The organism is Litchfieldia sinesaloumensis (assembly GCF_900156865.1).
GTDB classification, from domain to species: Bacteria; Bacillota; Bacilli; order Bacillales; family Bacillaceae_L; genus Ferdinandcohnia; species Ferdinandcohnia sinesaloumensis.
On the sequence record NZ_LT732529.1, the window covers coordinates 1,208,833 to 1,266,503 of the forward strand.

At 37.9% G+C, this 57,671-nt stretch carries 52 protein-coding genes (2 of these 52 only partly in view); 11 read left to right on the top strand and 41 right to left on the bottom strand.

Annotated features, from left to right (window positions below; all coding sequences use genetic code 11):
• A protein-coding gene (locus tag CZ490_RS05930) for an NAD(P)/FAD-dependent oxidoreductase (RefSeq protein ID WP_077618036.1) crosses the window boundary here: on the bottom strand, positions 1-693 show its 5' portion. 423 nt of this gene lie to the left of the window's left edge; the window shows 693 of its 1,116 coding nt (coding positions 1-693); its start codon is at positions 691-693; the stop codon falls past the left edge of the window.
• A gap of 173 nt (positions 694-866) precedes the next feature.
• Between CZ490_RS05930 and CZ490_RS22790 the strand changes: the two genes are divergently transcribed.
• Positions 867-995 carry a hypothetical protein gene (locus tag CZ490_RS22790; RefSeq protein WP_268762027.1) on the top strand — a complete coding sequence of 43 codons (129 nt, stop codon included), beginning with the start codon at positions 867-869 and terminating at the stop codon, positions 993-995.
• A 235-nt stretch (positions 996-1,230) separates the two neighbouring features.
• Positions 1,231-1,386: a hypothetical protein gene (locus CZ490_RS22470; RefSeq protein WP_200801552.1), complete on the top strand. Its 156-nt coding sequence runs from the start codon at positions 1,231-1,233 to the stop codon at positions 1,384-1,386.
• A 24-nt stretch (positions 1,387-1,410) separates the two neighbouring features.
• Here CZ490_RS22470 and CZ490_RS05935 read toward each other — a convergent pair whose 3' ends face one another.
• The 15 genes from CZ490_RS05935 to desA form a co-directional block, all read right to left on the bottom strand.
• Positions 1,411-3,519, bottom strand: coding sequence for a heavy metal translocating P-type ATPase (locus CZ490_RS05935; RefSeq protein WP_077618037.1), 2,109 nt, complete (start codon positions 3,517-3,519; stop codon positions 1,411-1,413).
• Between the two features lie 107 nt (positions 3,520-3,626).
• A complete protein-coding gene (locus CZ490_RS05940) occupies positions 3,627-4,415 on the bottom strand; it encodes a nucleotidyltransferase domain-containing protein (protein WP_077618038.1) in 789 nt (262 codons plus the stop codon).
• Between the two features lie 69 nt (positions 4,416-4,484).
• Positions 4,485-5,426 carry a formimidoylglutamase gene (gene hutG, locus CZ490_RS05945; protein ID WP_077618039.1) on the bottom strand — a complete coding sequence of 314 codons (942 nt, stop codon included), beginning with the start codon at positions 5,424-5,426 and terminating at the stop codon, positions 4,485-4,487.
• Positions 5,419-6,675, bottom strand: coding sequence for an imidazolonepropionase (hutI, locus tag CZ490_RS05950; protein ID WP_077618040.1), 1,257 nt, complete (start codon positions 6,673-6,675; stop codon positions 5,419-5,421). The genes hutG and hutI overlap by 8 nt, the downstream gene beginning before the upstream one ends.
• A gap of 42 nt (positions 6,676-6,717) precedes the next feature.
• A complete protein-coding gene (gene hutU / locus CZ490_RS05955) occupies positions 6,718-8,373 on the bottom strand; it encodes a urocanate hydratase (protein WP_077618041.1) in 1,656 nt (551 codons plus the stop codon).
• 15 nt (positions 8,374-8,388) lie between these two features.
• The gene (gene hutH / locus CZ490_RS05960) at positions 8,389-9,912 is read right to left on the bottom strand and encodes a histidine ammonia-lyase (RefSeq protein ID WP_077618042.1); all 1,524 of its coding nucleotides are present in this window, start codon (positions 9,910-9,912) and stop codon (positions 8,389-8,391) included.
• A 145-nt stretch (positions 9,913-10,057) separates the two neighbouring features.
• Positions 10,058-10,495 carry a hut operon transcriptional regulator HutP gene (gene hutP / locus CZ490_RS05965; RefSeq protein ID WP_077618043.1) on the bottom strand — a complete coding sequence of 146 codons (438 nt, stop codon included), beginning with the start codon at positions 10,493-10,495 and terminating at the stop codon, positions 10,058-10,060.
• A 170-nt stretch (positions 10,496-10,665) separates the two neighbouring features.
• Positions 10,666-11,070, bottom strand: a complete 405-nt coding sequence (locus CZ490_RS05970) for a MaoC/PaaZ C-terminal domain-containing protein (protein ID WP_077618044.1) — start codon at positions 11,068-11,070, stop codon at positions 10,666-10,668.
• Positions 11,067-11,516 carry a MaoC family dehydratase N-terminal domain-containing protein gene (locus CZ490_RS05975; protein ID WP_077618045.1) on the bottom strand — a complete coding sequence of 150 codons (450 nt, stop codon included), beginning with the start codon at positions 11,514-11,516 and terminating at the stop codon, positions 11,067-11,069. Before CZ490_RS05975 ends, CZ490_RS05970 begins: the two co-directional genes overlap by 4 nt.
• Before the next feature lie 14 nt (positions 11,517-11,530).
• Positions 11,531-12,295: a 3-oxoacyl-ACP reductase FabG gene (gene fabG, locus CZ490_RS05980; RefSeq protein ID WP_077618046.1), complete on the bottom strand. Its 765-nt coding sequence runs from the start codon at positions 12,293-12,295 to the stop codon at positions 11,531-11,533.
• A gap of 164 nt (positions 12,296-12,459) precedes the next feature.
• Positions 12,460-13,302, bottom strand: coding sequence for an aldo/keto reductase (locus CZ490_RS05985; RefSeq protein ID WP_077618047.1), 843 nt, complete (start codon positions 13,300-13,302; stop codon positions 12,460-12,462).
• A gap of 136 nt (positions 13,303-13,438) precedes the next feature.
• Positions 13,439-15,211 (bottom strand): sulfatase family protein, encoded by a 1,773-nt coding sequence (locus CZ490_RS05990; protein ID WP_234987174.1) that lies wholly within the window; start codon positions 15,209-15,211, stop codon positions 13,439-13,441.
• Positions 15,212-15,441: 230 nt separating this feature from the next.
• Entirely contained in the window at positions 15,442-16,041 is a 600-nt protein-coding gene (locus tag CZ490_RS05995) for a response regulator transcription factor (RefSeq protein ID WP_077618048.1), read from the bottom strand.
• Complete coding sequence (locus CZ490_RS06000; protein ID WP_077618049.1) at positions 16,038-17,171, bottom strand: sensor histidine kinase; 1,134 nt, start codon at positions 17,169-17,171, stop codon at positions 16,038-16,040. The genes CZ490_RS05995 and CZ490_RS06000 overlap by 4 nt, the downstream gene beginning before the upstream one ends.
• 107 nt (positions 17,172-17,278) lie before the next feature.
• The gene (gene desA / locus CZ490_RS06005) at positions 17,279-18,316 is read right to left on the bottom strand and encodes a Delta(5) desaturase DesA (protein ID WP_077618050.1); all 1,038 of its coding nucleotides are present in this window, start codon (positions 18,314-18,316) and stop codon (positions 17,279-17,281) included.
• Between the two features lie 285 nt (positions 18,317-18,601).
• Here desA and CZ490_RS06010 point away from each other — a divergent pair, with 285 nt between their 5' ends.
• Entirely contained in the window at positions 18,602-19,192 is a 591-nt protein-coding gene (locus CZ490_RS06010; RefSeq protein ID WP_077618051.1) for a guanylate kinase, read from the top strand.
• Between the two features lie 119 nt (positions 19,193-19,311).
• Here the strand turns inward: CZ490_RS06010 and CZ490_RS06015 are convergent, their stop codons facing one another.
• Both CZ490_RS06015 and CZ490_RS06020 read right to left on the bottom strand, forming a co-directional pair.
• A complete protein-coding gene (locus CZ490_RS06015) occupies positions 19,312-20,244 on the bottom strand; it encodes a manganese-dependent inorganic pyrophosphatase (RefSeq protein WP_077618052.1) in 933 nt (310 codons plus the stop codon).
• Between the two features lie 89 nt (positions 20,245-20,333).
• Positions 20,334-20,627 (bottom strand): DUF6509 family protein, encoded by a 294-nt coding sequence (locus CZ490_RS06020; protein WP_077618053.1) that lies wholly within the window; start codon positions 20,625-20,627, stop codon positions 20,334-20,336.
• Positions 20,628-20,809: 182 nt separating this feature from the next.
• Between CZ490_RS06020 and CZ490_RS06025 the strand changes: the two genes are divergently transcribed.
• Positions 20,810-21,010 (top strand): hypothetical protein, encoded by a 201-nt coding sequence (locus tag CZ490_RS06025; RefSeq protein ID WP_077618054.1) that lies wholly within the window; start codon positions 20,810-20,812, stop codon positions 21,008-21,010.
• Between the two features lie 31 nt (positions 21,011-21,041).
• Here the strand turns inward: CZ490_RS06025 and CZ490_RS06030 are convergent, their stop codons facing one another.
• The 6 genes from CZ490_RS06030 to CZ490_RS06055 form a co-directional block, all read right to left on the bottom strand.
• Positions 21,042-21,986, bottom strand: coding sequence for an ArsA family ATPase (locus tag CZ490_RS06030; RefSeq protein WP_077618055.1), 945 nt, complete (start codon positions 21,984-21,986; stop codon positions 21,042-21,044).
• 14 nt (positions 21,987-22,000) lie between these two features.
• Complete coding sequence (locus tag CZ490_RS06035; protein ID WP_077620954.1) at positions 22,001-22,264, bottom strand: cory-CC-star protein; 264 nt, start codon at positions 22,262-22,264, stop codon at positions 22,001-22,003.
• Between the two features lie 70 nt (positions 22,265-22,334).
• A complete protein-coding gene (locus CZ490_RS06040) occupies positions 22,335-24,080 on the bottom strand; it encodes a carbon starvation CstA family protein (protein ID WP_077618056.1) in 1,746 nt (581 codons plus the stop codon).
• A 225-nt stretch (positions 24,081-24,305) separates the two neighbouring features.
• Entirely contained in the window at positions 24,306-25,100 is a 795-nt protein-coding gene (locus CZ490_RS06045; protein ID WP_077618057.1) for an ABC transporter ATP-binding protein, read from the bottom strand.
• Positions 25,075-26,106, bottom strand: coding sequence for an ABC transporter permease (locus CZ490_RS06050; protein WP_077618058.1), 1,032 nt, complete (start codon positions 26,104-26,106; stop codon positions 25,075-25,077). The genes CZ490_RS06045 and CZ490_RS06050 overlap by 26 nt, the downstream gene beginning before the upstream one ends.
• Before the next feature lie 18 nt (positions 26,107-26,124).
• Positions 26,125-27,138, bottom strand: coding sequence for an ABC transporter substrate-binding protein (locus tag CZ490_RS06055; protein ID WP_077618059.1), 1,014 nt, complete (start codon positions 27,136-27,138; stop codon positions 26,125-26,127).
• Between the two features lie 296 nt (positions 27,139-27,434).
• Here CZ490_RS06055 and CZ490_RS06060 point away from each other — a divergent pair, with 296 nt between their 5' ends.
• Entirely contained in the window at positions 27,435-28,781 is a 1,347-nt protein-coding gene (locus CZ490_RS06060) for a sodium-dependent transporter (protein ID WP_077618060.1), read from the top strand.
• Between the two features lie 244 nt (positions 28,782-29,025).
• Here CZ490_RS06060 and CZ490_RS06065 read toward each other — a convergent pair whose 3' ends face one another.
• On the bottom strand, positions 29,026-30,366 hold the full coding sequence (locus CZ490_RS06065) for a hemolysin family protein (protein WP_077618061.1): 1,341 nt from the start codon (positions 30,364-30,366) through the stop codon (positions 29,026-29,028).
• A 228-nt stretch (positions 30,367-30,594) separates the two neighbouring features.
• Between CZ490_RS06065 and CZ490_RS06070 the strand changes: the two genes are divergently transcribed.
• The gene (locus CZ490_RS06070) at positions 30,595-31,128 is read left to right on the top strand and encodes a YceI family protein (protein WP_077618062.1); all 534 of its coding nucleotides are present in this window, start codon (positions 30,595-30,597) and stop codon (positions 31,126-31,128) included.
• A gap of 252 nt (positions 31,129-31,380) precedes the next feature.
• Here the strand turns inward: CZ490_RS06070 and dacB are convergent, their stop codons facing one another.
• The 5 genes from dacB to CZ490_RS06095 form a co-directional block, all read right to left on the bottom strand.
• Positions 31,381-32,862 (bottom strand): D-alanyl-D-alanine carboxypeptidase/D-alanyl-D-alanine endopeptidase, encoded by a 1,482-nt coding sequence (dacB, locus tag CZ490_RS06075; RefSeq protein WP_407639805.1) that lies wholly within the window; start codon positions 32,860-32,862, stop codon positions 31,381-31,383.
• Positions 32,863-32,978: 116 nt separating this feature from the next.
• Positions 32,979-33,809, bottom strand: a complete 831-nt coding sequence (locus CZ490_RS06080) for an undecaprenyl-diphosphate phosphatase (RefSeq protein ID WP_077618064.1) — start codon at positions 33,807-33,809, stop codon at positions 32,979-32,981.
• A 27-nt stretch (positions 33,810-33,836) separates the two neighbouring features.
• Positions 33,837-34,451, bottom strand: coding sequence for a DedA family protein (locus CZ490_RS06085; RefSeq protein WP_077618065.1), 615 nt, complete (start codon positions 34,449-34,451; stop codon positions 33,837-33,839).
• 181 nt (positions 34,452-34,632) lie between these two features.
• Positions 34,633-35,388 (bottom strand): exodeoxyribonuclease III, encoded by a 756-nt coding sequence (locus CZ490_RS06090; protein ID WP_077618066.1) that lies wholly within the window; start codon positions 35,386-35,388, stop codon positions 34,633-34,635.
• Between the two features lie 24 nt (positions 35,389-35,412).
• Complete coding sequence (locus tag CZ490_RS06095) at positions 35,413-36,147, bottom strand: SDR family oxidoreductase (RefSeq protein WP_077618067.1); 735 nt, start codon at positions 36,145-36,147, stop codon at positions 35,413-35,415.
• Between the two features lie 132 nt (positions 36,148-36,279).
• Between CZ490_RS06095 and CZ490_RS06100 the strand changes: the two genes are divergently transcribed.
• Positions 36,280-37,251 carry a hypothetical protein gene (locus CZ490_RS06100; RefSeq protein ID WP_077618068.1) on the top strand — a complete coding sequence of 324 codons (972 nt, stop codon included), beginning with the start codon at positions 36,280-36,282 and terminating at the stop codon, positions 37,249-37,251.
• Positions 37,252-37,314: 63 nt separating this feature from the next.
• Positions 37,315-37,731: a transcriptional regulator MntR gene (mntR, locus tag CZ490_RS06105; protein ID WP_077620955.1), complete on the top strand. Its 417-nt coding sequence runs from the start codon at positions 37,315-37,317 to the stop codon at positions 37,729-37,731.
• A gap of 25 nt (positions 37,732-37,756) precedes the next feature.
• On the opposite strand, the gene CZ490_RS06110 is transcribed toward mntR, so the two are convergent.
• The 5 genes from CZ490_RS06110 to CZ490_RS06130 all read right to left on the bottom strand — a co-directional run bounded on the left by CZ490_RS06110 (position 37,757) and on the right by CZ490_RS06130 (position 45,612).
• Positions 37,757-39,787, bottom strand: a complete 2,031-nt coding sequence (locus tag CZ490_RS06110; protein ID WP_077618069.1) for a DUF4179 domain-containing protein — start codon at positions 39,785-39,787, stop codon at positions 37,757-37,759.
• Positions 39,788-39,910: 123 nt separating this feature from the next.
• Complete coding sequence (locus CZ490_RS06115; RefSeq protein WP_077618070.1) at positions 39,911-40,360, bottom strand: YndM family protein; 450 nt, start codon at positions 40,358-40,360, stop codon at positions 39,911-39,913.
• Positions 40,361-40,638: 278 nt separating this feature from the next.
• A complete protein-coding gene (locus CZ490_RS06120; RefSeq protein ID WP_142255338.1) occupies positions 40,639-42,435 on the bottom strand; it encodes an ABC transporter ATP-binding protein in 1,797 nt (598 codons plus the stop codon).
• Positions 42,419-44,158, bottom strand: coding sequence for an ABC transporter ATP-binding protein (locus CZ490_RS06125; RefSeq protein ID WP_077618072.1), 1,740 nt, complete (start codon positions 44,156-44,158; stop codon positions 42,419-42,421). The genes CZ490_RS06120 and CZ490_RS06125 overlap by 17 nt, the downstream gene beginning before the upstream one ends.
• Positions 44,159-44,259: 101 nt before the next feature.
• Positions 44,260-45,612 (bottom strand): MDR family MFS transporter, encoded by a 1,353-nt coding sequence (locus CZ490_RS06130; protein ID WP_077618073.1) that lies wholly within the window; start codon positions 45,610-45,612, stop codon positions 44,260-44,262.
• Positions 45,613-45,712: 100 nt separating this feature from the next.
• Between CZ490_RS06130 and corA the strand changes: the two genes are divergently transcribed.
• Entirely contained in the window at positions 45,713-46,663 is a 951-nt protein-coding gene (gene corA / locus CZ490_RS06135) for a magnesium/cobalt transporter CorA (protein WP_077618074.1), read from the top strand.
• Between the two features lie 174 nt (positions 46,664-46,837).
• Entirely contained in the window at positions 46,838-48,652 is a 1,815-nt protein-coding gene (gene pepF, locus CZ490_RS06140) for an oligoendopeptidase F (protein WP_077618075.1), read from the top strand.
• Between the two features lie 250 nt (positions 48,653-48,902).
• Here pepF and CZ490_RS06145 read toward each other — a convergent pair whose 3' ends face one another.
• From CZ490_RS06145 to CZ490_RS06170, 6 genes are all read right to left on the bottom strand, one after another.
• Positions 48,903-49,292, bottom strand: coding sequence for a VOC family protein (locus CZ490_RS06145; RefSeq protein WP_077618076.1), 390 nt, complete (start codon positions 49,290-49,292; stop codon positions 48,903-48,905).
• Positions 49,293-49,609: 317 nt separating this feature from the next.
• On the bottom strand, positions 49,610-50,056 hold the full coding sequence (locus tag CZ490_RS06150; RefSeq protein WP_077618077.1) for a hypothetical protein: 447 nt from the start codon (positions 50,054-50,056) through the stop codon (positions 49,610-49,612).
• A gap of 154 nt (positions 50,057-50,210) precedes the next feature.
• On the bottom strand, positions 50,211-52,580 hold the full coding sequence (locus tag CZ490_RS06155; RefSeq protein ID WP_077618078.1) for a polyprenyl synthetase family protein: 2,370 nt from the start codon (positions 52,578-52,580) through the stop codon (positions 50,211-50,213).
• A gap of 218 nt (positions 52,581-52,798) precedes the next feature.
• Positions 52,799-53,533, bottom strand: coding sequence for a glucose 1-dehydrogenase (locus CZ490_RS06160; protein ID WP_077618079.1), 735 nt, complete (start codon positions 53,531-53,533; stop codon positions 52,799-52,801).
• Positions 53,534-53,714: 181 nt separating this feature from the next.
• Positions 53,715-55,886, bottom strand: coding sequence for a DNA topoisomerase III (locus tag CZ490_RS06165; RefSeq protein ID WP_077618080.1), 2,172 nt, complete (start codon positions 55,884-55,886; stop codon positions 53,715-53,717).
• A gap of 81 nt (positions 55,887-55,967) precedes the next feature.
• Positions 55,968-57,095, bottom strand: a complete 1,128-nt coding sequence (locus CZ490_RS06170) for a histidine kinase N-terminal domain-containing protein (protein ID WP_234987175.1) — start codon at positions 57,093-57,095, stop codon at positions 55,968-55,970.
• Positions 57,096-57,242: 147 nt separating this feature from the next.
• On the opposite strand from CZ490_RS06170, the gene CZ490_RS06175 reads away from it, so the two are divergent.
• Positions 57,243-57,671: the 5' portion of a cupredoxin domain-containing protein gene (locus CZ490_RS06175; protein WP_077618081.1), read on the top strand. 18 nt of this gene lie beyond the right edge of the window; the window shows 429 of its 447 coding nt (coding positions 1-429); the start codon lies at positions 57,243-57,245; its stop codon lies off the right edge, out of view.

Here is a 57,671-nt window from a genome sequence, read left to right on the forward strand (position 1 = left end):
ACCTAAATGAACAATTTGAGCTTTTTGTGAAGAAACTTGAAAATCGATACCAAGTGGACGGAGTAATTCATTTGCCCAAACTCCTGCGGTTATCATGATTTTGCCAGCTTCAATTTCTTCATTATCTATTTTCACACGTATTCGGTTTCCTTCATTAACGATAAAAGCGCTCCCTTTTCGTTCTACCGCGCCGTAGTGTTTGGCTGAACGAATTAGTGCATTCCGCAACTCACGACCATTTACTCTAGCTGCACCACTGATATGAACAGATGATAAATCGTTAGTAAGTGGTGGAAAAAGTTCAACGGTTTTTTCTGCATTTAATCGTGTAATTTCTCCGATTTCAGGCGCATCTTCTCGGCGGTTATGTGCTCTCTCTTCCATTTTATCAAGCTTATTTTCATCAAAATGAAGACTGATCGCCCCAACTTTTTTATAACCTGTCTTAGTCTCACCAACCTCTTCAAGCTCATGAATTAATGTTGAATAATAGCTTGCCCCCGCTTTCGCTAAATTGTACCAAGCTTTATTCCTACGCTGTGATAACCATGGACAGACAATTCCAGCAGCTGCGTCAGTAGCTTGACCTTGTTCATGCCTATCGACAATGATTACTTTCTCACCCGCTTTAGCAAGATGGTAGGCAGTCGAAGCACCAAGTATCCCTGCACCAATAACAAGATAAGATGTCATCTTTTCAAAACCCCTTTTATGTTCTATTGTTCATTATTTTACTAAACTGATCCATTTTTGTCGAAATTTGTATATTTTTCTAACAGTTATACCATGATATAGGTAACGCTGTAAAATATAGGAAAAAATACATAATGCAGCGTATTTATTTAAACGAAAGGAGGTCTTGACAATTGGCAAACAAAAATAAAAATAAACAGCCTCAAACAGGAGCAAATAGTATGGACACGGAATTTGGCGCAGAACAAGGTTTAAGTAAAAAGGCTAGAAAAAAAGCAGCTCGTGAAAATCGTAAAAAATAAATAACATGTAAAATGCAGATTTCGTACCGGTACATATTTGACCTGTTCCTAAGCTTTTAATTAATTGGAACGGGTTTTTTCTTTGTTCGCACGTAATTTCATACGGTAAAGAATTTTAAAAATAACTATAATTAATCATAACTAATGTCCTATTAAAATAACAACACTTTGCATGTTTCCTAGGTTATTGGACAACTGCATCTGCTCGTATACTCTTGTTAAGGGGTGATTTAGGATGAAACAAATAGAAATTCAAATGATACTTTTCGTCGGTGTAACATTGGTTCACGAATATTGGCTACATTGGGGACTTCCAAGAGTCTATTATTGGGATGTAAGGCACAACCATTTGAAAGAGATTGAGGATAAAAATAATAATAAAATTGCATAGAAAAAAGGGATAACCACGTTACCCCTATTCTTTAACTCTTAATAATCTCAAGCTATTTAATGTAACAAGTAGAGTTGCGCCCATGTCAGCGAATATCGCAATCCATAATGTCAGCCAACCTGGTACAACTAATAGCAAGGCCAATGCCTTTATACCTAGTGAAAATATAATGTTTTGTTTAATAATCATAAGAGCTTTTCGACTCAGTTTGATTGTATAAGGCAATTTACTTAGATCGTCAGACATTAAGGCGATATCAGCCGTCTCTATGGCTGTGTCTGTACCTGCTCCTCCCATTGCTACACCGATCGTTGAAGCCGCTAATGCAGGTGCATCATTCACTCCATCTCCAACCATCGCTACTATTGAATGGTTTGATCGAAGTTTTTTTATGAATGTTAATTTGTCGTCCGGAAGTAAGTCAGCTTGAATCTCAGTCACACCTACATTTTTACCGATGGCATTTGCGGTTCGCTGATTGTCACCAGTTAGCATCACTGTTTTTTTAATGCCAATCTCATGTAATTTTCGAATTACTTCCTTGGACGAATCTCGTAAAACATCAGCAACTGCAAGTAGTAAAAGGATTGTATTTTTTGTTCCGAAAAGGATAACGGTTTTACCTTTGTTTTGTAATGCGATAATTTCCTTTTGCATATTCTTTGGCAGTCCATTGTGTATTTCTTCAAAAAAGCGCGGACTACCAACGAAATAGGTTTCTCCATCAATTTTAGACTTCAAGCCTTTACCTGTAATGGATTGAAAATCTTCTATCCTTACATCTTTATATGGAAGATCATCTGCCTTTTTTAGGATGGCAGAAGCAAGTGGATGTTGAGACCCATTTTCGATTGCGGCAGTATATGTCAGCCATTTCTGCGCATTTTCATCATAATGCAATATTTCAGTGACTACAGGCATTCCTTTTGTTAAAGTCCCCGTTTTGTCAAATGCAATTACGTTTAATGCGCCTGCCTCCTCAAGATAAATCCCACCTTTTATCAGCACGCCGTGTCGTGCTGCATTCCCTATCGCTGTAACAACTGCAACAGGAGTCGAAACGACTAAAGCACATGGACATCCTACGACTAGAGCTGCAAGTCCTTGATATATCCATTCGTTCCAACTCGCTCCAAACAACAATGGAGGAACAGCTGCGATTAAAATCGCTAAAACGATAATTGCAGGTGTATAGTATTTTGCGAATTTATCAACAAATGCTTGTGAAGGTGCACGTTCAGCCTGCGCTTCTTCAACTAAATGGATAATTTTTGCAATTGTTGTGTCCTCGACTCGTTTTGATACTCTAACCTCAAGTAAGCCTTCCTCATTAAGAGTTCCTGCAAATACTTCATCATCGATTGATTTGTTAACTGGGACACTTTCGCCTGTTATGGATGCTTGATTAACAGAAGATACTCCTTTAACTACGATTCCATCCATTGCAACCATCTGTCCAGGTTTTACGATCATTATGTCACCAATTTGAATATCCTCGACACCGATGACCATTTCTTCCATACCTCGCCGAATCAATGCTTCATTTGGTGCAATATCCATCAGTGACTCAATTGATTTTCGGGCTTTATCCATCGAATAGCGTTCCAGAGCTTCACTAATTGCGAATAAAATCACAACCGTTGCTCCTTCCCCCCATTCGCCAATCATTGCAGCGCCGATAACAGCTACCGTCATTAGGGTACTCATATCAAATTTGAAACGACTCAGATTCTTAAAGCCTTTTAGAAATAGCGTATAGCCCCCGACGACTATGGCTGCTGCATATCCAATTGTTGAAAAGAGATGACCTTCTCCATGTAATTCACCTAATAACCAACTGACAACAAGTAATACTGCAGATATATAAACCTTGAATGTTTCTTTTTGTTTCCAGAATGGAACTTGCGGTTCTGCCTTTTCATGTTCTTCCCGTAGCTTCAGATTTTCAAATGCGCCAGCCTTTTCGAGCTCTTGTATCGATGTGTCTCCGGTTACTGTCAGTTTAGCAGCACCAAAGTTTACACTTGCATCTTTAACACCATCCAGGTGTTTCACGTTTGTTTCAAACGTTTTCGCACAGCCTGCTCAGGAAAAGCCTTGCACTCGGTAGGTTTTTGTAGCTTGTTCCGACATGTTACTCACCCCCGAAAAATGTATACTTTAAAATCAGTATACACGTTTATTAGTTAAGCGTACTAGATAATCGCTTCATTATAGGCTGACCTTATGTAGTGATGGGGTCATTTTCCCCAAACCTCAGCTAACGTCATACGAAAAAACTGATCTAAACGATTAGTTGGGTCTGGACACCTATTTTCTAGTGTGGCTACATATTCTTCTAGTTTTTCAATTTTTGTTTTTAAAAAACCTGATAAATCCAATGATTGCTGATATGACTTTTGACCAGAAGACTTTAGAAATATGATGTTCTCAATTTTTGTTTTTATTTCGTTACTTGGCAAAAGTTCATCAACTAGGACTTTCAAATCAAGACTACTCATCCGCCCATGCTTAGCTATATATTCTGCCATCAACAGTGGGCGGATTACATTCAAGTAGGTTTTAACATCAGGCCCTTTCTCTTCGATGCGTTTAAAGTTCCCTTTTGCCATTTTTACATAATGGTAGATACAGGGTATGGGTGAAAATGTGACGTCTTCAAGTTGATACATGCTTTCAATAAAGTTTGTTGCCTGACTGTAAATAATACCTGAGTGCATCCATTCCAACAGGCCTGGGTTTGATTTACGTAAAAGACGAAGTGACTTTGTTAGCTCCCAACCACTCATGTCCACTAAAGGATTAACAGGAATACTGATTCTATCGTGCTTAGGGACCTCAAGTACATCTCTCTTTTGATCGATTGAGAGATACCATTCGGTTTTGTGGAGGTAGATAAATCGAACATCGTAATCACTTTCTTCAGACGTTACCCCCCATGTGCGACTACCCGCTTCACATGCATAAAGTACTTTCACATCGTATTCAAGTTCAATTTGTTTAATAATTTCTACAATATGATTTTTCAATACTATCCCTCTTTTGCATGAGAAAAGGAGATGCAAGATTCATCTCCTTTACCAACTAGTATTCTCTATTTACGTATACATAAACCGTAGCATCACGTGTGCAGCGAGTCTGCTCGTGATGTCGCGGACATCCTTTGATGGGTCGATTTCAACAATGTCCATCGCTTTGACTTTTGGATGGCTTTTAGCTGCTTGGATACTTGAGAGAAGTTCTCTTGATGTCAAACCGCCAGGTCCAATTGCAGGACATCCTGGTGCAAAGGCTTGATCAACAACATCCATATCAACAGATAAATAGATAAAATCAACCTTTTGTGCTAGTCGTTCGATTCCTTGTTGTATGATGGAGACGATTCCGACTCGATCCACATCATCCATGGTATATACTGCGACTCCATGGCTTAGAACATATTCATGATATTCTTGTGCATTAGCATAATCTCGGATCCCAACTTGCATCAGGTCTTCACCTTTTATAAAGCCTCCCTCGAGTAGACTACGAAAAGGAGTCCCGTTTGTTCTTCCTCCGTCCTCGAAGTTACGAACGTCGTGATGAGCATCCCATTGAATCACTCCGATTCGACCATAGTGTTCCTGAAAGGCGCGAATTGAAGGATAACTAACGCCATGGTCACCGCCGAGTATTATATATTTTTTACATGAATTTGTTTGAATCATTTCTTTTACACTACTATATAATCTTTCAGTGGTTTCCTCAAGATTAGTAGGATGTATATGTACATCCCCGAAATCAATCATAGGTGTATCCTTATAATCAACATGATTTTCCCCAGAAAAAGTTGAGTATGCACCTAGTGCATTTCGAATGGTTCTTGGTGCATCGCTTGCAAGGGATGGAGAAATCGAAGACTTTGAAGCTGGTAGTCCGATTATCCCTATATCGCCTTTAGCTCCTTTTGTATACGGGGTGATACATTCGGTTACTTTCGTTACATATCGGTCTTTGAACAAAGTTGTCTTACCTGGGGTAAGGTATTGAAATTCAGACATTATCGTTTCTCCTCCATACCCTTGTTCCTTCAATATAGACGCTGTTGGTGTGATTTACACCAAAATGATAAGGAAGATATAAATAATTTGGGATATCCCAAATGACGAAATTCGCTTTTTTGCCGACAGTTAGGGTACCGGCTTCTTCCCCTTTACCGATTGCGAATGCTGCATTGACAGTGACTGCATTCCATATTTCCTCAGGAGTCATTTTTAGTTTAAGTGCCGCTAATGACATGATAAGTTGAAGATTCTCAGTTACACAACTCCCTGGATTGTAATCTGTTGCAAGAGCAACAGCAGCTCCTTCATCAATCATTTCTCTGGCCCGTGCATAGGTATCTTTACCAAGGTAAAACGTCGTTCCAGGTAATAGTACAGCAATAGTGTTGCTAGTGGATAGCATATTTATCGCCTTATTAGATGCAGCAACCAAGTGGTCGGCACTCGTTGCACCAAGTTCCACGGCTAGTTCAGTTCCACCTAATGAATCTATTTCATCAGCATGGATTTTTAGACCGAATCCTTTTTCCTTCGCCTTTTGTAAAAAATATTTAGATTGCTGTAGGCTGAATACACCTGTCTCACAGAAGATATCAGCAAACTCTGCAAGGTTTTCGTTTCTTACATGATCAAGGAGTTCGACCATTTTCTCTAGAAACTCATCCTCATTTCCTTTGTAGGTTGGAGGTATGGCATGTGGTCCTAAAAAAGTTGATACTATTGAAACTGGGAACTTTTCTTGTAGTCTTTTAACAACTTGTAGTTGTTTAAGTTCCGTTTCTGGATCTAAGCCGTATCCGCTTTTAGCTTCCAACGTTGTAACTCCATATGAAAGAAACCGATTTAAGTGGAAAGATGCTTTTTCATATAGTTCTTCTTCGCTAGCCATTCTAGTTGCTTCAACTGTTGATAAAATGCCCCCACCTTTTGCAAGGATTTCAAGATATGGTACGCCTCTTTGCTTTAAAGCGAGTTCATGTTCACGAGAGCCACCAAATACTAAATGTGTGTGAGGGTCGACCAAACCTGGTGATACCACTTTTTTCTGTGCATTAATCCTTTTTAACGGTTTAATGTGAGTAGCCTCATCATTTGAGCCAATCCAAGCTATGGTTCCGGACTTGACTGCAAATGCAGCGTTCTCCATAATCATAAGTTGTTTCATTTCTTCCCCTTTAAGGGGTGCTGTCGTTTCTTTTGGTAAAATCAATTGTCCTATATTGTGAACGAGTAAATCGTATTGCATCAATACCGCTCCTTTCTTGGTAGATTGATAGAATTTGGAAAATTACAACATCGGGATATCGACGCCTTTTTCCTTCGCCACTTCTATTGCCTTTTCATAGCCAGCATCCGCATGGCGAACAATGCCCATACCTGGGTCTGTAGTAAGAACACGTTGTAGACGTTCTTTTGCCAGTTCCGTGCCATCAGCAACGACAACCATACCAGCGTGTAAGGAATAGCCCATGCCGACCCCACCACCATGATGAACAGAAATCCATGATCCACCAGCAGCAACGTTGATTAAAGCATTTAAGATTGCCCAATCTCCCACAGCATCACTACCGTCCTTCATGGCTTCTGTTTCTCGGTTAGGTGATGCAACAGAGCCGCAGTCTAAGTGGTCCCTACCAATTACAATCGGTGCTTTCAATTCACCTTTAGCTACCAATTCATTAATGGCGAGGCCCATTTTCACGCGCTCACCGTAGCCAAGCCAGCAAATTCGAGCTGGCAGCCCCTGAAACTCTACCTTTTCCTGAGCCATATCAATCCAACGAAGTAAAGCCTCGTTTTCTGGGAATAATTCTTTTATGAGAGCATCTGTTCGATAGATGTCTTGTGGGTCACCAGAGAGAGCTGCCCAACGGAAGGGTCCTTTTCCTTCACAGAATAATGGACGAATATAAGCTGGGACAAAGCCAGGAAAATCAAATGCATTAATCACACCTGCATCTTTCGCAACTTGACGGATATTGTTGCCGTAATCAAAAGTCACAGTTCCCCGACGTTCAAATTCAAGCATTGCCATAACATGCTTTGCCATCGAAGCAGATGATAGTTCAACATATTTTTTTGAATCGCTCTCTCGTAATTTTGCTGCTTCTTCAACGGTATATCCTTCCGGTACATACCCATTTAAAGGGTCGTGTGCGGATGTTTGATCGGTCATTACGTCTATTTGAACGTTACGGTTTAAGAATTCATGATGGACCTCAGCAGCATTTCCAAGGAGACCAATCGATAATGCCTCACCATTACGCTTTGCTTCTAGTGCCCATTTAATCGCTTCATCGATTGAATCTGTCATTCTATCACAATATTTAGTATCAAGACGCTTTTGGATCCGAGATTTATCGACATCAACAGCTATACAAACACCGCCGTTCATTGTAACAGCCAGTGGCTGTGCTCCTCCCATTCCACCCAAGCCTGCTGTAAGAGTAATCGTTCCTTTTAATGAGCCACCAAAATGCTGTCGTGCTACTTCAGCAAACGTTTCATAGGTTCCTTGTAAAATCCCCTGGGAACCGATGTAAATCCAGCTTCCAGCTGTCATTTGCCCATACATCATTAACCCTTTTTGATCAAGTTCGTGAAAATGATCCCAGTTGGCCCATTTTGGAACGAGAACAGAATTCGAAAGCAATACACGAGGGGCCGCTTTGTGAGTTTTAAATACTGCAACTGGTTTTCCTGACTGAATTAACATTGTTTCGTCATTTTCTAAGCGGCGCAGGGTATTAACAATTGCATCAAATGCTTCCCAGTTTCGAGCAGCCTTCCCGATTCCTCCGTACACAACAAGTTCTTCTGGTTTTTCGGCAACAGCAGGGTCTAAATTGTTATAGAGCATTCGTAGTGCAGCTTCTTGTTCCCATCCTTTACATTCAAGCTCCAACCCCTTTTTAATTCGGACGGTACGATTCTGAATGGTCATGATTCATTCCCCTCTCTAATTAAATTTTACGCTTGGTTCAAAATTGGCTGTCCACACTAGATTATTTTTTTTAAGCCATTCCGTTACCCTCTCTATGTCTTCAGCGAACACCCGATCTTCCGTAATCGACGGGCACACTGTTCTTGCTTCCTGATAAAATGCTTTGGTAGCAGGTGCCATCTTTTGGGTCCCGCGAAATTCAACCGCCTGGAGGGCACAAATACATTCTATTGCTAACACCCTTCGCACATTTTGGATAATTTGGTAAGCATGACGGGAGCCGATTGTACCCATGCTTACGTGGTCTTCTTGATTGGCTGAAGACGGGATGGAATCGACGCTTGCTGGATGTGCCAGAGTTTTGTTTTCCGAAACAAGCGATGCCGCCACATATTGCATGATCATGGCACCTGATTGTAGTCCTGGCTGTGCACTTAAAAATGGCGGTAAGTCATTGAGTTGCGGATTGACAAGTCTTTCAATCCGACGCTCAGATATACTGGCTAACTCAGCAACAGCTATTTTCATAAAATCCATTGCAATTGCGATGGGTTGGCCATGGAAATTCCCACCCGAGACCACTACATTTCCATCTTCGAAGATTAAAGGGTTATCGGTGGCTGCATTCATCTCAATTTCTAGTTTTTCCTTCACATAGTCTAACGCTTGCCAGGAGGCGCCGTGGACTTGAGGAATGCAACGTAAAGAATATGCGTCCTGGACCCTTTTTTCTCCTTGTCTAGTAATCATTTTGCTTCCCGTTAATAAATCGCGCATACGTTTTGCCACAGCCATTTGTTGTGGATACCCGCGTGCTTCATGAATAGCTGGATGAAATGCATCAATGATTCCCTCTAAGCCTTCAAGAGTGAGAGACGCAATTATTTCACACTGAAAAGCTAGTTCTGATGCTTCTATCCAATTGACCACACCCATTGCAGTCATCGCTTGTGTTCCATTAATTAGGGCCAGCCCTTCTTTTGCCTGAAGTACTACGGGCTGAATGCCTTCTATCTCAAAAATTTGTGTAGTCGGGAAAATATCGCCCTTATAGTGAACTTTTCCTTCTCCAAGTAGGACAAGGGCTAAATGTGACAGTGGTGCTAAATCGCCTGAAGCACCAAGTGAGCCCTGCTGTGGAATAACTGGGTGGATTCTGCTATTTAGTAAAGTCAAAAGACTTTCCACAATAACTGGTCGAATCCCCGAAAAACCTTTTAACAGTGCATTTAACCGAAGTAAGACCATGGCACGTGAAACCACCTCAGGGAAGGGCTCACCAACACCACATGCATGGGATCGGATTAAATTTAGCTGTAAATCATTCACATCATCATCAGCGATAATCACATCACTGAATTTCCCAAATCCTGTATTAATCCCATAGATAGTCCGTTTATCTGCCACTATTTTTTCGACTGCTTTGCGGCTTTTTTCTACTTTCATTAACGATTCTCTGCTAATTGTTACGTGTTCGAATTCATAACAGATTCGTTTGACTTGCTCTATAGTTAACGACTGACCTGTTAACTCAACCATTCGTTCATCCCCCCTACTACTTATGTCATCAGTTCTGGTTTTAGAAATGAGTCTTACTAAAAGAAAAAGAGACGATAATGGCATAGAAATACCATCATCGCCTCCTATTGACTAAAGGACTATAGGCAATGTAATAAAATATACATTATATGTGATTAATTCCGAGACCGATTGTTTCGTGTTCTAGGCCTTTAATTGGAGCCCCTATTGTTCCATAGAAGGCAACAGCAATCCATTCCCCTTCTTCTTCATTCAAATAAGGTCTTCCTCGAACGATTGCAAATCGTAAACCGACAGTACGGCTTATCTCGCCAATCGCGGTTTGCCCTCTGGTAACACCTTCAATTCCCTCAATGATTGCATGGTACAAGGCATGTGTTTCCCGATATTGTGATTCATGAACAAGCCCATGCCGTTTTGCGGCCGTTTCTACAGCTGCAATTACTTTTTGCATGTTCATCGAACCCACTTTGCCTTGGCACGATTGAACCCACTTTAAAGAAGGGGAAAAAGCTTTCATTTCCTCATCCGTTAATGTGGCTAAAAGTACAGCAATTTTTCCAATTGCTATTTTTTGACTCATATCTTAGAACCTCTATTTTCTGAATTTTCCTATTATCTACTATCTTAGTAATATTGTAATCGCGAGTAGTTAACAAGTCAATGGATTTGGAAAATTTTAGTATATTACTATAGTAGCGATTTAATAGAATAAAGTCTTTAAATGAGAATAAACCCATTATGAAAATGGGTTTATTCATATACTTGAAAAACGATTGTTCCTTTAATTACAGCTTTTTCATGCTGGTTTACAGCAACTACATCAAAAATACGCTTGTTTTCGTATATTTCTTTTAATGATGCATTTAGAGTGATGACATCATTCAAAAACACCATATTACGAAAGCGGATTGAATAGGTTTTAATAAAACCTTCCTCGTGGTAAGGGGTGAATAATTTGGCAAGGTTCCCCATTGTCCACATACCATGCGCAATTACACCTGGTAATCCTGCTATATGTGCTTCTTCATCAATTGTATGAATTGGGTTGTAATCACCAGATGCGCCTGAATACTTAATCAGATCCATCCTCGAGACAGGCGGAAGCTGAACACTTTGAAGTGAACTTCCACTTTCCATTTTCACTATTGAATTCATGACATCATCGCCTTTCTAACCGCTTCTGTAATAATGACGACTAGCCTTGAAGAGAAAATAGGGTTGCCATTCTTGTCTTCCCCATTTTCACTGATTGTTAAAAAGCCCATCGTACCAGTAGAGCCTTTTTTCTCTACATAATTGTCCACCTTAGAATAGCAATAAATCTCTTCTCCTACTCGTAATGGTCGTTCATATTCATATATTTGCTCGCCATGGATTAGCCCTTTTTCAGGTAAAACGAGCCCATCAATACTTCCGTATTCTAAAACTCTTGGAAAAGTTGGTGGTGCGATATTTGTTTTATACCTGGAAGCATTCCCAATCTGTTCATCAATAAAAATTGGATGAGCATCACCAATGGCTTCAGCGAATTTTTTGACAGCGCCTCGTTCAATGACATTTCTTACTTTTGTCGATTGTTTACCGATAAAATCTTTATACACCAACAACAACTCCTTTAATCTTTTGGACCCCCTGCTACATAAAGAACCTGACCACTTACAAATGATGATTTGTCATCAGCGAAGAAGGCAACGGCATTTGCAATATCACTTGGTTTACCTGTTCGCCCAACTGGGATCATCGTAACACTTGCTTCAATTAAGTCTTCGAATGAAATTCCAATTCTTGCAGCTGTTTCCTTTGTCATTTCAGTTTCAATAAACCCAGGTGCAACGGCGTTCACGGTTATTCCGAATCGTCCCAACTCAATGGCGAGTGTTTTCGTAAAGCCTTGCAAGCCAGCCTTTGCCGTTGAATAATTTGCTTGCCCACGATTACCGAGTGCCGATGTCGAAGAGATGTTAATAATTCTTCCAAACTTGTTTTCTACCATATATTTCTGAACGGCTTTTGCGGCATTAAAAGAGCCCTTTAGGTGCACATTCATGATTGTATCCCAATCCAGTTCTGACATTTTAAAAAGTAAGTTATCACGTATAACCCCCGCATTGTTGACGAGAATGTCAATTGAACCAAATGTTTCATACACTTCTTTGGTAGCGGTTTCAACTTCTTCGTATTTTGTTACGTCTGCTACCTTTGAATAGACTTCATATCCTTTTTCGCGCAATTCTGTTGTTGTCTGTGATAATGCATCCTCATTAATATCAATAAATGCTATTTTAGCGCCTTCTGAAGCTAATTGTTCTAGTATACCCTTTCCAATTCCACGGCTGGCACCAGTTACAAAGGCGACTCTTCCTTCAAATCTACTTGTCATACTCTAACCTCCATTGTTCTATTATATGAATCTCTTGAAACAAATAGTCAAAATACTAACTAGTTGGTATGTATGTCTTTATTTTATTTTGAAACTTCAGACAATACAAGAGGAATTTTGCGTATGTAAAAAGCCACACAAATTAATCTGTGTGGCTTAGCTGACTATTCCTCAAACCCAGCAGTCATAGTATCTGGGTCTGATCCTATTCTGTCATTTTTATCTAGTGCACTGATTTTATCCATATCTTCTTGTGTGAGTTCAAAATCAAAAACATCTGCATTCTCTTGAATACGATGCTCCTTAATTGATTTTGGAATGGTCACAACACCTTGTTGAAGATCCCAACGTAGAATGACTTGAGCTACTGATTTATTATATTTTTCACTGATTTCTAGTAGCGTTGGGTCATTTAGTAATTCACCTCGTTTAAGTGGTGACCATGCTTCTAATTGGATTCCTTCCCTTTTACAGTATTCATGCAGTTCTGTTTGTGTAAGGTGAGGATGGTACTCAACTTGGTTCACCATTGGTTTAATCTCTGAATTTTGAATGAGATTTTCAAGATGGTGAATATGGAAATTACTAACGCCAATTGCACGAACGCGTCCGTCTTTATATAGCTTTTCTAGTGCGTGCCATGTTTCAACATATTTATCTTTTCCTGGCCAGTGAATGAGATATAAATCTAAGTAATCAAGACCTAATTTTTGTAGGCTTGTTTCAAAGGCTTGTAGTGTAGAATCATAACCTTGATCACTGTTCCATACTTTCGATGTAACAAATAATTCTTCGCGGTTAATCCCAGACTCACGAATGGCTTGTCCTACGCCTTCTTCGTTTTGGTAGACAGCTGCAGTGTCAATACTTTTATATCCATGCTTGATTGCCCATTTAACGGAATCAATTACTTCTTGGCCTTCTTTTACCTTAAATACGCCAAGTCCAAACCATGGCATCTCTACTCCATTATGTAATGTTGTTGTATCCTGAAGACTTTTTACCATATAGATCCTCCTATTAGTTGAAAGATTTACCATTAACAGTTTCTCACAGGTTGGGAGAAAATTCAATTATGAAGGTACGATATCTGTAGTAATCTAAACGTGAAAAAGCGATGCCGATTAGGGCGTCGCCTGGAGCTTATGAATTTGTTGGTGTTAGCCTTTTTTGTTTGCGTTGTTCATCAAGTAAGTTAGATAGTAATGACTGTACGAGCTTTGATTCAACGATTGCATTGGTAGGATCGGCAAGGTTTTTTTCTTCCAGTGGATCATTTGTTAGGTTATAAAGTTCAAATTGGTCGGGCACGGGCTCTGTTTTTGTAGTCACTTTTGAGACTGTAATGGTCTGGTCGTCTGCAACTGGAACTTCAGACAATGATGTCGTTACCACGTCTTGGGTTCCTGGTGTACTCCAAAATTGTGGATTATCGAAATATCGTGTGAATTTCCAAAGTTCTTTTTTACGCTGTTTACCACTTTGCATATAGACAATCACGGTTTCTAAGTGGTTTGGTTGAATGACAGAATCATAGGGATCACCTGTAAAGCTAGTTTGATTAAGGCCCCTTGTGACATCGTCATCTGTCATAAAATAAACCGGTTCGTTTGCTCTAAGAAATTGAGATTTCCCCTCGAGTAATGGGGTTAAATCACGTCCCACGGGTGGATGTACCTCTGAATGATTCTGGCTTAACTCTTTTATTGTTCTTTTGACGTCAATATCTGCTAATCCTAATAATGTTGGTAAAATATCAACATGGCTAGTTAACATCGTAGTTGTTTTACTTTCAGGAAATAGTTTTGGGCTATGAATGATAAATGGTACATGAATCGATTCCTCATAGGCATTGTACCATTTTTGAAACAACCCACCATGGGCGCCAAGCATGTCTCCATGATCAGACGTAAAAATGACAATTGTATCTTCATAAAAGCTCGAGTTTTTTAGAGCATCATAGACTTTCCCCATTTCTGAATCTACTTGTTTTTGAAGCGAATAATATAATTGGCGGTAATGTAAACTGTCTCTTGTCGGCTGAAAGGTTTTTGGATATGTTTTACGATAACTATTTTGTGCCGTGGGTTTTGTATCTAATGATTCTTGAGCTGTAGGTGCAGGTGGTATATGAGGGAGAGTACGATCCACTTCAAAATTAAATAATGGCGAGTGCTCGGTTAGTTCACCGAATAATGTGATGTCATGTGGGTTTAAAAATGATGAAACAATGAGCCATGGTTGATTCTTTGATTCATTTGTTTCCCTATCTAGTGATTGAATGAGTTCCACCGCTTCTCGAGCGAAAACCTCATCACGACCCTTAGTCCCAATTGCTGCAGAGGATGCTGAATTTCGAGGGTTTGACCCATGTGGCTCAGGACCGAGCCAACCCGAAAATCCAAAATCATCTAAGCGATTAGCATCTAAATAAACCTGCTCTAACTTTCTGTCCGGGACCCCAGTGGTAGGATTGTAGCTTTGAAGAGAATCGTGTGTACCCGGTATTAAAATATCTGCTACACTCGTGTGCCACTTTCCTTTCCAAAACGTCTTATATCCAGCCTGCCGGAAATAATCACCAAACGTGGGAACTGTATTCGGGTCTAGCCAAAACACATCAGGTTCAAAGCTTTCCGCAGCACCTCCGATTGTTTTGGTAAGTCCATGTAATGATGGATATTGGCCGGTGTAAAGTGTTGCTCTACTCGGAGAACATGCAGTACTTCCTACATAATGGTTTAAAAATTCTAACCCATTCTTTCGCAGCATTTCCTGAGTTTTAAGGTTTTCCTTACACCACATTTTTAAGTGTTCATCCTCATATGCGGTCGGAAAACGTAGTTCATCAACGATAAAAAACAAGATATTAGGTCTACGTTTAGTGGGTGGCCTGTCAATCCCTTTCTTGTTCACTAGATTGCCTCCTTTTGTTTAGTTATTCGTTATCATATGTGTTGAATGCGCTGGGTGTTTATAAGTAGCGGAAGTTTTTAATAAGATTAATCTGAAGGATGTGTTATATCTTTGTCCTATAATCGGTTTCCCACTAATCGTTTTCCAATATGGCTTTATACCCTTTAGCCCGTTTAACTCCACTAAACATAAAAAAAGAGGCCAAAAGCCTCTCTACATTTACAAACCCGTTATTTAAACCAACCTTTTTCCTTCGATTGTGTGATTGCCTCGATTCGATTTTTGACTTCTAGTTTATCTAGAATGGTTGAAATATAATTGCGAACCGTACCTGTTTTAAGGCTGAGTTCATCTGCAATTTCTTTTGTATTTTTACCATCTGCAACAAGTTCAAGCACTTCAAGCTCCCGGCCGGTTAACGGATTCTCTTCTGCATATAAGTCATCCATTAATTCTGGAGCATATACGCGTTTTCCGCTCATTATTGCTCGAATGGAATCTGCTAATTCCTCACTTGGACTATCTTTAAGTAGGTACCCTTTCACACCAGCTTTTAAAGCACGTTGAAAATAGCCTGTACGCGCAAAAGTTGTTAAAATAATTACCTTACAATCTGTTGCCTTTAACATCTCAGCAGCTTCAAGTCCTGTTTTTATTGGCATTTCAATATCCATCATACAAATATCGGGTTTAAGCTCTCTTACAAGTGTAATTGCTTCTTGTCCGTTATTTGCCATCCCCACAACTTCCATATCATCCTCAAGGTTTAAAAGTGATCCAAGCGCACCGAGTACCATTCTTTGGTCTTCTGCAATCACGATTCGAATCATAATAGTCCCTCCACCTCTACCTGTTTTCGTACATTTGGTATTTTAATTATTAATGTTGTCCCCTCGTTCGCTAGGATTTCAAGGCTACCATTTACAAATTCTAAACGTTCTCTCATTCCTTGAAGGCCATGTCCACCAACAATATCATTCGTTAGAACTGTGCCGATACCATTGTCTTGGACGCTAACGGTTATTTCATCTTCTGTCTGTATAATTTCGATCTTGCAGTGTGTTGCCTGACTATGCTTTACCACGTTGTTCACTGCCTCTTTTATAAGCATGCTAATTATATTTTCGTAGAATAACGAAACGTCTTTTAGAGGTTCATCTTTAACTAGGTCAAACTCAATACCCGCGGCTTGTAAGATTTCTCTCACTCTGACAATTTCTTCTTTAATTCGAATTCCGCGCATTTGAGATACCATTTTTCGCACCTCGTTTAAAGCCGTTCGAGCTGTTTGTTGTACATCCTTTAATTCATGCCGCGCTTTTTCTGGATCCTTATAGATTAGCTTTCTAGCTAAATCACTTTTTAAACCAATCATCGATAGCTTCTGGCCTAAGGTATCATGAAGATCTCTTGCAATCCTTTGACGTTCCTCCTGTTTTACAAGTTCTGCAATTCGTTTATTCGCATCTTCAAGCTGTTCCTCAAGCTTCTCTTGTTTCTTTTTATTATGGATATTAAAAGGTAGAAGAATGACACTAATCCAAATGATAATAACAAATGGTAGTTGAGTTAAGAAAACGGGTTCCTGTATAACGAGATTATAGTTTATTGAAAAAGTCGTTGCGACTAGATGAATCACGTATAGTGTTAAAAAAGCTACCCGATTCTTGATGTTTCCATTGTAATACGCTATATAAAATGCAAAATAGATAAATGCAAAAAGAATCGACATGGTTAATGAAATACCGATTAAAATGGAAGTCCATAAATAAACCGGCCATTTTCTAGAGATAAAGGCAAAGCGTAATGAGATAAAAAATATAATCGTTAAAATAATCCCTGCAATGATCTCGGGAGTTGATGACGATTGAAAGATAAAATAGAACGGTAGGATACTAATAACTGCCCAGATATAAGGTGATACTCCAGACCATTTTTGAAAAAGTGAATATTTCTTCATAGGACATGCCCTCATTTAGTTCATGGTATTTTTGTATCCAATCATATCATAATCATATGATCCTTGGCGCATTTGCGCAAGAATCCAAGTTATAAGGAAAACCCAGCTTATTTTTCTAAGCTGGGGATTTTCTTAACATTCTTTTGCTCTGCAACCATTTCTTTTATCTTACCGTAACCAACAAACACTTTTTCTTCTTCATCCCATAGACGGAATTTAAGTGATTTTAGGCTCGTTTTTAAGGTAATGGTTGGTACATGTTGAAGTGGAGCTGTTTGATTATGAACCTCTTCTAGCTTGTAATTTGGAACACGTGGGCTTAGGTGATGCACATGGTGATAGCCGATGTTCCCTGTTAACCACTGTAATGGCTTTGGAAGCTTGTAAAATGAACTTCCTTCGACCGCTGCCTTTACATATTCCCAATTTTCGTCTTCTTCAAAATAGGAATCTTCAAATGTATGCTGAACATAGAATAACCATATCCCTGCAATTCCTGAAATCATAAAAATGGTTCCCTGCACGAGTAAAAATGATTGCCACCCGATTGTCAAACATAATATGGTTGCAATTGTAACGATTCCGATATTTGTTAAATACGTATTGTATCGTTCTTTCTTTTTTGCTTTTCTTCTGTTAAAGCGATTTTCAATTAAGAATACAAAGATTGGTCCTAAGATAAACATGACAAATGGATTGCGGTAGACTCTGTAGCATATTCGCTTCCAGGCAGATGCTTCCAGGTATTCTTCAACTGTCATGACCCAAATGTCTCCTGTACCACGCTTATCGAGGTTTGAACTAGTCGCATGGTGGACCGAGTGATCATGCCCCCATTTGCTGTATGGAAATAATGTTAAAATCCCTGTTATAGTTCCGATGACTTTATTAGCTTTCCGACTTTTAAAGAAAGAGTGATGACAGCAGTCATGGAAAATAATAAAAGTTCGTACAAGAAAGCCTGCGGCTACTACACTAATTGCAAGCGTTAATAGATAGGAAACGTTTAATGAATAATAGGCAAGCACCCATAAACCAAAATAAGGGATGAGGGTGTTGCAAAGCTGAAGTAGACTCGCTTTAAAGTTTGATTTTTCATATGGAGCTACCTGCTTACGTAAGCTTCGTTGATCTAATTTGTTCATTTTATCCTTTCCTTTCTTAATTCTCATTTCATATTTTAGTCAAATTTTTAAATTTCATGAGATGAATTAGGAGGTAAACTCCAATAATTCTCTACGTTTACAATGTTATAGAAGAATTTTGTTTTTCACTAGACATAGGTGTCATGTGAAAAATATGATAAATGTCATATGTAGTCATGAATATTTTAAATACACAAAAAATTAATAATCGACATGGGCGAACATAGGGTTTTTATGATATAATGAAAAGACAGAATTTTTAAATTAATAAAAAGGAGGAAATATATGTATCGATTAAAAGATCAGGAGAGAATTTTCATATATACCGGTCCAGACGGCTCCGGTAGAAAAACACTAGGCAAAATGGTTGCCACAGCTTTTGATATGCAAACCGTTCCCTCTTTCACAACTCGAAGTCCCCGTCCCTTTGAAAACAACGGAGAAGATTACCACTTTGTAAGTAAAGAAACCTTCCAGCAAATGATGCAGCAAAATGAATTCCTAGAGAGTGTCGAAATTGATGGGCATTTTTATGGGATACGTGAAATTGACATTGTAAATATTTTTAAGAAAAATAAAGTTATCTACTTAACATTAAATCCTGAAGGTGCAACCCTATTGAAGGAAATGTACGGAGATAAGGCAATTCGTATCTTTGTGTATGCGGATCGCCTAACGGTTTATGAAAGACAGCAAAAGCGTGGAGATAGTGAAGAAGACATTGTACGACACATGAACCATTATGATGAGACAATGGCTTATAAGGCATTTTGTGAACATGTGTATGAAAACTATGACCTACCTCAGGTCTCCTATCAGATCAGTGAAATGATTGAAACCTACTTAGATAGACAGTTGATTGCCGATGATTACTAAAAAATAGCCCCGGTGGTTCACTGAACCAATCGGGGCTTTTTTTAAAAAAGATTAGAAGGTATAAAATTCTTTACGTAGTATTTCAATGCCTAGCTCCAGGTGCCTTGTGCTTTTGAATATTACAGGCTGTTAAAACTATCTGTCAGAACTGGAACAACTTGTTTCTTACGTGAAACTACACCTTTTAATTCAGCAGTTTTGTTTGTTAACGTTACATTAAATGCTTTTTCTACTGCACTTGTCTTCTCACCTATTGCAAGCCCAACAGAATCATTGTTTAAAATGTCTGTGATAACAAGTAGGAATAGATCAAGTCCGTTTTCAGTAATTTGTTGATTCATTACTTCTTCTAGTTCTGATTGTCTTTCAAGAACATCTTTTGGATCAACAACGTTTACTTGAGCAATTTGAACTTTGTTACCATTCATTGAGAATTCTTTTGAGTCTAAAGAGACCAATTGTTGTGCTGTTTTGTCACTTACATTAGCACCAGCTTTTAACATTTCAAGACCATAGCTGTCTGCGTCAACACCAGCGACATCTGCCAATTCACGTGCAGCAACAACATCTTCTTCTGTACAAGTTGGTGATTTAAATAAGAGTGAATCAGAGATAATGGCGGACAGCATTAGCCCAGCAACCTCTTTTGAAATAGCTACATTGTTTTCTTTATATAGTTTGTTAAGGATAGTTGCCGTACAACCCACTGGTTCAACACGGAAATACAAAGGATCACTTGTTTCAAAGTTTGCGACACGATGATGATCGATTACTTCTTTAATTTTTACATTTTCCAGCCCGTCAGCACTTTGTTGACGCTCGTTGTGGTCGACTAAAATAACAGATTGGGCCTCGTTTGCTACATTCTCCACCAAACGTGGTGCTTCTGCATTAAAATAGTTTAAAGCGAATTGTGTTTCACTGTTTACTTCCCCTAAACGTACCGGCTCAGCATCAACACCAAGTTTCTTCTTTAACTCTGCGTATGCGATTGCTGAGCAAATTGTATCGGTATCCGGATTCTTATGACCAAAGACAAGTACTTTTTCCATTTATTCATTACTCCTTATTGCGTATTATGTATGATGTACTCTCTCATTTTACACAAAGATTTGTTTTGGTTAAACAATTTTGGACATTTTTATTCGTTTTCTTCATCTAAATGCGCTTTGCAAAATTCATTAATGACTGCTTCTTCCTCTTCCTCGAGCTCAAAATCAAGTACTTTGCCGTCACCTTTGTTAGTAAAGTAATATTGAGCGATTCGCTCACCTTTACTATCAACAGCATAAATCACCCTTAGCTCGATCCCACTTTCAGAGTAAAGTTCATCATCTTCTGGCACTTCTATATCCAAAAAGAATTCATAGCGGTCTCCCTCTAAAATCCCTGTTGGATCTTTTAATTTTTCAACGGTATATTCAGTAATATTCATTAACATTTCCACCCTTCACAAATTCGATAAACTCCGTAACCATTATACACATTCTTTCCTTAAGAGTGAAAAAATTTCCTATTTCCACTCGATATTCCAAGAAGTCCATATTTTAACTCATAGGACTTCCTTTGGATAAATACAATTATAATATATCCTCATCGCAAAGGAGTTGTGGACGGATGGCAGTAATGAATAAAATTGCTTTATTTTTTGTCGTATTATACTCCGGTATTATCTTGTCGAATACGTATCTAGGGGAAAATGAACGAGTTCAGTCAAATGTAGTGATTTTTGTCTTAAATGGATTTGCATATATCGTTTCTGCGATTGAAATGGAAAAGGAAAAGAATCAGTTAGTAGAAAATCGCTCGACAGCATAAAACGACCGCTTCGTAAAAGCGGCCGTTTTTTCTATTTTGACTCAAAAATCCTTGTTTTTAGATGTGTAGCAAATTCCTCCAATAATCCAATTGAATTAATGTCTGTTTCAAATAACGGGATATAAAGTTTTTGTTGCGCTGGAAATTCATTTTCAATTTTAGATAGGTACTCTTTTTCATTTTCTTTTCGTTTTTTCAGAAATTCACCGTCAGTGTCTTCCGATATGATCTTATTAACAAAAAGCGTATTAACCGAAATATCATGCCTTCCTAGTAATTTTAGAGCATTTGCTGTTTCGATAATCGGCAGCCGTTCAGGATTGAGGATGAAAATAAAACCGGTAAGCTTCTTGTTTAATATGATTTTCCTTACAGCAGTGAAGCGCTCTTTTCGTCTTTGCAAGACTTTATAAATTGGATCCTCGATAGGTTCTCCGTCATTTAACAATTGTGTATAGGTATCATTTCTCTTTTTTCTTCGTTCAAGCATCCCATCAATCCAAACACCCATTAATTCTGGGAGTGTTAATAATCGAATCGTGTGCCCGGTTGGTGCAGTATCAAAAATAATCGTATCATAGTGTTTCCCTTCGTCGAGGATGATGGAAACAATCCTATCAAATAAAGCCGCCTCTTCTGCACCCGGTGATGAGCTAGCAGCATCAATTTGTCTGTTAACCTCTTCCTGCATATGTGATCCAACTACACCCCTTATATTCTCTTTAACTGTTTTAATATAATTCTTTGATTCAATTTCAGGGTCAATCTCGACGGCATCCAATCCAGGATATACTTCAAGGGCTTGGTTATGTAACGATTTATGAAAGATATCCCCCACATTGTGAGCTGGATCAGTTGATACGAGTAATGTCTTAAGACTATGTTGTGAATGAAGAAGGGCTAGTGCCGCGGCACTCGTGGACTTACCTACCCCACCCTTTCCACCTACAAAAACGATTCTTTTATCACCAATCATTTTATTCCCTCCAATTAACAACAACGAATTCCTGTGAGAGGCGATTTTTCCATCCCCATTCGCAAATGCCATTCATGAAATTTTTCAAGCATATATGGATATAGCTCTAATGTGTAGTAGAAAGCAGGATTTGGGAGTCCAAGAGTTTCAGATAAACAGAGAAGTAAGAATAGGTCGTCTTCGTCTCTTAGTTCCCTTGCAATTTCTGTTCGATGATTTACCGAGAGAATCTCATCGTATAATTGGAGCAACCTTTTCAAGGCTTCTATTCCCTTCATTCTTTCACCTTCTTTACATAAAGTGAAAAAGGAAGCCCTCTTAATAAGGGTTCCTTTTTCATACCTGTATTTACATATTCGAATCAAAGTTTTGAGGGTTCTCCTTCTTACTTAATTCTTTAAACGCAGTTAATACAATCCAAACAGCGAAGATTAAAATAATACTTCCTAGTATAAATAATAATAAATTAGCGTCTGTCCCTCCTACCCCTGCCCAGTCGAAGATAACCTGTTGGACCATTGCCCAAACGGTCATGACGAGTAGGAAAAGCATTGGGATGAGGGTCACTAAATAATTACGTCCTAGCCTTTTTAACCAAACGGAAATTAACATTAAGCTAATTGCCGCTAGTAGTTGGTTTGAGGTACCAAACAATGGCCATAACACATATCCACCAGAACCAAAACCATTCGGACCTTTTGGTAAAAGGACTAAAGCTGCACTCGTTACGACTGCAACAGTCGTAGCAATATGTGCTTTTTGAAGTGAAGGCAGTTTATATTCAGAACCTAGCTCTGCAATAATATATCTCATCAGACGTACGGAAGAGTCTAATGTTGTTGCAGCAAAACTAACAACAATAATGGCGATGATCGTTGCTGCAATGTCAGCAGGAATTCCAATTCCGGTTGCTAACTGGGCACCACCCGAAATGAAGTTTCCTAGTCCCCCAGAGTTTGCTGCGGCAAAACTACTATATGCTGCTTTAAAATCTCCTGCATTTGCGAATAAAGTAACACAGGCAATAATTGAAATTAGCGCTAGGAATCCTTCACCAACTGCCCCAAAATAGCCAACAAAGCGAGCGTCGGTTTCTTTATTTAATTGTTTTGAAGAAGTTCCTGAAGATACAAGTCCATGGAAACCGGAGATTGCCCCACATGCGATCGTGATAAACATTAGTGGTAACCAAGATTTATCTGTTGCATCTGGGTTCATCATAGGTGCTGTAATTTCTGGATTTAAAAATACCAGTCCTAAATACATAATAGCTAACCCAATTACGAGTTGATGAGAGTTAATATAGTCTCTCGGCTGTAGTAATTTCCAGACAGGTAGTGTTGACGCAAAATAACAATAGACCATAAGGATAATAATCCAGACAAAGAATGCCATAGACACACCATTAAGTCCAAATAACGTCGTGGCTTCTGCACCGCCAAAGTAACTTACGAGATCAATTTGCAATGCTGGTATTTTACTAGTAAGAATTGCAGACCCATACATGATAATTAATGCTACAATTGATGGAAGCAACATGCTGCCCTTTTTTCTGTAAACAGCATATCCAATCCAAATGGCAAGTGGTATTTCGATAAACACTGGAATAACACTTGCTGGGAATTTAATAAATAAATTTGAGATAACCCAAGCAAATACCGCATTAACCATTAAAACCAAAATCAGGATGATAAATAAAAATAAGAGCTTTGCTTTTTTACCTATTAACTTATCTGCAAGTGTACCTACTGATTGCCCCTTGTTTCTGACTGAGAGGACAAGGGTTCCGAAATCATGTACGCCTGCAGCAAAGACAGTGCCTAATACAACCCATAATAACGCAGGTCCCCAACCCCAATAGACTGCAATGGCAGGACCAACGATTGGTGCGGCGCCCGCAACTGATGTGAAATGATGTCCCCACAAAACATGTTTCTTTGTTGGAACAAAATCCACACCATCGTTAAACTCATGTGCAGGTGTAACAAAATTGGGATCAAGCCGGTAAATTTTCTCAGCAACGAATTTTGAATAATACCGATACCCTAAAATAAAGACAATTGTACCAAACACAGCTAACCAGATTGCACTCAAGCTATTCCCTCCAATACACATTTTTTTATTGCAGGTGTTCAACTTAATGCTCATTTATATGTTAAATGGTATTTGTAAGCGCTGTCAATATAATTAACTAAAAAATCAATATATTCAAAAATCGACAAAATATGTTGGAATATCAGCGAAAAGATTCTCGCGATATTGTGTTACTAATCATATAAAGAGCCCGCGGAAGATTATACTTCGCGGGCTTGTCGTATCTTATGAAAGCAATGCACGGTCATTTGTCATTTTCGCGCCTCTGATTCGTTGGAACTCATTTAGTAATTGGTCAACAGTCAAATTGGCTTTTTCCTGTTCATCAACTTCTAGAATAATTTGTCCCTTATCCATCATGATTAGACGGTTTCCTAAATCGAGTGCTTGCTGCATGTTATGGGTGACCATTAAAGTTGTTAAGTTATATTTTTTAACGATTTCTTTCGTTAAATTCGTAATTAATTCTGCACGAGCAGGGTCTAGTGCTGCGGTGTGTTCATCAAGTAACAAAATTGAAGGCTCTGTGAAGGTTGCCATCAATAATGATAATGCTTGTCGTTCTCCACCAGATAGCAAGCCTACCTTAGCCGATAATCGATTCTCTAATCCTAGATTAAGAGACTCAAGTACTTCCCTAAAGTAATCCTTGCGGTTCTTTGTTACACCTCTACGTAACGTGCGAGTCTTGTTACGTGAGTAGGCCATTGCAAGGTTCTCTTCAATGGTCATGTTCGGTGCAGTACCTGCCATCGGGTCCTGAAATACACGGCCGATGAGCTTAGCACGTTTATGTTCCGGTAAAAATGTAACGTCCTTATCTGCTATGACAACAGAACCTGCGTCTGGAATTAGGACTCCAGAGATTACGTTCATTAATGTAGATTTACCAGCACCATTACTACCAATTACAGTTACAAAATCGCCTTCTTTTAATTGTAAATTGGTCCAATCGAGTGCAACTTTTTCATCGGGTGTACCTTCATTAAAGATTTTATGAATTTGATTTAAGTGCAGCATTTGCCTCACCCTTTCTCTCTGAAGGTGCGTTGTTCATTTCTACAAGTTGTTGTTGGCGTTTAGCTCTTCTGCTCTTCTCTTTTGTACCTTCTAGAATTTTAGGAAGTACTAATGCAATAATTACGATGATGGCTGTAATTAATTTCATATCTCCAGGTTGGAGAAATTCAACTCGTAGAGCGAGTGAGACAACAATTCGATAAATGATGGCTCCACCAATGACAGCGAGTGTAGCTCTTGCAATAGTTTTAACACCGAATAAAGCTTCACCGATTATGACAGATGCAAGACCAATTACAATCATCCCGATACCCATTCCAACATCAGCAAACCCGCCTTGTTGAGCAATAAGTGATCCTGAGAATGCAACAAGTGCATTGGATAATCCTAGCCCGAGAATTGTCATAAGATTTGTATTTGCAGAAAAGCTGGAAATCATTTTTTTGTTATCACCAGTTGCTCTGACTGCAAGACCAATCTCGGTTCGGAGAAAGAAATCAATTAAAAATTTAATCACGAATGTAACAACAATCATAAAGAGTAAAATACCCCATGTTTTCGGTAAGCTATCTCCTAAACCGATTGCGGATAAAATCGAATTAAAAAAGGAATCTAATCCTAATGAGGAAAATACGTCAGTTACCTTAGTAAAAGCAGTATCAATATTTAATAAAGAAACATTTGATTTGCCCATAATTCGTAGATTAATTGAATAAAGGGCGATCATCATCAAAATACCAGATAGTAGAGCGTTAATTCTACCTACCGTGTGTAAGAGTCCAGTTATACTACCTGCAATAAATCCTGCAACAAGGGCTAACAATGTTGCAATAAAAGGATTTACTCCATTAGTAATTAAGATGGCAGAAACAGCAGCTCCTGTTACGAAGCTGCCGTCAACCGTCAAGTCTGGAAAATCTAAAATACGGAAGGACAGGTATACACCAATTGCCATGATTGCATAGATGATTCCTGATTCAAATGCCCCAAAAAATGCCGTAAACATATTGAATCATCCTTTCTCTTATTGACCTTCGTAGATGTCAGCAATTTCTTCCCATTCAGCTTTTATTTCAATTCCTTGTTCATCCGCTGCTTGCTTGTTAATGAATAACTGCAAACTGTTTGGTAGTTCAACCGGAATTTCAGAAGCTTTCTTTTCACCTTTTAAAATCTTTGCAGCCATAAGGCCGGATTGGTATCCAATATCAAAATAATCAAATCCGCTTGCTGCAAATCCTCCAGCTTTCATTGAATCAAGTTCTCCAACAAATAATGGAATATCCTTTTCATTTGCAACAGAGATAATTGAATCTAATGCTTGAACTGCCGTGTTATCAGTTGGTACGTAGATTGCATCTACACGATCAACTAGGCTTTCTGCAGCTTGTTTAACTTCAGCAGTTGTTGAAACAGATACTTCAACTAATTCTGCTCCTTCCGATTCAGCAAACTCTTTTACTTGTTCAACTTGGACAACAGAGTTTTGTTCTCCGGAGTTATAGATAACCCCAATCTTTTTTGCTCCCAATTCTTGTGTAATAAAGTTGATTGTTGTTTTCGTAGCATCTGGATGGTTGTCTGTAGTACCAGTGATATTTTCACCCGGCTTGTCAAAGGCTTCAACTAAACCAGCTCCCACTGGATCCGTTACGGATGTGAAAATAATCGGAATGTCACTAGTTGCATTAAGAGCAGCCATTGCACTCGGTGTTGCATTAGCAAAAATTAAATCTACCTTATCTCCAACAAAGTTCTGTGCAATTGTTGCTGTATTACTTTGCTCACCTTGTGCATTTTGGAAGTCAATTTTTAAATTCTCGCCTTCTTTAAAACCTTCATCTTCTAAAGCTTTTTTAAATCCTTCGGTTGCAGCATCTAAGGAAGTATGTGGTGCATATTGTGTAATACCAACTGTCACTTGCTCTTTTTTACCATTGCCATCAGTATTGCCTGACGCGTCGTCTGATGTGCCACAGCCTGCTAATGCGAGGAATCCTGCTAACAGCACACCTGCGAATTTTTTCGAACCTTTCATTGATATCCCCTCAATCTTTCTGTATTATATTCTAGTAATCAATTGTTTTACTAGAATAGCATTTTACACACATATACTTCACTGCGAAAAAGCATAAAAGCGTTAATGTGTGTTATTGTTAATCGTTATATTATCATTCTAGTGATTCAGAGTCAATTGTTTTCTGAAGATTTCTGATTTTCTCTAATATGTTATCTGCACAAAACAAATTTTTGGATTTTCCGAAATAGCTATCATATTTAATTTGAGGAAATCAGACAATATAATCATATTTACGTTTAATGGGGTGTGTATAGGTGAAGGATTCTCAACAATGGTCATCAAAAATCAGCTTTATCTTAGCTGCAGCCGGTTCTGCAATTGGTTTAGGGGCAATTTGGAAGTTCCCTTATGTGGCTGGTACGAGTGGTGGTGGCATTTTCTTTCTCATCTTTCTTTTCTTTACGCTTTTGATAGGTTTGCCTCTTCTATTAGCTGAATTTGTAATTGGGAGATCCGTACAAAAGAATGCCATTCAATCATTTAAAGAGTTAGCACCTCGTTCAAACTGGCACCTAGTTGGACGTTTAGGTTTTGTAACCAACCTGATTTTACTTTCTTTTTATAGTGTTGTTGGCGGCTGGATACTTATTTATGTGATAAGCGGGGTTACGGGGAGCCTCAATGGACTGACCGAATTCGAATATGGAGCGTACTTTGAAGAAACAATAGCAAACCCATTTCTCGTCATTTTGGCACAGCTTTTGTTTATGTTAATTACGATAGTTGTAGTTGCAAAAGGAGTTCAAGCAGGGATTGAAAAAGCTAGTAAGTGGATGATGCCTGCACTATTTATTCTATTTATTGTTATCATCTTCCGTTCAGTCACGCTACCAGGGTCTTTGGAGGGAATCTTATTTATTTTGAAACCATCCCTCTCATCACTTACTTCCGAAACAATACTGTTTGCTTTGGGCCAGTCATTCTTTGCTTTAAGTGTCGGTGCTACCGTTATGGTAACGTATAGCTCCTATCTTTCTAAGAAGGAAAATTTAATCCAATCTGCTTTTTCAGTCGTTTTATTAAATATTCTTGTCACACTTTTAGCTGGTCTTGCGATTTTTCCAGCAGTGTTTGCATTTGGATTAGAACCTGGTGCAGGTCCTGTTCTCCTATTTAATGTATTGCCAACAGTATTTAGTAAAATGCCGTTTGGAGTGGTTTTTCTCGTCGGATTCCTAGTACTTTTCCTATTTGCTACTCTTACATCCTCCTTTTCAATGCTAGAATTAATCGTTGCGTCTATTTCTAAGGGGGATCAGAAAAAACGCAGAAAAATTGCTTGGGGAGCAGGGCTTCTTATCTTTTTGTTAGGAGTACCCTCCGCTCTTTCATACGGAGTTTTAGCTGAGGTAAGTATTTTTGGACGTTCGGTCTTTGATTTTGCTGATTATTTGGTGAGTAATATTCTATTACCAATTGGAGCATTTTTTATATCACTATTTGTATCATTTAAAATACCTCGTAATGCTCTTTATGAGGAACTTCGAAAAGGTAGTAACGTGACTGTCACTCTTTTTAAAATTTGGTTCTTGCTAATTCGCTATGTCGTTCCAATTGTCATTGTCATTGTATTTTTACACAGCTTAGGGTTTATTAAATAAATAAAAAAGGTATCACATTTTCTCTATTTTTGAGAAAATGATACCATTTATTAAACTTGTTGATTGGAGCGTAAGGCACGAGACTCCTGCGGGAAAAGCGTGGCCAGGGAAGACCCCGCAGGAGTGTAGCGACGAGGAGGCTTCCGGACCGCCCGCGGAAAGCGAGTGCCTGCAGCGGAAATCAACATCCACTTTAGAAAATGGACTTTTTCAGCTTTTTTATTCATTATTTATTTTGGTAGCCTCAATCTTTTTCCTTCACATCTCCCTCCAGCATCGAATGATTTCGAAGCACATGTACCCTCAGGATTCTTTTTTCATCCATTTCAATTATTTTAAAGGTATAGTTAGCATAGTGTACTTCAGGTCGATCTTCAACCGATGGGATATACCCCAATTGACCAATCACAAAACCGCTTAACGTATCATATTCATCTGTTGGGAAGTCAATCTTTAGGATATCTTCGACTTCATATAAATTAATTCTCCCATCCATTGAATAAGTATTTTCATCGAGTTGAATGTACTCCTCGTCGTCAATTGTATAATCATCATATTCATCAAAAATATTACCGACTATCTCTTCAATCAGGTCTTCTATAGTAACAATTCCATCTGTCCCCCCGTATTCATCAATGACGATTGCCATATGTATATTATTTTTCTGCATCTCTTTGAATAACTCATTGGTGTGCTTGGATTCTAGAACAAAATAGGGATCACGTAATAAATCCTTTAGGGTAAACGAAAGTTCATCACAATTGTCAACAAATCTAATTAGTTCCTTTGAGTGTAGAATTCCTACAATCTGATCAATACTTTCATTATAAACTGGAAAGCGTGTGTATCTTTCAACCGAGACAAGGTGTGAAATTTCTTTTAAGGTGTAATCAAGTGGTATTCCTATGATATCTGTACGATGTGTCATGATATCGGAAACAGTTTTATTATCGAATTCAAATATATTATTAATCATAAACTTTTCAGATTCTTGGATGGTACCGCGCTCTTTGCCCACATCGACCATCATTCTTATTTCTTCTTCTGTAACATTCTCATCATCTGCGTTTGGATCAACTCCGAATAGACGAACAAGTGCATTCGTAGACAAAGTAAGCAATTTTACAAATGGTGATGTTACTTTTGAGAGTATGGTTAAAGGCCTTGCCGCAAGTAATGAAATTTGTTCTGCCTTTTGTAAAGCGAGTCTTTTGGGCACCAGTTCTCCTATTACTAACGTGAAATAGGATAAAATGAGGGTAATTACAATGACCGAAATAGTATTGATAAGGGCTGGTGCTATTGGAACTTCAATATCGATGAGCCATTCAGTTAAATATGTAGCAAAGCTACCAGCTGCAAATGCACTAGCTAAAAATCCGGCTAACGTTATACCAATTTGAATTGTGGCTAAAAACCTACTTGGATTTGATAAGAGCCTGTGCAATAAGACCGCTTTTTTATCCCCACTATCCGCCATTAATTTTACTTTATTATCATTTAATGAAACCATTGCCATTTCTGAAGCAGCAAAAAACGAATTTAATAAAATCAAAAAAACTAGAATGATTATTTCAACAATCATAGTAACTACCTCCAATAAAAGAAACAAATCATATTGTTTAAATTCCCCTTTGCTATCTTGCATTATGCTTATTTTACAAACCAGCTTTGATTCTAATTTAAAAATTACATAAAATTTTTAATTATATCTTGACATCAAGATATATAGTCATTATAATTTACCTTAAAGTAACTTATCTTGAATTTAAGATAAATAATTTTAGAATAACTTTTTTGGGGGAATAGAATAATGACAAACACAAAATGGGCAGTAGACGCATCTCACAGCAGTATTGATTTTTCAGTAAAACACATGATGATAGCAAAAGTAAAAGGTTCTTTCGAGCGCTTTGAAGCTGTTGTAGAGGCTGATCCTGCTGATTTAACGTCAGCTAATATTGAATTTAATGTGGATCTATCAAGTGTAAATACAAAAAATGAAGACCGTGACAATCATCTTCGTTCTGCAGACTTCTTTGATGTTGAGAACCATCCTACAATGACTTTCAAATCTACATCAATTGTTAAAACAGATGAAGATGAGTATGATTTAACAGGTGATTTAACGATTCATGGTACTACAAAGACAGAAACGTTTAAGGTTGTATTTGAAGGTGCTGGTAAAGACCCTTGGGGAAATGAGAAAGTTGGTTTTAGTGCAACTGGTACAATTAACCGTAGTGACTATGGTTTAGTATGGAATGCGGCTCTTGAAACGGGTGGCGTTCTAGTTGGAGACCAAGTGAAAATTTCACTTGAAATCGAAGCAGGTATAGCTGAATAACAGTAATGAAAGCAGGCATCGCCTGCTTTCAGAGTGTAGACAAAGTCAATCTTGACTTTGTCTACACTCATTTTTCAAACAATACTAGTACGAATTACTTTCCCCAGACTGTCTTGAAAGCGCTTGTCATACAAGGCGCGCAGCCGATCGAAGACGCGAATAGAAGTTGCCTTCATGAGCGGACGAGAGAGGCAAGCAACGAAGTATGCGAGCGTTTGTCAACAGTCTGAAAGCAGGCATTCGCCTGCTTTTTTAGTATTCATATAATAACGTCATGATTTTATTTTCAATTGGTTTTCCATGGGCATCATTCATTAAATTATTTAACAGTATTGAAAAAATGAGTGTCTCCCCGCTCTTTGTTTCAATGTAACCTGAAATAGAACTTACTGTGGATACTGTTCCAGTTTTCGCTTTTATCTTCCCCTCCATCTCTGGAGTTTTCAGACGATATCGTAAGGTTCCTCCTACTAACCGTTCACTATTTCCTGCAACCGGTAAGGAGTTTATGTATACTGGAAACCATGATTGGGATTGAACGGAGTATAGAAGCTTTGAGATATCGTTTGCGGACACTAAGTTCACATGTGAAATTCCTGACCCATCTCGTATGACCATACTACTTGGATCCACCTCTATTTTTTTCAGTTCTTCCTTGACTACTTCAATTCCAGTATCCCAGCTTCCTTCCCCCCTTCGAACACGTCCCATTTCTTTTACAAGTGTCTCACCGTGTCCATTGTTGCTTAATTTCATAAAGGGCACTAAGAGTTCAGAAAGAGGAATTGATGTATCAGTCGTGAGTAGTTTAGCTGATTCAGGTGTTTCGGCAATTCCATCCGTGCCAATCAATTGAATTCCTTGTTTGGCTAGTGCTTGCCTGAACAAATCAAGTGCATATCCTGTTGGCTCCCAAACAGTCATCCAATCTTTCACAGGTACGCCATTGAGCGGGATTGTACCTTCAATCGTAATAACATTCTCTCCGTGTTCACGAATGATATCAATATCTTTTGCTCCTTCTTTGTTGACTGTCTTTGCATTGTTGTTGATTTTTACGTAATTTGTTTCTGGTTGAACCGAGATTTCAGCTTTATCCCCAGCCTTCTTTCCAGGTAAAACTTCAACAATCAATGTTCCCGAATCATAATCTTTATTAGGGGATGCAGTTAGGGCTGAAACAGCACCGCCATAATAATAAGATTCATCACTCCATGGTAGGTCAATTGAGTACCGTTCATCATCATACCAGGAATCATCTGCAATTATATTTCCAAAGATGACATCAATTCCTGAGTCTTTCACTTTTTTTGCGAGAACATCTAAATCTTGCTGAAGAAGAGTTGGATCACCTTTACCCTTCAGATAAAGGTCTCCTGTTAATTTGTTATTAGATATTTCCCCATCTGTATATACTTCTGTTGAAAACCGATAGTTTTCACCAAGTGTTGATAAAGCCGCTGCAGCTGTTAGTAGCTTTAAATTAGAGGCGGGGCGAAGTCGAATGTCCCCTGCATGCTGATACAGAATCTCTCCTGTTTTTGCTGACCTTATGCTCACACCAGCAATTGCCCCTTTTAGGTTAGGTTCATTTAGGAGAAGTTGGTTGATTTGACCTAGTACTTGTTGTTGATTTCCATTCGCATTAACCTTCTCTTGTACCGGTTGAATGGATGTGACAATCGTTAATAAAACAAGTAGTACCGCACATAAGATAACCTTTCTATCTCTAATAAGTAGTCTCCCCCATTCTAGTACTTTTGTTGGAATCTTTACCCTATTTTATACAAAAGTGTCGAGAATATGAAGAGGAAAAAAAGAAAGCACCTCAATTTGAGATGCTTTATAACTTATAGAAATACAAAATAGATTACAGCCGCTAGGATAATGCGATAAATCGCAAACGGTAGTAGTTTAATTTTATCAATGAGACGTAAGAAGAACCGAATGGAGATTAATGCAAACACAAATGCACTAATGAATCCAACAATAAATACTGGAAGTGCGTCCATAGAGAAATATTCAAGGTTCTTCAGTAATGAAATACCACTTGCCCCCGCCATAATTGGAACAGCCATTATAAAGGTAAAGTCTGCCGCTGCTCTATGGCTTAACCCTACAAGTACACCACCTGAAATCGTGGCACCAGAACGAGAAAATCCTGGCCACAGTGATAAACATTGAATGAGGCCAACGGTTAGGGCTTGTTTATACGTAATTTGATCAACAGTTTGCGTGTTAGGATGATTCGCACTATAACGGTCCGCAATAATCATCAGGATTGCGCCAATTACTAACCCAATTAAAACGGTCTCAGTTGTAAATAGATAATTATCAATTGTATCCTCAAATAAGACACCAAGGATACCGGCAGGAAGCAAGCCAACAATAATATGTGTTAAACGTAAATGCTTCGCGCCAACTGGAACAATTTTGTTTTTTCGATTAAGCCCCAGCAAATCAATAAATCGGTCTTTAAAAACGACTAGTACAGCAAGGATTGATCCAAGCTGAATCACAACTTTGAACGTATTTGCTGGGTACTTTCCTAGAAATTCCTGTGTTTTCAGCCACATATCATCAACGATGATCATGTGTCCAGTTGAAGATACTGGTGCAAATTCTGTAAGTCCTTCAACCATTCCAAGTATAATCGCTTTAAGTAATTCGATAATATCCATAGAACCTAGACGACTCCTTTTTTAAATCTATCTTGTCTTTGATCTTCTCTTGGTAAAAAAGATAACAAGAAATCCAATTCCCGCTAATGCGATTAATGCATACGTAATATTTGAGTAAATGTCCATGTAGTGAACAATTGTATCCCATGATTCTCCAAAAGCGGCTCCAAGCATAACTAGAATTACATTCCAAATCAATGTTCCGAGCGTTGTAAAAATAATAAACATCCAGAAGTTCATATTGGACATCCCTGCTGGAATGGAGATTAAGCTCCTAATTAATGGAACCATTCGACAGAAAAACACTGTCCAGTATCCATATTTATCAAACCAAGCATCAGCCTTATGGATATCTTCTTTTGTAACACGTAAAATTCGTCCGTATCGATCAACAATTTTCTCTAAACGCTCAACATCTAGTAATCGACCGATTCCATATAAGATAATGGCACCTACGACCGATCCAATTGTTGCAGCGATGATGACACCTGTCACTGTTAAAGAAGTTCTTGTTGTCATAAATCCACCTGCGGTTAGAATGACCTCAGATGGGATAGGTGGGAAAATATTTTCTACTGCGATTAATAGAAAAATCCCAAAATATCCAAATTGCTCCATAAAATCTGTTATCCAGTTTTCCATTTTTACCTCCAAATAAGATGCTACTATCCAAACTGTCTTATAAAATTTACGTTATCGTACGTCTCGATAATTGCTCAAAAGGCCCATACAAATTGTATATCTTAAAAAGCGCTCACCGATAGATAGCATTCTTATTGTAATCTATGTTTGTCCTAGTTTAAAGTATTCCTTGAAATTTTTCCTAGTCATGGATTTCTAATACAACTGGGCAATGATCACTCCCCATTACGTGTGAATGGATTTGCGAATCTTTAAGTCTTTCTTTGAAATGCTCTGATACAATAAAGTAATCGATACGCCAGCCAATATTTCTTTCACGTACATTACGCATATAGCTCCACCATGTGTATTGATCGGTCGTGTCAGGATAAAAATGTCTAAAGGAATCAATGAACCCTGATTGAAGTAAATCTGTCATTTTTCCACGTTCTTCATCTGTGAAGCCTGAGTTTCCACGATTTGATTTTGCATTTTTTAAATCGAGATCAGAATGAGCAACATTTAAATCTCCACAGAGCACGATTGGCTTTCTCTCATTTAATTGCAGTAGATACTCGCGAATTCGGTCCTCCCAATCAAGGCGAAAATGAAGTCGTGCTAAATCTCTTTGCGAATTCGGGGTATAAACATTGATTAAGTAGAACTCATCAAATTCTAGTGTAAGAATGCGTCCCTCCGACTCTTCATTAAGGTCTCCCACACCATATGAAACGGAGAGTGGTTGTTGCTTTGTAAAAACAGCCGTACCTGAATAACCCTTTTTAACCGCGTAGTTCCAATACTGATGATAGCCTTTGAGGTCAAGATCAATTTGCCCTTCTTGAAGCTTGGTTTCCTGCACACAGAAAATATCAGCATCCATTTCTAAAAAATAATCCATAAACCCTTTTTTCACACAAGCCCGAAGGCCGTTAACATTCCAAGATACAAGTTTCATAATCTTTAAAGCTTCCTCTCTATGTTACTCCTCATATATCATTTTTCTCGTCATGCCACCATCAACGACTAGATTAATCCCAGTTACAAACTTATTTTTCACATCGGTTAAATAAAGACACGCATTTGCAATGTCTTCCGGTGTACCGACTCGTTTAGAAAAATGCTGTTCATGATCAATTTTACGAAGTTCCTCATAGTTCCCTGTTTCAATCCACCCTGGTGATATCGCATTTACTGTAATTTGATATTCTGAGAGAGATGCGGCTAGAGCATGAGTAATTGCAACAATTCCACCCTTTGTCGCTGCATAGCCTTCTGAATGGGGCTCAGACATTATCGCCCTTGTTGAGGCAATATTAACAATGGCTCCACCACTTTCTTTCATATATCTTGCTGCTTCTCTAGAACACAAAAATACACTACGTAAATTTGTATGAATCACATCGTCCCATTCTTCGATGGTAACTTCGAATGGTGATTTAAATAGGTTTTTACCTGCATTGTTTATTAAAAAATCAATTTTACCATAAGTTTGATAGGTTTGGTTCATTAAATGGATAATCTCTTGTTCAAGTCTTACATCTGTTTTTATAAAAATGGCTTCAGCACCTTGCTCATTAAGTTCATGTGTTAGTTTTGTTCCAGCTTCAACGTCCATATCAGCTAATACGACTCTATCCCCATTTTTTACATAGGCAGTTGCAATTCCTCTTCCAATTCCGTTGGCTGCTCCAGTTACCATTCCTACTCGACTCATTTAATCCACCATCCTGTTTATTATTCTTACTAAACTTCCCTTCCCATTATAATCGACGAAGTCTATCTGGCAAAATAAAACAGAGATTCAATGATTACTAGCATGATAAAATAGCGTGGAGGAGTGATAAACATGGGGAGAAAATTGTTAGTTGTTATTTTATTTATCTGTAGTTTACCTATTCTATTAAGCTTAGACCCTATCACATATAACTCTTCTTACAAAGCGATGTATGAATCTCCTGAAGGGATTCGATTTCTAAGTTATTCTGAAAGCTGGAATGAACCACAATTAGAAAACCTATATCAAGAACTGATAAAAAATAAACATGGTGAGGAGATTTACCTGCTACAAGAAGTACGTGTAATGGGTGGTTCCTCTCCTACAAATGAACGAATTACAGGGATTTATCACCCACTGATTAGTAGCATTACTCTTTATAATGGAGATCAACATAATGATGTATCGGAATACAGGAATACATTGTCACATGAATACGGTCATCATTTTGCGTATACGTATTTTCCTTCTCATCATTTTCCGTTTTCTAAATGGGCGAAGCTTAGAGGTTTAGATGATGTGCCTGTCCATTGGAACTCGTTTTTAAATTATTCTCTTACTGTTCATGAATGGCAACCACAAGAGATTTTTGCTGAAGATTATGTGCTGCTATACGGTGCAAGCGACAGAGTTGAACTAGAACAAGATGTCTATACCAATGAAGGATTTTATATGCGTACCCAGCATAAGAACCAGAAACTTGATAATGTACTTGGAAACGAAGAACTACATCGTTTCATCGAAAATGAGACAGGAATTCGTATCGACGAGGATCGAAAATTAAAAACTCCAGAACTAACAGCAGTCTCAGAAGAAAATCTCACTTTTTCAGTAGAGAAGAAAAAGGATGTTGCTTACCGATTAAATGGAGGAGACTATGAATTGTATTCCATTACGGATGACGAAAGTGGTATACTTACTTTTTCGAATATAGACATTACTGAAAATAAGGTTATTTCTATTGATGTTCTTGATTTAACTACGTCAATCGGCTATCGTACAGATGATATCCGACTACATTTAGAGGAATTGATAGAAAAATAACCGAGTTTCATTATATAATGGTAGTGTAATGTCTTATGATGTTTTGGAAAGGCGGTAATGACGATTCCGACACCGAGTATGGAAGATTATTTAGAAAAAATATACTTATCAATTCAACATAAAGGGTACGCTCGAAGTGTAGATATTGCGTCTTCATTAAATGTCCTCCCTTCCTCCGTTACAAAAATGATGCAGAAGTTGGATGAAGAAGGGTTTGGGATTTACGAAAAATATAGAGGCTTTGTCCTTACTGAAAAAGGAACGTCTGTAGCAAAAAAACTAGTTGAAAAACATGAAATGCTTGAAGACTTTTTGAAAATGATTGGCGTTCAAGATAAAAATATCTATGAAGAAGTAGAAAAGCTAGAGCATTACATTAGCAAAGAAACTTCTCTATGCTTGACGACCTTGATTGAATTCTTTGAAGAGAATCCTTCAGTAAAAAAAGAATACTTACAGTATCGAAATCAAAAAATGTAAAAAAGCTCAGAATGCCTGAGCTTTTTTATTTTACCTGTATTTGAATGACATCATCTAAATAAGTCGTTCCTTGATAACCATGTATTTGAATCAAATTTGGAACAGCTTTTTCATCAGGATTTTGACTTTGAAGTTCAATTTCAAAGCGAGTTGGGACATGTCTTATAGTGTCTCTCCCCCGCTTTACCGCATGTTCATAAAAATCAAAGTCCTCACTACTATAGATAGTACCGTCTTGGTCAACAAAAACACTTTCTTGTTCCATCATTCCCATTGAGAACACATTTTGTGTATTTTTATTAAGAAAATCGAAGTGGAATGAATCAAAGGGACGATTTTCAATCTCACCAGTGGACACTTTAATGTTCGTTGTTTTATCTCCAACATGTAGCTCATCAATGGAAATTTCACTTCCTAAATAATCAAAGGTTTGCGGAAAGCCTTTGTCTATGTCAATTTCCATAATTTGAGAGTCGTTAACGTAATAAGATAGTGAGGTAAAGTGTATCTTGATTTCATCAGGATCTTCAAAGTAAAGAGAATCAAAGTTGTTTATGAAAGACATCTTATCTCCACTACCATTTGAAAGTGGAAAATTACCAGCGAAAGGATCAACTTTTACGACTTTTTCCTCCGTCTTAATCTCTGAAATAACCAATTCATGGATAAATTTATTGTGATCTAATTCTGGTTTAATTCCATATTGGAGGACAGTTGCAGTTGGAGCAAGAGTAAGTTTCTCAAATTCTACCGGTATACCCCCCACTTTTGCTTTTGCTGCTAAGGGATACTCCTTTGAGGGTTGCTTCACCACCGGAATTTCAAAATTCCAATGGCCATTAACAAAAGCATCGTCATCATAAGGGTTGAGCCAGCTTTCAATCGATGAATCGGTTTCAATCTTTTGTAACTTTGATATGTTCAGTTTGATCGTTTGATTGTCATCTTTAATCGGTAATAAACTAATTTTCCCTTTAAAAATGTCTTCGTCTGTTTCGACTGGTTGAACAGGTAACGAGTTAATAGGGTAATTTCGTGTTTCCAAAACTTCTCCTTCATTGGCGATGAAAGCTCCAACCCAAGAATTGATACCAAGCTTTTCTTCATCTCTTAAATTTTCAACTTCATAATAAATCAGGGTCTGGTAGTCGTCAGCGATTGCACTTTTTATAGTAACCCTAACTCCATTGTTTTCCTGCTCAAGATTTAACTCTTCACCTAGACCATATTTTAAAAATTCTAGTAACTGCTCATCTTCTTGATCACGAAAGTCTAACCAGGAATAATAAAGAAAAGTAAAGCCATTTGTCAAATAAGCAATTAAAAGCATAGCTACAATAGAAGAAGTGATACCAGCACTTATTCCGATCCTTTTTCTTTTTTTCCTATTATTCATTTCCTCTAACTCATCAAGGCTCATCAATACAGGATCCAAGAAATCAGCAGGAACGTGGATAGCTTCGGCTACATCGATACATTCAGCAATCGTCTTTTGAAAAGCAACAAGTCCAATTTGACAGATTTGGCAAGTGTGTAGGTGAATTTCAAGTTCAATTTTATCTGAACGGTTTAATGTTCGATTGATATAATCAATAAATGTATATTGATAATGACTCACTTCTGCCCCACTTACGCTTTGAATACCATTTTGTATATTTTCTTTAACATTCTCGACTGAAGTGCCGAGAACGATAGCAATCTTTTCGTGAGGTAGTCCAAGGACATATGTTAAAACCAATTCATCTTTATAATTTGGATCAACTTGGTCGAATAGCGAACCATCTGGGGTAGCATCTTTTCTTTTTTTACATTCCTCCAAAAAGACAGAGATAAGCCAATTCTCGATAGAAGCATTGTTTTTTTGCTTCGCTACTTCTACATGAACTTTTTTTATCGTATCGAAGAAAACAGTTTGAATGTCTTCTATGTTTGTCGAATAGACAAAGGCTAACTTATACAAGCTGTTTTTCCTTTGATTAAACCATTTTATGATTGCTCTAATGTCTTTTTTCCGTATCTTCATTAGTAGATCAGGGTCTGTTTCCGATATGAACACAATTTATGTCTCTCCCTTTGTTAAAACAATTCTTATCTTCATTAGTTCAACATAAAGGTCGTGAATCCCTTTTGAAATCAATAAAAAAAGACTAAACCTGAATAGATTTAGTCTTTATAACGATTATTTCTTTTTTAAATCCTCTGTTTCATTCTCATACTCTTCCGCAAATTCAGTTTGATAGCTAGGTCTAAATTGCGGTCTTGTCTGTGACTGCTCTTCCGTATTATCAAGTACTTTGTTTTGCATATACGAGTGAAATAGTGCCTCTGCTAAGGAAATTAAACCGGCTGCTGCAAGGGAAGCTGTTATTAATGCCGATGTATTTTCCATAAACATTGTACTTAAGATCCATATGGCAAAAAAAGTGAGGCCAAAGTCTGCAATTGTTGCTACTACATTCCCTGTTCTTGGTAAGGTAAATAAATCACCAACTACGTAAGCGAGTCCTGTTACGAGTATACTCATAAGTATAATTTCCCCAAAGGAAGCGCCTCTAAATATGCCAAAAAGAGAGAGAAGTACAATGGAAATCATGATAAATTTTATCCCAAGCGCTTTAGCGTGCTTCATCTTTCTACATCACCCTTTATCTTCTTATTTAGACTTATCTTTTGATGACAGTCGGTAGAATATAAAAGGTAATTCTTGGTCACCTTAGGTTATCATCGTAAACTTGGGGTGATTTCCGCTACTGGCACTCGCTTTCCGCGGGCGAGGCTTGAGCCTCCTCGTCACTACGCTCCTGTGGGGTCTCAAGTCTTACGCTTTTCCCGCAGGAGTCTCGTGCCATACGCTCCAATCATCGGCGATAATATCACAAGAACCCATTAGCAAAATAAAATACCAATCTATATGACTTGATTTTCTAGTTGGCTGGTATATAAGTTGTGGTAATAGCCTTTTTGCTGTAATAGTGTGGTGTGATTTCCTCGTTCGACTATTTCTCCATCTTTTAAGACAATGATTTGGTCTGCCTTTTCAATTGTATTTAAGCGGTGTGCAATGATGAAGCTTGTTTTCCCTTTCATCAGGCGCTGTAATGCTTCTTGAATTTTCATTTCCGTTACGGTATCTATGCTGCTTGTTGCTTCGTCTAAGATTAAAATCGATGGATTTGCAAGGATTGCCCTAGCAATAGAAAGAAGCTGTTTCTGTCCTTGGCTAATACCGCTTCCGTCCTGATTTAAAATCGTTTTGTATTGATTTGGAAGTTTCATGATAAACGAATGAGCATTTGCTAATTTAGCCGCTTCAATCACTTCATCATCAGTAGCATCTAATCGACCATAGCGAATATTGTCCAAAATCGATGCTTGGAATAGATAAACATCCTGAAGTACAAACCCCATATTATTACGGAGGCTTTCCCTCGTTAATGATGAAATGTCAATTCCATCAATCGTAATCGAGCCAGAATCAGGTTCGTAAAACCGGGATAATAAATTGATAATCGTTGTTTTACCAGCACCTGTTGGTCCCACAAAAGCAACAGAGTTTCCAGATTTTACATCAAATGTCACACCTTTAATCGTGTTCCCATCCGTCTCATAGGAAAAATGAACATGTCTAAATGCAACATCACCTTTAATTTGATTTACTTTTCTTGCTCGCTTCTCATCCTTGGCTTCAACCTCTTCATCTAATACATCAAAAACCCGCTCGGCTCCTGCAATAGCTGAAAGAAGCGTATTAAATTGATTGGCTAGATCATTGAGTGGCCGTGTAAACTGTCTAGAATATTCTGCAAAAATGACAATCGTACCGATCGTGATATGCCCATTTAACGCTAAGATTCCACCTACGCCGGCGATAATAGCAAAGCTTAAATTGTTTAATACGTTCATTAGTTTTGGAATAAAACCGGAGTAGGCTTGTGCATAATACCCTGCCTTTTTGAGCCTTTCGCTCTTTTCTAAGAACTCATTAATAACCGTTTCTTCCTGTGAAAAAGTCTTCACAATCCGTTGACCCGAGATTGTTTCCTCGATATACCCGTTTAGTTCTCCTAGATGCTTTTGCTGTTCTTTAAAGAGTTTCCCTGTTCGTTTTGTGATCCACTTTATCCCAAAAAACATGATTGGAATAATAATCATCGTAATTAACGTTAGTAATGGACTTAACCAAAGCATAATGGCAACTGTTCCTACTAGTGTAAGTACACTCGAAAAAATTTGGATAACTGACGTATTTAGCGTCGAACTAACATTTTCAATATCGTTTGTGATTCGGCTCATAAGTTCGCCGTGCTGTCGTTTATCAAAAAAATGGATAGGTAAGCGGTGTAATTGTTCAAATAGCTCAGTCCGCATCGAGAAGACGGTATTTTGGGCAATTCCTACCATCCAATAGTTTTGGTACCAAAGAGATAAAGAATGTAGGATATAAACGACTCCTAGTCCCACTAAAAGAAGAAGGATTCCTCTATGGTCGTTGGTTACAATATACTCGTCAATACCTCTACCTAACAAAAATGGACCAAGGAGGCCAAGACCAGAACTTGCTACAACCATAGCAAGAACAGCAATCAATAATTTGTGATTAACTGCAAGATAAGCCCATATTCTTTTTATTGTTCCGATTCTGTCCTTCGATGATTGCGGTTTTTTGCCGTGCTTTTGCTGTGGACGATTAGTTCGCACCGACATGCTGTGGTCCCCCCTCTCCAAATTGCGTTTCATACACCTTCTGATAAAATGGTGAGGAATGTAATAACTCCTCATGACTACCTGATGCGATCAATTTCCCATCTTCTACAAGTAAAATCGTATCAGTTGCCATTGCCGTGTATATTTTTGACGTTATAATCAACGTAGTACACGAAACATTTTTTAGTTCTTCCAATAGTTTTGCTTCAGTTTTTAAATCCAATGCACTTGTGCTATCGTCCAATAATAATATTTTTGGATTTCGTATAAGAGCTCTTGCAATCGATATTCGCTGCTTTTGACCACCAGACAGGTTTACACCCTTTTGTCCAATTACGGTATCATATTGCAATGAAAGCTTTTCAATGGTTTCATGAATTTGCGCCCGCTTAGCAGCCATAATCATTTCTTCCATTGTCGCATCCTGTTTTCCCCATCGAATATTTTCCTTAATGGTCCCAGTAAATAAAAGTGCTTCCTGCGGAACATAGCCAATTTGTTTTCGAAGCTCGTCGAGTTTTCTAGCTTTAACATCAATTCCATCGATTAAAACGCTTCCTTGACTTACATCATATAAACGTGGAATTAATTGAAACAAGGATGTTTTGCCTGAACCCGTCGCTCCAAGAATAGCAACCGTTTCACCTGGTTTTACTGAAAATGAGATGTCCTGTAGCACCTTTGTATTTGTTCCTGGATAAGTGAAATCAACATTTGAAAACGTTATTGCACCTTGTGGGTTGTTTACACTTTTTACATTGGAAACGGATTCTGTTAAATCAACCTCGGTATCTAATACATCAAGGACACGGTCTGAAGAAGCTTTTGCCCTTGAAAAATGCATGATAATCCAAGAAAAAACACCTAACGCACCAGTAATCCGAGTTGTATAGTTGATAACTGCTACTACTTCCCCTACTTGCACACTTCCTGAACTCACATCAAGACTACCGAACCATAGGATTGCGATAATACTTCCATTCATTAAAAGCAAAAGAACCGGCATTGTGATTTCGATAAGGCGGAGCGAGGTAATTGTACGTTCTTTCAACTCTTCATTTGCGTTGAAGAAGCGCTTTGTTTCATGTCTCCAGCTTACAAAGGCTTTAATAAGTTTCATACCCGATAGGTTTTCTCGCATCACACCATTCACAGTATCTAATTTCTGTTGAACGGATTGGAAAAGCCTTCTCGCCTTAGTCATCACAAAAATGAGGAACAAAACTAAAAATGGGATTGTGACGATTAGCATCATCGCAAGTTTCGGATTTACGAGAAACGCCATGATCATCCCGAAAATAATGAGCATTGGAGCGCGGATGGCAATACGCAGACTCATAAATACTGTATTCTGCAGTTGAGTGACATCATTCGTCATTCTCGTAATCAAAGTTGCCGTTTCAAATTTCTGTAGATTGGCGAAGGAGAAAGATTGGATTTTACCAAACAATTCTTTCCTAACGTCATAAGCAAAGCTCTGACTTGTATGTGAAGCAAAGAAGGAATTGACAATTCCTGAAATAAAAGCAACCAGAGAGATCGCAATCATGATTCCTCCCCACTTCATTACAACAGAGAGATCCTTTTGCAAAATACCATCGTCGATAATTTTTGCAATTAGAAGTGGTTGTACAAGTTCTACTGCCAACTCGACGAATGTTAAAAACAATGCCACTGCAATCGCGAGTCGGTAAGGTTTTAAAAAGGTTAAGATTCTAAACATATAAGGCCTCCAAATTATGTACCAATCACATATACTTGAAATTCTGAATTATCTTAATCATACAATATAATGAATTATTATTATAGAAAAAAAACCAAAAGCTAGAGGCTTCTGGTATTTTCTTGGTTTTGTAGTGTGTGAGGATGTAAGTTTTGGCTGACAATAAAGCTTATTGCTGTAGCGATAGTCACTGCAATTAACATATACAAAACTAAGTGATGCATACCTTCTGCAACGTCAATCTGACTAGTAATTAGCATCCCCATAATACTTGCTCCAAACGTTGTGCCTATATTACGCGCAAAAAAGTGTAGACTTGTCGACATTCCTTTTTGATGTGCTTCTGCCATCTCTTGTGATCCAATTGTCCCAATCGTAACGATGAGGCCAAAGGCAAATCCTTGAATCGTTAGGATTGCAAAGAAAAACCAAAAACTACTATTGTGATTAATGAAGAAAGCAAGAACTGCAGATAGAATGAGCATCCCATTTCCCAAAAAGATTGTTTTACGATATCCATATTTCAAAATCAGTTTCCCTGATGGTACTGATGCAAGCATCCAAGCAGCACTCATCCCAAATAGAACGAGTCCACTTATTGTAATTGAAATCCCCTGTACTTCCTGCATAAACAGCGGTACATAATTTTGAAAGGCAAAAATACTTAAGAAGATAAATACCCCATTAATATTGAGCCAAGATATTTCTTTATTTTTTAAAATCTCAATCGGAATAAAACGTTTATCTGATTTTTTCTCAGACAAGAAAAATGAAATTAGAAAAACGATCCCTAGCGCATTATAGAGTAATAGATTATCAGTTGTTATCGTGTTCATTAAAAAGGCTAGCATACTTCCTGTGAACAGAACCGCACTTACATAGTTAAGTGGGGTTTTATCCTTTGTTACAATTTCTTTATATGGAAGTAAACATAGGAGAACAATTATCCCAATCGGTATATTGATAAAGAAAATCCACCGCCATGACATCGTTTCAACAAAAAATCCACCGATTAAGGGTGCAATGACAGCAGAAACTCCCCACATTGCGGAAAAGAATCCTTGAATTTTTCCACGTTTTTCAATGGAATAAAGGTCTCCTGCAATAATCATAGTTAGTGGTGTTACTCCACCGGCTCCTAAGCCTTGGATCCCTCGATAGATAATTAATTCAATCATAGAATCCGCTAAACCACAGAGTAATGATCCAATTGTAAAGAGAATTACTGAAATACCGAAGATTTTTTTCCTTCCGTAAATATCGGCAAGTTTCCCGAATATTGGTAAGGAAACAGTAGAAAATAGTACATAAATGGCAAACATCCAACCGTAAAATTTATAACCACCGAGCTTTTCAGCTATTGTTGGTGCAGTTGTCTGAAGGATTGTAGTGTCCATCGCACTAATAAGCATTGCAAGAACAATACTTACTAAAACAAATGGTTTTGATCTCATCTCGTCTTCCCCTTTGAGCTTAGAATTATTTTATTATACTACAGAAAATGGCAATGAAAAGGATAACATAAATGTGTCTTAACAAAAAAGAGGTTATTTGATGATTCGTATTACTGCAATTACAGAAAAAGATGAACGGTTAACAGGCATCCCTATTTCAGAAATTAAACAAACGGAGTGGAAATGGTATTGGATTGATTTTAATCAACCTACTGATGAGGAGATTAATGAGTTGTCAGCGACACTTCATTTTCATCCGCTTGCGATTGAAGATTGCATCCATATTTTACAGCGACCTAAATTAGATTTTTATGAAAAGAACACATTCTTTGTTACTCACAGCCTTCACCAAGCAACATTAGAAAAAGAAGAAATAACTATATTTTTAGGAGAAGGGTATATTGTAACGTTCCATTTAAAAGAATCAGGTGAAGTCAATGATGTCTGGAACCGCTTAATGGTGACGGAAACACCAGAAAGTTGGGATCCCTCCCTTGTTTTGTATCATATTATCGATAAACTAGTTGATAATTATTTTCCGATAGTGTATCAACTTGAGGATACATTAAATGCAATTGAAGATAATTCAAATGAGAAATCAATGGAAGAGCTCCTTGATGAACTCTTCGATACGAGGCATAATTTGCTAACGCTGAGGCATACGGTTACACCGATGAGAGATTTAGTATATCGCATTATTAACTCCCATCGTCTCGACCTTTTACAACACCGAATTGAATACTTTCATGACATTCATGATCATTTGTTGAGGCTTACTGAAAAAATAGATGCAAGTCGTGAGCTAACAGCAGATATTCGAGATAGTTATTTGTCGTTAAATTCACATCAAACCAATAAGGTAATGCGAATTTTAACTGTTATTACGACGATTTTCATGCCACTAACGTTCATTGCCGGTATTTATGGGATGAACTTCGCACATATGCCCGAACTTACTTATAAGTATGGATATTTTGTGATACAAGGCATTATGATCGTGATTGGAATTGGAATGTTTGTCTGGTTTAAGCAAAAAGGCTGGTTCCGTTGATGTGTTTTGAATCGAGTGATTTTAATAAAGGTAGCAAATAAGTGTCTTTAGTCACCTATGGCTAAGACACTTTTTATTTTTTTACAAAAACTTTCTGAAAATACTATTAACGACCCCCTCATTTCGTATATAATAAATTTTGTTAGAGTATCGAAATATATGGGGGTAACAAATATGACAAAGGTTAAAGAAAAGCTATTAACTCGTGCTGAGGTACCGGTTGAGCAAACCTGGAAACTGGAAGACTTGTTTCCATCCGTTGATGCGTGGGAACAAGAATTAGCAGCAGTTGAAGCCGATGTTTCAACCGTTACAAAATATAAAGGGCAATTAGGAAATGGTTCTAAGACATTATTAGATTGTTTACTTGCTGAAGAAGAACTTACAAAACGTATGATTTTAGTTGGTACATATGCAAGTCTTCGCTTCAATGAGGATGCGACGAATTCTGAAAATCAAGGGAATGCAGCAAGAATATCGTCCATCTTTGCTAAAATTGGTGCTGCCTTATCATTTATCGAGTCTGAAATCCTCTCATTACCAGATGGAGCGATTGAGCAATACATAAAGGAAGAAAAAGAATTAGAAGTATTTCAAAATAACTTAAATAAAATAATAGAGAAAAAGCCACATACGCTTTCACCGGAAACGGAAGAAGCGTTAGCTGCTCTAGGTGAAGTTCATGATGCACCGTATATGATATACCAACGAAGTAAAGCATCTGATATGACGTTCCCATCATTTACCGATGAGGAAGGAAATGAACTCCCTCTTTCTTTTGCATTATTTGAGGATCGTTATGAGCTTTCTGAAAATCCTACAATCCGAAGAAACGCATTCAAGGCTTTCTCTGAAACGTTAAAAAAATACCAAAATACATTTGCAGCAGCTTATGGTACTGAAGTTAAGAAACAGGTTGCTCTTTCAAAACTACGTAACTATGATTCTGTAACGGATATGCTCTTGCATCCACAACAGGTTACGCTAGAAATGTACCATAATCAGTTAGACATTATCCAAACCGAGCTTGCACCACATATGCGCAAATTTGCAAAATTAAAGCAACGCGTTCTAGGATTAGACACGCTTCACTTTAGTGATTTAAAAGCACCTCTAGATCCTGATTTTAATCCGAAAACGACTTATGAAGAAGCTTCTAAAACGATTCTTGAAGCTTTGAAGGTAATGGGTCCTGAATACAGTGCAATTATGGAAAAAGGATTAACTGAGCGCTGGGTGGATCTCCCTGCGAACGTTGGAAAATCCACAGGTGCATTCTGCTCTAGCCCATATGGTTCACATCCATACATTTTAATTACTTGGACGGATACAATGCGCGGTGCATTTATTTTAGCTCATGAGCTCGGCCATGCAGGTCATTTCTATTATGCAAATGGACATCAGCGAGTTGGAAATACACGTCCATCTACTTACTTTATCGAAGCTCCTTCAACTATGAATGAATTGCTTCTAGCAGAGCATCTTTTATCGAACACGGACGATAAGAGAATGAAACGTTGGGTCATTCTTCAGTTATTAGGAACGTACTATCATAATTTCGTAACCCATTTACTTGAGGGTGAATATCAACGTCGCGTATACGCTCTTGCGGAATCAGGAAAACCAATCACGGCTCCTGCTTTAAGTGGTATCAAGGGTGATGTATTAAAATCCTTCTGGGGAGATACAGTTGAGATTGATGAAGCTGCAAGTTTAACATGGATGCGTCAACCTCATTACTATATGGGACTATATCCTTACACCTATTCTGCAGGGTTAACAGCATCTACTGCTGTTGCGCAGTTAATTAAAGAAGAAGGTCAGCCTGTAGTTGACCGCTGGATTGAGGTTTTAAAAGCTGGTGGTACAATGAAGCCACTTGAGTTAATGAAATATGCTGGTGTAGATATGTCGAAGCCAGATGCTATTCGTAAGGCAGTTTCTTATGTTGGAGAATTGATTTCTGAATTAGAAGGACTTTACGAGTAAAATTAAATGAGGGTATCCCAAAAGCTTTGGGGCCCTCTTTTTGTATGGCGGTATTACATAAGAAGATTTCCACTTCAGGTGGACGCTTTCTTACCTATAGTCAAGTTTTTATAAAATTATTTATCTGTTAACAATGATTTATATAGTTTAATGCTGCCGACAGGCTGTTCCTCTCCGTTCCGGCGCTCGCTTTTTCGCGGGGCATGTCTTGAGCCTCCTCGGGAGAGAAAGGCCTACACACTGATAACTATTACCCTGTGCATGCCATAATTACATTTCCATCAGGGTCTTTGAAATTAAACCAAGCAAAGCTCTCTCCTACTCTTTCGATTTCTCTTACAATTTCAATATCGTTGGATTTAATAAATTCATAGGCAACATCTATATCGTCAACCAGAAAGTTAAAAATGGGGCTTGGTGATGGTTTATGGATGAAAGTCGGATCAAAGCTGTGGTCATCTAATGTTAAACTCGTTGTCCCATTGATTGGTATGTTATACACAGGAGACTGCACTTTATTCAAATCCGGTGCTTGTCCTAAAAGGTTGCTGTACCATTCCACTGATTTCTTTAGATCTGATACATGGATGAAAATTCCACCGATTGTATTTTTAATTGGTGATTGATTTGAGTTATTCATTGCAACACATCCCTTATAAAAATTTTACTAACTTATATCCTACTTTTGCCATTACTCGATAGGTATCATCAAAAACATTCTACATAAATTTGATAATACCTTTTAAATATGTAAATCTTACTATTGATAAAATGAATCTTATAAAATGAATCCGACTCCCACTTTGTGAAGTGTCGGCCAATTGTTCATTATTCTCAAAGCTATTAGAGGAGAATTGAGTCGAAGAAACGTCATTTTTCCGTATGTTCATACTCGATTCTCCCTTTCTATTTATCAAAACAGTGTTAACGAATTCTACATAAACCGGTCCATCTTAGTTAAATACATGTAAACGACTGGATCTGACGTAAGCTAATTCCGAAATACATCCATCTGAATCCATTCCATCTGTACCCTGAGACAGATCTTCTTCCTACAAATGTTGGATAGAACCAGAATTGTTCAGGTCCGCGTAGCCATACATAGGTATACCTGAATAAACACCCTCTAATACTACCTGGATCGACGGCGAAAGTTTGAGCTTGTTGAGTTTGTGTCGGGACAAACGATGGTGGTGGTGCGGTTGGAGGTCCACCACCTTGACCTTGGCTAGGTGGGCCGAATGGTGGAAATCCACTAGGCCCTTGACCAGGTGGTCCCATTGATCCGCCACCAAAAGGTGGAAAAAATGAACCTAATTGTCTCTCATATTCATAGTCGTAAGAAATACCATTGTGGTCTGGTTGTGGCAATCCCATTACATGATAGGGGTCATAATAATACATCTGTCTAAATCACTCCTTATTCATAGACTACTAGCATCCTATTCCATAGGCTTACGCCTTTAAACTTGTACCTCCAAAATGTGCGTTTACCCATAATAGAAAAAAACACCTGCCTCTACTACTAAGAATAGTATCTAGAGGCAGGTGCCAGAGTTTAGTGGTCTCTATGAACAAAGTAATTCAAAATATATTTTAAAAATGTAGTTTTGAGTGGAATCTCTTGTAAGGCATCTAACGCCAAACAATAATGTTCCCACATTGCTTTTTTCGCATCTTGTACTCCAAGTACAGAAACAAAGGTTGAATGATTGTTTTCAGCATCTTTCCCAATGGTTTTTCCAAGCACACTAGAGGTACCCTCGACATCTAGTAGATCATCCTTAATTTGAAAGGCAATACCTGCATGATAGGCAAACTTTTTTAACGCTATTGTTTCTGCTTCACCTACTTTTGCGAGAATAGCGGGCATAATCAGTGAGGCTTCAAATCCTTTTCCGGTTTTTAAGAAGCACATTTGGTTTAATTGTTCGAGCGTTAATTGTTTTCCTTTAGATTCTAAGTCTAGCGCTTGCCCCTTGCACATATCCATTGTTGTTTCTGTTGAGTATTGGATTAATTTTAATACCGTTTTCGAATCGTATTGTGAAAGTGACGTTTGCTCAAATATAGCTCTTTGAGTCAGAAACAGACCGGTTAATTCCGCAACAGCTGTACTATATGACTGATGGACTGTTGGTCTCCCTCGTCGGAAAGAAGCATTATCTTGAGCCGGAAGGTCATCGTAAATCAAAGAGGCTGTATGCATGTACTCAATAGATTTTAAAAGTGGAGTAATTGCATATTCATCTAATTCGAATTCTTTTACCCCCACCATCCATGTAACGATTGGCCGTAATCGTTTCCCGTCTCCTGCGAGACTATGATTTGAAGCATCCGATATCGATGATGATTCTGTATGATTTTGAATGTGCAACTGGTTATTTAGCTTTGAGCGAACTTCTATAATCAAATCAGTGAATGAATTCTGTTCGTCTTGATCCTTTTTTAAACTGTTTACCATATGGTCGCGTAAAAGTTTATCAAAGAAATCAACGTCATCTGCTTTACGAACCATTTTTTGTATCGTGCGATCTAACTCTGGATTTCCCGTTGCAAATGTGTCCATGACTTCATCATATACTTTAGTGCCTACTTTCTTTTTAAAACGTTTTAAGCCATTAATGGCACGGTTTAATATGATTTCTCGAGCTTTTTGATCATAATTGTACACATTGTAAATCAAATAAGAAATGACAGCCCAATATAGTTCATATGGATTTACTAGATCAGAACGATGTTTATAATAGGTTAAATAATACGTATAAGGTGTTACTGCACCATGCTCCATGTCGGAAAACATGTCTGCAAAGTCATCCGCCAACTGATTATATATACCATAAAGGAAGATACGTTTGTTAATCTCTTTATCCTCAGGAGCAGTTAGAAGTGAACGGACAATCATACGGGAGGATGCAGATTTAATGATAATTGGGATATATAATTCCTCATTGGTATACGTGTCATTTGATAGCACCTTCTCCCTGTCGACCTCTTGGGATTTGAAAAAAACATAGGTTTGTTCAAAAAAAGAATGTAAGGTTTCTTGAGGTTGATGATCCTTAATAAACTGGAAGGCTTCGGCAAGCTCAGAATGTATAAATTCGAGTAATTCTTTGTTGTCCTCTGGCCATTCCCCTAATGCAGGTACAGTTTGTGTTATAAGAGTGATTCGAATCAGATTGGAATACTCCCTTTTTTCCTGATCGGACAGGACTTTTGCATCCAAAAGGTCATCAATAAATGGATAAGTGAGTCCATAGGCATACCCTAATCGTATCGCTGTATCAAGTTTTTTTGAGCGTTCTTCCTGGGAAGGAGTTCCACGCATCTCTTCAATCTCGTTGATTATGACACCTGCAATAATCTTAATTAATTTTCTTCTGGCATGTGTTCGGTCCATTCCCTCTGGTATGTTTGTAGAAACGGTCTTTAATTTATCCATCAACCAGATAATCGTACTTTCAATACCTTCCTTTTGGCCCCAGCGATATAACCCAGCCATACTAAAAAGATCGATATCTTCTTTATTATCCTTGGATGTAACTTCTAGTAAATGATTCTTTAAACTAGTGACAACGTTTTGTATTCTTGTTTGTGTAGCACTAGAAGTAAGGTCTTTTCCCATATCTCTCATAAAAATATAGGAGATACTACGATCCAAATAACGTTCTAGCTTCCCCCTATAATGTAGGTACCGTATATAATTGTAATATCCTTCGTTTTCTAATGCCTTTTTCCTATTTGTTTTAAAAGGAATAATTGAACGATGAATATGATCTTGTTTCCAGGAGTGAAAGTCATTGGTTAATTGTGTAACATACTTCTTCTCTTGGACATCTTGAAAAAGCGCTTGAAAATACTCAGTAGCCATCTTCTCAGCGAGCTGATAGCTTTTTTCAGTATTCTTTTTTACTCCAACATTCATAATAGATACCTCAACTTTTGTTCAATGCATTATACTTAATCGTATTCACGTCGTTCTTCCTTTAAACTATCATATTATATTTTTTACTACTACAATTTTGGATCGACGGTTGTTTCTAAAAGATAATACATCAACAAAAAAACAGCAAGAGGAAAAGTTTTAGTTTTTTCCTCTTGCTGTTTTACGAACTAGCTATTTCAGGTTTGCCCTTCATTCTATCATTGTGCTGTAAGTCCACCATCTACAACAAATTCTGAACCTGTAGAGTAACTTGAATCATCCGAAGCTAGATACAAAACTATGTTAGTTACTTCTTCAGGCTTTGCAATTCGACGATTTGGGATGAATTTCGCAAATTCCTGTATTGCTTCCTTTGCATCATCTTGAGCAATCATTGGTGTTTCAATTACGCCAGGGTGAACGGAATTTACACGAATGCCCATATGAGCCAGTTGAAGAGCAGCCGCTTTTGTCATACCACGTACTGCAAATTTTGTATCAGTGTAGCCAATCGCGCCACCCACGAGTCCGTTGATTGAAGAAATATTAATTATTGAACCGCCCTTTGTTTTTTGCATGGACGGTACTACTGATTTCATCCCAAGAAAAACTGAGACTTGATTAATGTCTAAAATTCTTCTATATTCTTCTTCTGTGATTTCCATTAAACTTTTGTTCATGCTGATACCAGCATTGTTGACTAGAATATCAATTGGACCAAACGTTGATTCTGTTTCACTAACAACTGTTGCCCAATCATCAGCCTTTGTTACATCTTGTTTAATGAATCGAGCATGATCACCAAGTTCTTTTTCTAATGAATTTCCATCATCTTCAAGAATATCCGTAAAAACAACTTTTGCACCTTCAGCAACAAACCTACGTACATGAGCTGCTCCCATACCACGTGCTCCACCAGTAATAACCGCAACTTTACCGACTAATTTACTCACAATGCCCACTCCTTATGTACAGTACTAAATTTATTTTAAACACAATCTTATTTTATATTAAAAAATGGGTCATTGAGGTACTATTATTTGACCAAAATTCTACAAATACATAGAGTTGCATCAAACTTAAATAACCTGAGCTTGTAATAAACTCAGGTTGTTATACTTCGATTTAATAAACTTACTTATCTAGCTTTAGTTTGGCCAGTGCATCGGCTAATGCTGTGTTGATTGGCTCTTCCTTTTGTTGCTTTTTCATGTAATTGGATACTTCTTTTTTAGATAGTTTACCACTTTGATTCTTTTTACGGCGCTCGTTGAAGGTAGATAGTTTTTCTCTATGGCCACATTTACACACAAATAGTTGACCTTCCCCTTCTCCACGCAGTTCCAGTTTCTTATGACAATTCGGGCATCTTGCGTTTGTTAGTTTCGCGATGTTTTTACGATGACCACATTCGCGATCTTGACAGACTAGCATTTTCCCTTTTTTTCCATTTACTTCAAGCATTAATTTACCACAGTCCGGACATTTTGTTCCTGTGATATTATCATGCTTGAATTTTGAGTCACTTGTTTTGATCTCAGAGACAACTTCTTTTGTATATTGCTTTATATCTGAAATGAAAGCATTTTTCTTTAAGCGGCCTTTCGCAATTTGCTCAAGTTTTTGCTCCCATTCAGCTGATAGTACGGGGGATTTTATATCCTCTGGGACAAATTCTAAAAGTTGTTTCCCTTTATTCGTAATATGAATGTCTTGCCCTTTCTTTTCAATTAAAAATGTATTGAAAAGCTTATCGATAATATCCGCACGTGTTGCCACTGTACCTAGTCCACCTGTTTTGCCGATTGTATCGATTAAATCTTTACTTTCTCCTGCCATATATTTAGCAGGGTTTTCCATTGCGGAGAGCAAAGTACCTTCATTGAACGGCTTAGGTGGTTGTGTTTCTTTATTGATTTCTTTAATACTAAGGAGCTTCACAGTCATCCCTGGCTGAATCGATGCTGGAATTTGACCTTCATCATCATTCTCATCCATTGAAGTGATAACCTCTTTCCACCCTATCGACGTAACTGTGATCCCTTTTGCAGTGAAAGATTCTTTACCTATACGGGCCAGTACTGTTTTTTGTTCATACGTATAAGGTGGAAGAAATACGGCTAAAAAGCGTTTTACGATGAGATCATAGATTTTCTCTTCCTTAGCGGATAAAGCTTGTAAATTCGGGCGCTCTTCAGTTGGAATGATTGCGTGGTGGTCTGTCACCTTGCTATTATCAACAAACGATTTATTCGTCTTAATTCCGCTCTTCAAAATCTTTGCACCAATTTTAGAGTATGGCTGAACCATACATGCTTCAATTCGATCCTTCAATGTCTCAATCATATCGGTTGATATGTATTTTGAATCTGTACGTGGATAAGTTACTAGCTTGTGCTGTTCGTAAAGCTTTTGAAGGACATTTAAAGTTTCCTTTGCTGAGAAGCCAAATCGCTTATTGGCATCACGTTGAAGCTCTGTTAAATCATAAAGATGTGGAGCATAGCTTTTCTTTTGCGACGTTTGGACATCGATGATTTCGGCTTCTTGTCCTTGTAGGGAACGTACAATGGAAGATGAGACTTCTTTTTTGAAAATACGTTGCTCCTTTGTTTTTTCATGCTGCCATTTTAGGGTTAAACCGTCAGCTACTGCTCTAATTTCAGTGTATGGAACGGGTTTGAAGTTTTTAATTTCCTCTTCGCGCTTAGCAATAATGGCAAGTGTTGGTGTTTGGACACGGCCACATGAGAGTTGTGCATTAAATTTTGTTGTCAATGCTCTAGTAGCATTAATCCCAACAAGCCAGTCAGCCTCGGCACGTGCGACAGCAGAAGAATAGAGATTTTCGTATTCTTTTCCGTTTTTGAGGGTAGCAAAACCTTGTTTAATGGCTTTATCTGTCACAGATGAAATCCATAAACGCTTAATCGGTTTACTTGTTTTTGATTTTTCAATGATCCATCTAGCAACCAGTTCTCCTTCTCGACCTGCGTCCGTTGCAATAATGATTTCACCGACATCCTTCCGGTGCATTTGGGTCTTTACAGCACTATATTGTTTGCCAGTTTGCTTGATTACGACAAGACTTAATGGATTAGGAATAATCGGTAGGTGCTCTAGCTTCCACGATTTATATTGTTCCCCGTATTTTTCAGGGTCTGCTAGTGTAACAAGATGTCCTAATGCCCATGTTACGATATATTTATCTCCTTCGAAAAAGCCATTCCCCTTCTTGTGACAATTAAGGACACGGGCGATGTCTCTCCCAACAGATGGTTTTTCAGCAAGAACTAGTGATTTCATTTCAATTCCTCCAATTCATTCTTCTTATTATACACGATTTGGATTTGAAGGCATAAAGAAAACTCGGTATTAACACCGAGTTTAATGATTATTAGGGAGAGTAATTTTAAATTCTGTTAAGTAGGAATCTGATGAACAAGAAATGGTACCACCATGTTTTTCGATGATTTTTTTACATACAAAAAGTCCTATCCCTGTTCCAAATTCCTTAGTTGTATAAAACGGTTCAAAAATGGTATCAAGCGATTCTTTTGGTATTGCCGGTCCATTGTTTGAGATGGAAACGACAATTTCTTTATCACATCTATGACCTTTTATCGTAATACTTCTATCCGTTTCTCGCTGTCTTAATGCGTCGATGGAATTCATAAGTATATTCAATAATACCTGTCTAATTTCGTCTTCATTTACCGTAATACTGATATCATCAGCAATATCAGTTGAAACGTTTACATCCCCGTCTAAAATACTAGCGTAGATGAACTCGGTAATTTCAGTAAACATACTGTGCAATGAGACCTCTTCTTGCTGATTATCAATTAGTTCTTTCTTTGAGACATGCAAGAACTGAGAAATTTTATAATTCAACTGATTTAATTCATGGCTTATGATATCTAAGTACTTTACGTCTGGGTTGTCATTACCAATGAGTTTGACAAAGCCAATTACAGCTGTAAGTGGATTGCGAAATTCATGAACAAATGTCGATGCCATTTGACCGAGTATGGTTAGACGCTCCTGATGACTTTGGTCGATGTAATGAATTTTATCTTGGAGCTGTTTCTCTTTCATTTCCGTGTATTTTGAAACAGCATGGTAGGAAAATAAATCGAAGATTCGATTTACTTCTTCGAAAATAGGTTCTAGTTTATCGTGATCAATCCCTGAGCGATAAATATACTTAAGTATTTCGCTCCTTCCAAGATTGACATTATAGACAAATTCCCCGATATTAATATTTGCTTCCACTCGTTCTTCTGCCAGTTTACAAGCAAATGTTTTTAGTTTTTCTTCATCAATAGGAGTAATCAATGAGTTCTTTATGAGTTCAAACATTGATAATCCATTCAATACTAATTTGTCCTTGTGAACATCATCCTCAGACATGACTGATTTCTCTTTCCATGATTTTAAAAAGAATGATAGATTGCTTTCTAGGTAATAGATGAGTTCTGCAGCGGCTTGATTCATTTGTTCAGGTCCTTTCATAAAATACGATTAAAGTCCATAATATGTATTTATTCTACATATTTTGCGGAATTCCTTTTTGAATTTTAGAAAAATTAAAATAGTAGACAAGTTTTATGGGAGGGCAAGCATACATTATATTGAGACAAACTATAGGAGGGTTGATTAATGAATTTTGTAGTGATTAAAAGAAGTTGGATTGTTACCGCTTTTGTTGCTGCATTGGTCGTAATTGGAGGATGGATTTGGCTGAAACCAGAGATCATTCCAACCATTGCACCACAGGCTGCGAAAGACGATGTCGTGATACATATTACAACTGGAGAACTTAAATCTAAGACGGATGACGGCAAAGAAATTGAATCCTACTTTTGGAATCCTGGAACGGTCTATGTACCCGATGGCAAAGAAGTAACGTTTAAGATTTATGGTGTAAATGGGAAAGAGCATTCATTTTACATTGAAGGTACAGACATAAAGGGCACTGTAAAAAAAGGAGAGGAAATCACCGTTAACGCCACTTTTAAAGAAGAGGGTATGTACCGTATCATCTGCTTAAATCACTCTGATATCAATAATAATGGTCCGATGATTGGT

Bases quoted from the DNA above. Each gene is read 5' to 3' on its own strand.
- CZ490_RS06115 (WP_077618070.1), bottom strand. From the start codon at position 40,360: ATGAAGCACGCTAAAGCGCTTGGGATAAAATTTATCATGATTTCCATT.
- corA (WP_077618074.1), top strand. From the start codon at position 45,713: ATGATTCGTATTACTGCAATTACAGAAAAAGATGAACGGTTAACAGGC.
- CZ490_RS06080 (WP_077618064.1), bottom strand. From the start codon at position 33,809: ATGGATATTATCGAATTACTTAAAGCGATTATACTTGGAATGGTTGAA.
- CZ490_RS06065 (WP_077618061.1), bottom strand. From the start codon at position 30,366: ATGATTGTTGAAATAATCATTCTAGTTTTTTTGATTTTATTAAATTCG.
- CZ490_RS06070 (WP_077618062.1), top strand. From the start codon at position 30,595: ATGACAAACACAAAATGGGCAGTAGACGCATCTCACAGCAGTATTGAT.
- desA (WP_077618050.1), bottom strand. From the start codon at position 18,316: ATGAACAAATTAGATCAACGAAGCTTACGTAAGCAGGTAGCTCCATAT.
- hutU (WP_077618041.1), bottom strand. From the start codon at position 8,373: ATGACCATTCAGAATCGTACCGTCCGAATTAAAAAGGGGTTGGAGCTT.
- CZ490_RS06090 (WP_077618066.1), bottom strand. From the start codon at position 35,388: ATGAAACTTGTATCTTGGAATGTTAACGGCCTTCGGGCTTGTGTGAAA.
- CZ490_RS06020 (WP_077618053.1), bottom strand. From the start codon at position 20,627: ATGAATATTACTGAATATACCGTTGAAAAATTAAAAGATCCAACAGGG.
- CZ490_RS06010 (WP_077618051.1), top strand. From the start codon at position 18,602: ATGTATCGATTAAAAGATCAGGAGAGAATTTTCATATATACCGGTCCA.
- CZ490_RS06085 (WP_077618065.1), bottom strand. From the start codon at position 34,451: ATGGAAAACTGGATAACAGATTTTATGGAGCAATTTGGATATTTTGGG.
- CZ490_RS06155 (WP_077618078.1), bottom strand. From the start codon at position 52,580: ATGAATGTTGGAGTAAAAAAGAATACTGAAAAAAGCTATCAGCTCGCT.
- CZ490_RS06170 (WP_234987175.1), bottom strand. From the start codon at position 57,095: ATGAAAGGACCTGAACAAATGAATCAAGCCGCTGCAGAACTCATCTAT.
- hutH (WP_077618042.1), bottom strand. From the start codon at position 9,912: ATGGTTGAGTTAACAGGTCAGTCGTTAACTATAGAGCAAGTCAAACGA.
- CZ490_RS06050 (WP_077618058.1), bottom strand. From the start codon at position 26,106: ATGTTTACGGCATTTTTTGGGGCATTTGAATCAGGAATCATCTATGCA.
- CZ490_RS06145 (WP_077618076.1), bottom strand. From the start codon at position 49,292: ATGAATAACTCAAATCAATCACCAATTAAAAATACAATCGGTGGAATT.
- CZ490_RS06030 (WP_077618055.1), bottom strand. From the start codon at position 21,986: ATGATTGGTGATAAAAGAATCGTTTTTGTAGGTGGAAAGGGTGGGGTA.
- CZ490_RS06165 (WP_077618080.1), bottom strand. From the start codon at position 55,886: ATGAAATCACTAGTTCTTGCTGAAAAACCATCTGTTGGGAGAGACATC.
- hutG (WP_077618039.1), bottom strand. From the start codon at position 5,426: ATGTCTGAATTTCAATACCTTACCCCAGGTAAGACAACTTTGTTCAAA.
- fabG (WP_077618046.1), bottom strand. From the start codon at position 12,295: ATGACAAGTAGATTTGAAGGAAGAGTCGCCTTTGTAACTGGTGCCAGC.
- CZ490_RS06015 (WP_077618052.1), bottom strand. From the start codon at position 20,244: ATGGAAAAAGTACTTGTCTTTGGTCATAAGAATCCGGATACCGATACA.
- pepF (WP_077618075.1), top strand. From the start codon at position 46,838: ATGACAAAGGTTAAAGAAAAGCTATTAACTCGTGCTGAGGTACCGGTT.
- CZ490_RS06130 (WP_077618073.1), bottom strand. From the start codon at position 45,612: ATGAGATCAAAACCATTTGTTTTAGTAAGTATTGTTCTTGCAATGCTT.
- CZ490_RS06055 (WP_077618059.1), bottom strand. From the start codon at position 27,138: ATGAAAGGTTCGAAAAAATTCGCAGGTGTGCTGTTAGCAGGATTCCTC.
- hutP (WP_077618043.1), bottom strand. From the start codon at position 10,495: ATGAGTCAAAAAATAGCAATTGGAAAAATTGCTGTACTTTTAGCCACA.
- CZ490_RS06150 (WP_077618077.1), bottom strand. From the start codon at position 50,056: ATGTATTATTATGACCCCTATCATGTAATGGGATTGCCACAACCAGAC.
- CZ490_RS06120 (WP_142255338.1), bottom strand. From the start codon at position 42,435: ATGTCGGTGCGAACTAATCGTCCACAGCAAAAGCACGGCAAAAAACCG.
- hutI (WP_077618040.1), bottom strand. From the start codon at position 6,675: ATGCAATACGATTTACTCGTTCACAATATAGGACAATTGATTTTACCA.
- CZ490_RS05970 (WP_077618044.1), bottom strand. From the start codon at position 11,070: ATGAATTCAATAGTGAAAATGGAAAGTGGAAGTTCACTTCAAAGTGTT.
- CZ490_RS06100 (WP_077618068.1), top strand. From the start codon at position 36,280: ATGGGGAGAAAATTGTTAGTTGTTATTTTATTTATCTGTAGTTTACCT.
- CZ490_RS06035 (WP_077620954.1), bottom strand. From the start codon at position 22,264: ATGAAGGGAATAGAAGCCTTGAAAAGGTTGCTCCAATTATACGATGAG.
- CZ490_RS06125 (WP_077618072.1), bottom strand. From the start codon at position 44,158: ATGTTTAGAATCTTAACCTTTTTAAAACCTTACCGACTCGCGATTGCA.
- CZ490_RS06045 (WP_077618057.1), bottom strand. From the start codon at position 25,100: ATGCTGCACTTAAATCAAATTCATAAAATCTTTAATGAAGGTACACCC.
- CZ490_RS06095 (WP_077618067.1), bottom strand. From the start codon at position 36,147: ATGAGTCGAGTAGGAATGGTAACTGGAGCAGCCAACGGAATTGGAAGA.
- CZ490_RS05995 (WP_077618048.1), bottom strand. From the start codon at position 16,041: ATGATTCGAATCGTGATTGCAGAAGACCAAAGAATGGTACTCGGTGCG.
- CZ490_RS06000 (WP_077618049.1), bottom strand. From the start codon at position 17,171: ATGAAGAAATATTCACTTTTTCAAAAATGGTCTGGAGTATCACCTTAT.
- CZ490_RS05985 (WP_077618047.1), bottom strand. From the start codon at position 13,302: ATGGTAAAAAGTCTTCAGGATACAACAACATTACATAATGGAGTAGAG.
- CZ490_RS06025 (WP_077618054.1), top strand. From the start codon at position 20,810: ATGGCAGTAATGAATAAAATTGCTTTATTTTTTGTCGTATTATACTCC.
- CZ490_RS22470 (WP_200801552.1), top strand. From the start codon at position 1,231: ATGAAACAAATAGAAATTCAAATGATACTTTTCGTCGGTGTAACATTG.